General features: G+C 56.5%; 40 protein-coding genes, 3 tRNA genes and 2 pseudogenes (2 of these 45 running past the window's edge). 14 read left to right on the top strand and 31 right to left on the bottom strand.

The genetic code is table 11. From position 1 onward, the window contains the following. Together PREDE_RS08305 and PREDE_RS08300 are read right to left on the bottom strand one after the other, a co-directional pair. Positions 1 to 648: the 5' portion of a DEAD/DEAH box helicase gene (locus tag PREDE_RS08305; RefSeq protein ID WP_005846438.1), read on the bottom strand. The gene continues 675 nt to the left of window position 1, outside the view; only the first 648 of its 1,323 coding nucleotides appear in the window; its start codon is at positions 646 to 648; its stop codon lies off the left edge, out of view. Positions 649 to 733: 85 nt separating this feature from the next. Then, positions 734 to 1,837 carry an Mrp/NBP35 family ATP-binding protein gene (locus tag PREDE_RS08300; protein ID WP_015310377.1) on the bottom strand — a complete coding sequence of 368 codons (1,104 nt, stop codon included), beginning with the start codon at positions 1,835 to 1,837 and terminating at the stop codon, positions 734 to 736. Between the two features lie 218 nt (positions 1,838 to 2,055). Here PREDE_RS08300 and PREDE_RS08295 point away from each other — a divergent pair, with 218 nt between their 5' ends. Beyond that, positions 2,056 to 4,542, top strand: a complete 2,487-nt coding sequence (locus PREDE_RS08295; RefSeq protein ID WP_015310376.1) for a glycosyl hydrolase 115 family protein — start codon at positions 2,056 to 2,058, stop codon at positions 4,540 to 4,542. Between the two features lie 22 nt (positions 4,543 to 4,564). Here PREDE_RS08295 and trmB read toward each other — a convergent pair whose 3' ends face one another. Next, positions 4,565 to 5,335: a tRNA (guanosine(46)-N7)-methyltransferase TrmB gene (gene trmB / locus PREDE_RS08290; RefSeq protein WP_015310375.1), complete on the bottom strand. Its 771-nt coding sequence runs from the start codon at positions 5,333 to 5,335 to the stop codon at positions 4,565 to 4,567. Positions 5,336 to 5,652: 317 nt separating this feature from the next. Between trmB and PREDE_RS14440 the strand changes: the two are divergent. Both PREDE_RS14440 and PREDE_RS14435 read left to right on the top strand, forming a co-directional pair. Beyond that, positions 5,653 to 6,585: pseudogene (locus PREDE_RS14440) on the top strand (alginate lyase family protein); the annotation flags it as partial. A 1,617-nt stretch (positions 6,586 to 8,202) separates the two neighbouring features. Continuing rightward, positions 8,203 to 9,399, top strand: coding sequence for a glycoside hydrolase family 88 protein (locus tag PREDE_RS14435; RefSeq protein WP_154648477.1), 1,197 nt, complete (start codon positions 8,203 to 8,205; stop codon positions 9,397 to 9,399). Positions 9,400 to 9,593: 194 nt separating this feature from the next. Here the strand turns inward: PREDE_RS14435 and PREDE_RS08275 are convergent. From PREDE_RS08275 to PREDE_RS08230, 10 genes are all read right to left on the bottom strand, one after another. Next, positions 9,594 to 9,665 (bottom strand) — tRNA-Glu (locus PREDE_RS08275). A 72-nt stretch (positions 9,666 to 9,737) separates the two neighbouring features. Then, a tRNA-Glu gene (locus PREDE_RS08270) sits at positions 9,738 to 9,809 on the bottom strand. Between the two features lie 23 nt (positions 9,810 to 9,832). Beyond that, positions 9,833 to 9,919, bottom strand: a tRNA-Ser gene (locus PREDE_RS08265). 183 nt (positions 9,920 to 10,102) lie between these two features. Beyond that, positions 10,103 to 10,639: a TlpA family protein disulfide reductase gene (locus PREDE_RS08260; protein WP_005846431.1), complete on the bottom strand. Its 537-nt coding sequence runs from the start codon at positions 10,637 to 10,639 to the stop codon at positions 10,103 to 10,105. A gap of 64 nt (positions 10,640 to 10,703) precedes the next feature. Then, the gene (locus tag PREDE_RS08255; protein WP_005846430.1) at positions 10,704 to 13,511 is read right to left on the bottom strand and encodes a M16 family metallopeptidase; all 2,808 of its coding nucleotides are present in this window, start codon (positions 13,509 to 13,511) and stop codon (positions 10,704 to 10,706) included. A 65-nt stretch (positions 13,512 to 13,576) separates the two neighbouring features. After that, positions 13,577 to 15,169, bottom strand: a complete 1,593-nt coding sequence (locus tag PREDE_RS08250; RefSeq protein ID WP_005846429.1) for a DUF6850 family outer membrane beta-barrel protein — start codon at positions 15,167 to 15,169, stop codon at positions 13,577 to 13,579. Between the two features lie 3 nt (positions 15,170 to 15,172). Next, on the bottom strand, positions 15,173 to 16,306 hold the full coding sequence (locus tag PREDE_RS08245) for a DUF4876 domain-containing protein (protein WP_005846428.1): 1,134 nt from the start codon (positions 16,304 to 16,306) through the stop codon (positions 15,173 to 15,175). 44 nt (positions 16,307 to 16,350) lie between these two features. Then, positions 16,351 to 16,863: a T9SS type A sorting domain-containing protein gene (locus PREDE_RS08240; protein WP_005846427.1), complete on the bottom strand. Its 513-nt coding sequence runs from the start codon at positions 16,861 to 16,863 to the stop codon at positions 16,351 to 16,353. Between the two features lie 60 nt (positions 16,864 to 16,923). Further along, positions 16,924 to 17,301, bottom strand: coding sequence for a hypothetical protein (locus PREDE_RS08235; protein ID WP_005846426.1), 378 nt, complete (start codon positions 17,299 to 17,301; stop codon positions 16,924 to 16,926). 3 nt (positions 17,302 to 17,304) lie between these two features. After that, a complete protein-coding gene (locus PREDE_RS08230; RefSeq protein ID WP_005846425.1) occupies positions 17,305 to 20,298 on the bottom strand; it encodes a TonB-dependent receptor in 2,994 nt (997 codons plus the stop codon). Positions 20,299 to 20,548: 250 nt separating this feature from the next. Between PREDE_RS08230 and PREDE_RS08225 the strand changes: the two genes are divergently transcribed. Then, complete coding sequence (locus PREDE_RS08225; protein WP_005846424.1) at positions 20,549 to 25,093, top strand: rhamnogalacturonan lyase family protein; 4,545 nt, start codon at positions 20,549 to 20,551, stop codon at positions 25,091 to 25,093. 338 nt (positions 25,094 to 25,431) lie between these two features. On the opposite strand, the gene PREDE_RS08220 is transcribed toward PREDE_RS08225, so the two are convergent. Genes PREDE_RS08220 through xpt form a run of 3 tightly spaced genes read right to left on the bottom strand, consistent with a single transcriptional unit; the run spans position 25,432 to position 27,609 of the window. After that, positions 25,432 to 25,665, bottom strand: coding sequence for a YecH family metal-binding protein (locus tag PREDE_RS08220; protein ID WP_005846422.1), 234 nt, complete (start codon positions 25,663 to 25,665; stop codon positions 25,432 to 25,434). Between the two features lie 6 nt (positions 25,666 to 25,671). Continuing rightward, entirely contained in the window at positions 25,672 to 27,018 is a 1,347-nt protein-coding gene (locus tag PREDE_RS08215; protein WP_005846421.1) for a nucleobase:cation symporter-2 family protein, read from the bottom strand. 18 nt (positions 27,019 to 27,036) lie between these two features. Further along, entirely contained in the window at positions 27,037 to 27,609 is a 573-nt protein-coding gene (gene xpt, locus PREDE_RS08210; protein ID WP_005846420.1) for a xanthine phosphoribosyltransferase, read from the bottom strand. A 195-nt stretch (positions 27,610 to 27,804) separates the two neighbouring features. Between xpt and PREDE_RS08205 the strand changes: the two genes are divergently transcribed. Then, complete coding sequence (locus PREDE_RS08205) at positions 27,805 to 29,277, top strand: flotillin family protein (protein ID WP_005846419.1); 1,473 nt, start codon at positions 27,805 to 27,807, stop codon at positions 29,275 to 29,277. A 168-nt stretch (positions 29,278 to 29,445) separates the two neighbouring features. Here PREDE_RS08205 and PREDE_RS08200 read toward each other — a convergent pair whose 3' ends face one another. The 3 genes from PREDE_RS08200 to PREDE_RS08190 all read right to left on the bottom strand — a co-directional run bounded on the left by PREDE_RS08200 (position 29,446) and on the right by PREDE_RS08190 (position 30,982). Then, a complete protein-coding gene (locus PREDE_RS08200) occupies positions 29,446 to 29,796 on the bottom strand; it encodes a MarR family winged helix-turn-helix transcriptional regulator (protein ID WP_005846418.1) in 351 nt (116 codons plus the stop codon). A 6-nt stretch (positions 29,797 to 29,802) separates the two neighbouring features. Next, positions 29,803 to 30,312: a thioredoxin gene (gene trxA / locus PREDE_RS08195; RefSeq protein WP_005846417.1), complete on the bottom strand. Its 510-nt coding sequence runs from the start codon at positions 30,310 to 30,312 to the stop codon at positions 29,803 to 29,805. Between the two features lie 214 nt (positions 30,313 to 30,526). After that, complete coding sequence (locus tag PREDE_RS08190; RefSeq protein WP_005846416.1) at positions 30,527 to 30,982, bottom strand: peroxiredoxin; 456 nt, start codon at positions 30,980 to 30,982, stop codon at positions 30,527 to 30,529. Between the two features lie 232 nt (positions 30,983 to 31,214). On the opposite strand from PREDE_RS08190, the gene rfbB reads away from it, so the two are divergent. The 3 genes from rfbB (at position 31,215) to PREDE_RS08175 (ending at position 34,578) form a co-directional block, all read left to right on the top strand. Then, a complete protein-coding gene (rfbB, locus tag PREDE_RS08185; RefSeq protein ID WP_005846415.1) occupies positions 31,215 to 32,354 on the top strand; it encodes a dTDP-glucose 4,6-dehydratase in 1,140 nt (379 codons plus the stop codon). A gap of 19 nt (positions 32,355 to 32,373) precedes the next feature. Then, the gene (locus PREDE_RS08180) at positions 32,374 to 33,423 is read left to right on the top strand and encodes a mannose-1-phosphate guanylyltransferase (protein ID WP_005846414.1); all 1,050 of its coding nucleotides are present in this window, start codon (positions 32,374 to 32,376) and stop codon (positions 33,421 to 33,423) included. Between the two features lie 123 nt (positions 33,424 to 33,546). Next, positions 33,547 to 34,578 (top strand): type I phosphomannose isomerase catalytic subunit, encoded by a 1,032-nt coding sequence (locus PREDE_RS08175; RefSeq protein ID WP_005846413.1) that lies wholly within the window; start codon positions 33,547 to 33,549, stop codon positions 34,576 to 34,578. Between the two features lie 5 nt (positions 34,579 to 34,583). Here PREDE_RS08175 and PREDE_RS08170 read toward each other — a convergent pair whose 3' ends face one another. Both PREDE_RS08170 and PREDE_RS08165 read right to left on the bottom strand, forming a co-directional pair. Further along, positions 34,584 to 35,630 (bottom strand): DNA/RNA non-specific endonuclease, encoded by a 1,047-nt coding sequence (locus tag PREDE_RS08170; protein WP_005846412.1) that lies wholly within the window; start codon positions 35,628 to 35,630, stop codon positions 34,584 to 34,586. Continuing rightward, on the bottom strand, positions 35,620 to 36,501 hold the full coding sequence (locus tag PREDE_RS08165) for a hypothetical protein (RefSeq protein ID WP_005846411.1): 882 nt from the start codon (positions 36,499 to 36,501) through the stop codon (positions 35,620 to 35,622). Before PREDE_RS08165 ends, PREDE_RS08170 begins: the two co-directional genes overlap by 11 nt. Before the next feature lie 316 nt (positions 36,502 to 36,817). Here PREDE_RS08165 and PREDE_RS08160 point away from each other — a divergent pair, with 316 nt between their 5' ends. Next, on the top strand, positions 36,818 to 39,115 hold the full coding sequence (locus tag PREDE_RS08160; RefSeq protein ID WP_005846408.1) for a thiol protease/hemagglutinin PrtT: 2,298 nt from the start codon (positions 36,818 to 36,820) through the stop codon (positions 39,113 to 39,115). 258 nt (positions 39,116 to 39,373) lie between these two features. Here PREDE_RS08160 and istB read toward each other — a convergent pair whose 3' ends face one another. From istB to PREDE_RS08140, 4 genes and pseudogenes are all read right to left on the bottom strand, one after another. Further along, positions 39,374 to 40,162: an IS21-like element helper ATPase IstB gene (gene istB / locus PREDE_RS08155; protein ID WP_015310368.1), complete on the bottom strand. Its 789-nt coding sequence runs from the start codon at positions 40,160 to 40,162 to the stop codon at positions 39,374 to 39,376. Between the two features lie 11 nt (positions 40,163 to 40,173). Then, positions 40,174 to 41,745, bottom strand: a pseudogene (gene istA, locus PREDE_RS14060) (IS21 family transposase). Positions 41,746 to 41,904: 159 nt separating this feature from the next. Further along, positions 41,905 to 42,165, bottom strand: a complete 261-nt coding sequence (locus PREDE_RS08145) for a hypothetical protein (RefSeq protein WP_044127426.1) — start codon at positions 42,163 to 42,165, stop codon at positions 41,905 to 41,907. Between the two features lie 203 nt (positions 42,166 to 42,368). Then, complete coding sequence (locus tag PREDE_RS08140; RefSeq protein ID WP_235777515.1) at positions 42,369 to 43,832, bottom strand: helix-turn-helix domain-containing protein; 1,464 nt, start codon at positions 43,830 to 43,832, stop codon at positions 42,369 to 42,371. Between the two features lie 870 nt (positions 43,833 to 44,702). On the opposite strand from PREDE_RS08140, the gene PREDE_RS08135 reads away from it, so the two are divergent. Genes PREDE_RS08135 through PREDE_RS08120 form a run of 4 tightly spaced genes read left to right on the top strand, consistent with a single transcriptional unit; the run spans position 44,703 to position 48,951 of the window. Next, the gene (locus PREDE_RS08135) at positions 44,703 to 45,464 is read left to right on the top strand and encodes a type IV toxin-antitoxin system AbiEi family antitoxin (RefSeq protein WP_005846402.1); all 762 of its coding nucleotides are present in this window, start codon (positions 44,703 to 44,705) and stop codon (positions 45,462 to 45,464) included. Further along, on the top strand, positions 45,457 to 46,383 hold the full coding sequence (locus PREDE_RS08130; RefSeq protein WP_005846401.1) for a nucleotidyl transferase AbiEii/AbiGii toxin family protein: 927 nt from the start codon (positions 45,457 to 45,459) through the stop codon (positions 46,381 to 46,383). Before PREDE_RS08135 ends, PREDE_RS08130 begins: the two co-directional genes overlap by 8 nt. Positions 46,384 to 46,396: 13 nt before the next feature. Further along, the gene (locus tag PREDE_RS08125; protein ID WP_005846399.1) at positions 46,397 to 47,401 is read left to right on the top strand and encodes a PGN_0703 family putative restriction endonuclease; all 1,005 of its coding nucleotides are present in this window, start codon (positions 46,397 to 46,399) and stop codon (positions 47,399 to 47,401) included. Continuing rightward, entirely contained in the window at positions 47,401 to 48,951 is a 1,551-nt protein-coding gene (locus tag PREDE_RS08120; RefSeq protein ID WP_005846398.1) for an agmatine deiminase family protein, read from the top strand. Before PREDE_RS08125 ends, PREDE_RS08120 begins: the two co-directional genes overlap by 1 nt. A gap of 237 nt (positions 48,952 to 49,188) precedes the next feature. Here the strand turns inward: PREDE_RS08120 and mnmE are convergent, their stop codons facing one another. From mnmE to serS, 5 genes are all read right to left on the bottom strand, one after another. Further along, positions 49,189 to 50,613 (bottom strand): tRNA uridine-5-carboxymethylaminomethyl(34) synthesis GTPase MnmE, encoded by a 1,425-nt coding sequence (gene mnmE / locus PREDE_RS08115; protein ID WP_005846396.1) that lies wholly within the window; start codon positions 50,611 to 50,613, stop codon positions 49,189 to 49,191. Positions 50,614 to 50,625: 12 nt separating this feature from the next. Continuing rightward, positions 50,626 to 51,498 carry a nucleoside phosphorylase gene (locus PREDE_RS08110; RefSeq protein ID WP_005846394.1) on the bottom strand — a complete coding sequence of 291 codons (873 nt, stop codon included), beginning with the start codon at positions 51,496 to 51,498 and terminating at the stop codon, positions 50,626 to 50,628. 21 nt (positions 51,499 to 51,519) lie between these two features. Continuing rightward, positions 51,520 to 52,677, bottom strand: a complete 1,158-nt coding sequence (locus tag PREDE_RS08105; protein WP_005846392.1) for a hypothetical protein — start codon at positions 52,675 to 52,677, stop codon at positions 51,520 to 51,522. A 129-nt stretch (positions 52,678 to 52,806) separates the two neighbouring features. Continuing rightward, entirely contained in the window at positions 52,807 to 55,206 is a 2,400-nt protein-coding gene (locus tag PREDE_RS08100; protein ID WP_005846390.1) for a bifunctional dihydroorotate dehydrogenase B NAD binding subunit/NADPH-dependent glutamate synthase, read from the bottom strand. 189 nt (positions 55,207 to 55,395) lie between these two features. Then, a complete protein-coding gene (gene serS, locus PREDE_RS08095) occupies positions 55,396 to 56,688 on the bottom strand; it encodes a serine--tRNA ligase (RefSeq protein WP_005846388.1) in 1,293 nt (430 codons plus the stop codon). 280 nt (positions 56,689 to 56,968) lie between these two features. On the opposite strand from serS, the gene PREDE_RS08090 reads away from it, so the two are divergent. Then, a complete protein-coding gene (locus PREDE_RS08090) occupies positions 56,969 to 57,262 on the top strand; it encodes a hypothetical protein (RefSeq protein WP_005846386.1) in 294 nt (97 codons plus the stop codon). Between the two features lie 227 nt (positions 57,263 to 57,489). Here the strand turns inward: PREDE_RS08090 and PREDE_RS08085 are convergent, their stop codons facing one another. After that, positions 57,490 to 57,671, bottom strand: the 3' end of a protein-coding gene (locus PREDE_RS08085) for a YaaA family protein (protein ID WP_015310362.1). 574 nt of this gene lie beyond the right edge of the window; only the last 182 of its 756 coding nucleotides appear in the window; its start codon lies beyond the right edge, outside the window; the stop codon is at positions 57,490 to 57,492.

Below are 57,671 nucleotides of genomic sequence, written 5' to 3'. Positions count from 1 at the left end.
ATCGACCACCGACGATACCGGCGCCACCTCGACCCGCTGGGGATTGTGGAGGATGGATTTGGACAGCGTGGCGATGGATTGCGGCATGGTGGCAGAGAAAAAGAGCGTCTGCCGCCGCTTGGGCAGCAGGGGAATGATGCGCCGGATGTCGTGGATGAAGCCCATGTCGAGCATGCGGTCGGCCTCGTCGAGCACGAAGTGGCGGATGGTGGAGAGCGAAATGATGCCCTGTCCGATGAGGTCGAGCAGACGGCCCGGAGTGGCTATAAGGATGTCGACGCCCCGTTGGAGCTGCTGCACCTGCGGTGCCTGGCCGACGCCTCCAAAGATGACACACGAGCGCACCCGGGTGTAATGGGAGTAGTCTGTGACGCACTCTTGTATCTGGATGGCCAGCTCACGGGTGGGCGTGAGAATAAGGGCCTTGATGCCTCGCTGGCGCAGCAGGTCGGGCTGGTCGAGGTGCTGGATGATGGGAATGGCGAAAGCGGCTGTCTTGCCGGTGCCGGTCTGTGCCAGCCCCAGCACGTCCTCGCCGTCGAGTGCATAGGGAATGGCCTGCTGTTGGATGGGTGTGGGCTGTTCGTAATTCTTGTCGGTCAGCGCCCGCAGAATGGGTGCCGAGATGTTTAATTCTTGAAATGTCATGCTTGTTGTGGCCCCGGGATAGCGGAGCGGCGTTGTGAAAAAGCAGCCGCCGATCGGTGGCTGCTGTGAATAAAATAGTGAAAAATCAGTCGTTGTGCACCTTGACAATCTTGGTCTTGGGCATCTCCTTATTGCGGCGGTTGGTCACGGTGACCACGGCCTGGGCCAGATTGATGAAAGCCTGCCCGGTGACGGTGTCGACGTTGAGGGCAGCCGGCGTACCGGCATCGCCGTTCTCGCAAATGCTCTGTACGATGGGAATCTGGGCTAGCAGCGGGCATCCCATCTCCTCGGCCAGCTTCTTGCAGCCGTCCTGACCGAAGATGTAGTACTTGTTCTCGGGCAGCTCGGCCGGCGTGAACCAAGCCATGTTCTCCACAAGTCCCAGGATAGGCACGTTCACCTTGTCGTTGCGGTACATGTCGATGCCCTTGCGCGCATCGGCCAGAGCCACTTTTTGCGGTGTGGAGACGATGACGGCGCCGGTGATGGAGAGCGTCTGGAGCAGTGTAAGATGGATGTCACTGGTGCCGGGCGGCGTGTCGAGGATGAAGTAATCGAGCTCGCCCCAATGGGCATCGGCAATGAGTTGGCGCAGGGCCGAGGTGGCCATGCCGCCGCGCCACAGGGTGGCCGTGTCGCGATTGACGAAGAAGCCGATGCTGAGTAGCTTGACGCCGTACTTCTCCACAGGCTCGATGAGCTGGCGCCCGTCCACTTTCACGGCATAGGGCCGCTCCTCTTCCACGCCAAACATCTTGGGCATCGAGGGGCCGAAGATGTCGGTATCGAGTAGTCCCACCCTGTAGCCCAGCTTGGCCAAGGCGATGGCCAGATTGGCCGAGACCGTGCTTTTGCCCACGCCGCCCTTGCCGGAGCTCACGGCGATGATGTTTTTCACCTGTGGAAGCAGCTTTTCCACCTCGGGGCGCGGGGCCGACTTGAACTCGGTCTCCACGGTCACCTCGACTTCTTTGCCCACATGATAGTGGATGGCAGCCTCGGCGGCCTTGACGGTGGACTTGAGAAAGGGGTCTGTATCGCGTGGGAAAATCAGTGTGATCTTCACCTTGTTGCCGTTGATGCTTGGGGTGTCGGCCAGCATGCCGCTCTCTATGAGGTTCTTTTTGGTGCCTGCATAGATCACCGTGGCCAGTGCATCGGTAATCAATTTGGGATAAATCGTCATCTTGTTCTTGCGTTCTTTTAGGACAAAAGTACCCAATATTTGGCAAAATGGCAAATAAAAACGGAACTATTTCGGATTGTGGCGACTTTTCATTAACTTTGCCTTTGCACCGTGAACGCCGTTTCGGGCATCATACGCCAACGGACGGTCGAAGCTCCATGCAGTGCTGCCTCGATGCGGTTGAGCGGCAGCACACGAATCAAGAACAAATCTACCACATGAGAATCAACAGAATATGGATGGCAGCCTTACTGCTGCTGCCCGCTGCGGGACAGGCGCGCGAAGTGGCCTGGTACGCGGGTGGACACGTGACATACAGTGTTCAGAAAAGCCATGGAACGGTTGTCGGGAAAGCCTTGGAGATGTTCCGGGCCGACATGCGGGCCGTCACTGGCAAGGCTGCACAGCACCGCGAGGGCGGCAATGTGGCCGTCTTCCAGCTTGACATGGCCAACAACAAGGAGATGCGGGCCATCAAAGAGCTCGGCGTGCCCTACGAGAAGTTCATCACCAAGCCCGATGCTTTCTGGATGGGAGTGCGCCGGGGCAGGGTGGTCATCGTGGGCAGCAACGGCCGTGGCACGGCCTACGGCATTCTGGAACTGTCGCGACGGGCCGGCGTGTCGCCGTGGATCTACTGGGGCGACGTGACGCCCGATCGGCGGTCGCGGCTCACCCTCGACGAGCATTTCGAGACCTTGCAGAGCCCCTCTGTGGAATACCGCGGGGTGTTTATCAACGACGAGGACTGGACCAACCGCGAGTGGGCCCACCGCAAGCTCGACACCCACCAGCGTAAAGGCGTCATGGGCCCACGTTACTACCACAAACTGTTCGAGCTTTTGCTGCGCTTGCGCGGCAATGCACTGTGGCCAGCCATGCACGAGGGCACCGCGGCGTTCTTCAAGGTCAAGGGCAACAAGGAGGTGGCCGACTCATTCGACATCTTCGTGGGCTCGTCGCACTGCGAGCCCATCCTGCGCAACAACGTGGACGAATGGAACACAGCCAAGCGCGGGCCCTACAACTGGATGACCAACCGCGGGGAGGTGGAGAAGTATTGGCGCGAGCGAGCCCGCGAGACGGCCGGCATGAACGCTCTCTATACCATAGGCATGCGGGGCATTCACGACGGTTCGATGGAGGGCGTGAAGACTCCGCAGGAGAAGCTGGACGCGCTGCAGAGCGTCATCGACGCCCAGCGCCGTCTGCTCTCGCAGGAGGTGAACCGCCGCGTGGAGCAGGTGCCGCAGGTGTTTGTTCCCTATAAAGAGGTGCTGGAAATCTATGAAGCCGGGCTCCGGGTGCCCGATGACGTGTGCCTGATGTGGTGCGACGACAACTACGGCTACTTGACGCGCCTCTCTGATGCCGCCCAGCAACAGCGCAGGGGCGGGGCCGGCGTGTACTACCATCTGAGCTACTGGGGCCGCCCGCACGACTATCTCTGGCTCACAACCACGCAGCCGGGCCTCATCTACAACGAGATGCGCGAGGCCTACGACCACCAGGCCCGACGCCTTTGGATAGTCAATGTGCACGACCCCAAGGTGGCCGCCTACCAGCTGAGCCTCTTCATGGACATGGCGTGGGACATCAATGGCGTGACCGCCAACACCTTGCAGCAGCACCTGGCCGACTGGCTGGTGCAGCAGTTTGGCGAAACTGTAGGCCGCAAGCTGGTGGAGCCCATGACCGAGTTCTACCGGCTTTGCGGCATCCGCCGCCCGGAATTCATGGGCTGGAGCCAGGTGGAGCAGGACAAGAAGAAGTACAACCGGGGATGGTCGCCCGTGCAGGACACGGAGTTCAGCGCCGACGAGTTTGGCAATGAGCTGGAACGCTACCTGGCAGACTACGCTGACGTGAAGCGCAAGGTGGGCGAAGCCGAGCAGTTGCTGCGGCCCGAACTGCGGGATGCGTTCTTTGCCGCCGTCAAGTATCCGGTGTTCTGCGCTGCCGCCATGGCCACCAAGCAACTGCAGGCCCAGGAGGCCCGCCACCTTGCGCGCCCCGCAAACTTCCACAACGACGAGGAAGCCCTGGAGTCGGCCGTGCGCAGTTGGAACGCCTATGTCGAGATACGACAGCTCACCGACGAGTACAACCAGCGCATGGCCGGCGGCAAATGGGCCGGCAACATGGACATAGCGCCGCGCGGCCTGCCGGTGTTCCAGGCCCCGCTGCTCCCCGGTGAGCTCACGGCAGAGGAAATCAGGCGGTACGCGTCGGCCCAGCCCGCACCCTCAAAGTGGGACACCGATGGCTGCATCGTGCGCAATGCGTGCGACTATACCCGGGCCACGCCGGGTGCTCGGATCGTGCAAATGCTGGGCCATTCCATGCAAGCCGTGGCCCTGCCCAAGGGTGGCAGCCTCACCTACAACTTCTATGCCGGCGACGGCGACGCCGTGCTGCGCACCGCGCTGATTCCCACCCAGGCCAACGACAAGGGCGACATACGCTACTCGGTGAGCCTCGACGGGCAGCCGCCGGTGGTCTATTCGCTGAAAGAGAAGTTCCGGTCGGAGCGGTGGAAAGTGAATGTGATGCGCGGACAAGCCATCCGTTCGGAGAACGTCAGGCTTTCGGCGGGCAGCCACACCCTCGTCATCACGGCACTGGACGACCATATTGTGGTGGACCAGTGGATGATAGACTTCGACCCCGACCGCCAGTTCTACGTGTTTCCCACGCATCCTTAAGCGGCCGGTACGAGGTGCTGGCCTATCGGGCTGTCGTCTTGCTGCTCCGCTTGGTGCGGTGATAGCTGCGGTATTCGTCGAGCGGAATCTCCACGTCGGGCTCTGCGAGCGTGTCCGCCTGGGGCAGATGGAAGCGCAGGTAACGGATGTTGAGCCCGCGTTCTATCCACATCGACTCATAGTAAGTCTGGATGGTGAGGAGGGGCGAACCCATCAGACCCTCGGGTGTGGCATGGTAAAGGTCGTCGGTGCACACGTCCGTGGGCAGTCCGTTTCGCTCTACCATGAGCCGGGTGTAGGTGAAGAGGAAGTTCGAGTCGGTCTTCAGATGGATGAGGCCGCCGTCGACAAGGAACCGCCGGTAACGCTCCATGAAGAACGTAGAAGTGAGCCGTTTGTGCACGTTCTTCATCTGCGGGTCCGAGAAAGTGAGCCAAATCTCCTGCACCTCGTCGCGGTCGAAGAAGCGGTCTATGATTTCAATGCTCGTGCGAAGAAAGGCCACATTGGGCAGCTGCTGCTCCTGCGCGAGCTTGGCTCCCGTCCACATGCGTGCGCCTTTGATGTCTACACCGATGAAGTTCACGTCGGGATAGAGCCTGGCCAGCCCCACCGTGTACTCGCCTTTGCCGCAGCCCAGCTCCAGCACGATGGGGTTGTCGTTGTGAAAGTATTCGTCGCGCCAGTGGCCTTTCATCGTGAAAGGCACGTTGTCGACCACCGAGAAGGGATATTCAAACACGTTGCTCATCTCCTTCATTTCCGCAAACTTGGCGAGTTTTCCTTTTCCCATGATTCTGTTTTGTGGTGCTAAGATTCTGTTTTTGAGCTGCAAAGTTACAAAAAATCCCTGTTTGCCAAGGCATGCGGGCGCAGTTATCTTTCTCGAATGCGCCGGCAAAGAGCCGGCCATGCTCCCGGTGTTGCCCGAAGTCATGCAGGTATTCCTTATTATAATAGGTGGGAAAGCCATGCGGCGACCGTCGTTTTTGTCCAGAAACGGAGGGGAATCATGGGCGTGGACGTGCATATAAGGGGAAACACGGACGCGCCCATCGGGTTTGGACAATGCGCAAACGGGGTGCGGAGTAAAAAGCATTTCTTTGCAATATGAATCCAAATCACCCTCTCCGAACGATGACGACCCTGAAGCAGGGACTCCTTTTCGTACTTTTGCTGCCGGCCTGTATCGGCATGTGCATGAGTGCCAGGGCTTACGGCCATGCAGCCGCGGCCGGCATTATCCACCCCGGCGGACTGTCCGCGCAAGCGGATTCCGGCCGTGTAAGCATGCTGACGGCAGCCGAAGCTCCGTCTGCGGTGGCGGCCGGCAACGGGCAAAGGGCCAGTCGCAACACCATGAAGGCCCCGACACAACCCGACTGGCGGCACTACCGCATGGCCGGCCCCTACGAGACCGTGGCGCGCGACGGCGCGTTTGCCCACACCAAGCAGGGCAGCGAGCGCGACATGTTTGCAGCCTTGGCATGCGCCCGACTTGCCGGGACGGCCAAGGACAATGCCGACCGCGAGGCCTGTGAGGCCAACGCTCTCGCCATTATCAACGCCTATGCACAGACGCTGGAGGGCTTCGACGGCCACGATGCGCCGCTCTGTGCCATACAGGGTTTCTGGCTGGTGAGGGCCATGACGCTGATGCGGGCGCATGCCGTCCCCGCATGGGCAGCCATGCTTCGCCGCGCCATGCTCCCCATGATGCAGCGATTCGAGGCCGCCAGCCCCTACGCCAATGGCAACTGGGGAGCCATCGTCAACCGGCTGCGCATGGCGTGCGGCATCTTCCTGGAGGACAGTGCGCTGTATCAGGCTTCCGTCGACTACTTTCTTAATGCCAACGACAACGGGTCGCTGCCCCGCTATGTTGGCCCGACGGGACAGTGCCAGGAGAGCGGACGCGACCAGGCGCACGCCCAACTGGGCCTCGGCGCACAGTGCGACATTTGCGAGATGGCCTGGAGCCGGGGCGACGACCTCTGGGGCGCGTTCGACAACCGACTGATGAAAGGCATGGAATATACGGCCCGCTACAACCTTGGCCACCCCGTGCCTTTCGAGACGTGGACGGACTGCACGGGACTGTACTGCGACTGGACGGAGCCGGGCTCCATGGGGCGCGGCCGCATTCGCGACATTTACCGAAAGCCCTACGACCATTACACGCGGGTGAAGCATCAGGCAATGCCCTACACCCGGAGGCTGCTTGCCTTGCAGGCGAGGGCGGAGAAGCGGGGCGAAATGAGGCCCGGCATGGAGGCCGACGAGTTCACGGCGAGGGGCGTTAAGGAGGGCGTCAGGCTTCATCGGGTCTTTACTTATCCCGCCCCGGCGGGCGCTCCGCTGAAGCACGACTATGTGGTCTCGGTGCGTCCGCGCAGCAGCGAGGAGTGGACGCAGGTGGATACGTACAGGGCAAAGGTCAATGCAGCCGTGGGTTGCAACAAGCACAGCGTGTCGGAAATCAGCTATGCTCTCTTCGACTTTACCGGCGACGTGTTCGTGCGCGTGGTGTGCAAGAAGCGCAAGTTCAAGTCGGCCCGCATACGTCCCGCCTATCGCGGCGTCATGGCCAACGTGCAGAACGACTCCACCGTGCAGTTTCTCCTGTTCCAACCCGAGAATGTAAGCGTGGAGTTCGACGGCGACATCACCGACAACCTGCTGCTCTTCACCTCGAAGCCACCCGTCGGCAAGGAGACGGCCAGGCTGCAGGCCGCCGGCGAGAAGCGGCAGTTCGTCTACTATGCGCCGGGATTTTATGGGCAGGACACCGTCAGGATTTCCTCCAACAGCACCGTCTATCTTGCTGGCGGAGCCTACTTTACCGGCACTTTTGCCATAGAGGACGCCACGAATGTGACCATCCTTGGCCGGGGCATTGCCCGCCCGGAGAACGGTTACGAGGGCTGCCACGTCCACCGTTCAAGCAACGTATTGATCGACGGCCTCGTGGTCAACACCTGCCCCGTGGGCGAAAGCGACGGCGTGACGCTCCGCGACGTGCGTAGCATTTCGCATCCCGGCTGGGGCGACGGCCTGAATGTCTTTGCCAGCAGCAACGTTGTCTACGACCGCGTGTTCTGCCGCAACAGCGACGACTGCACCACGGCCTACGCCACGCGCAAGGGCTTTCGGGGGAGCACCCGCAACGTCACCATGCGCAATTCCACGCTCTGGGCCGACGTGGCACACCCCATCTTCATTGGTCTGCACGGCAATGCCGAGCGCGGCGACACCATCGAGAACCTGCGCTACGAGAACATCGACATTCTGGGGCAGGCCGAACCGCAGGTGGATTACCAGGGATGCCTGGCCATTAACTGCGGCGACAACAACCTCGTGCGCAACGTTACGTTCGACAACATCCGCATTGAGCAGATTCTGCAAGGTAGCCTTTTCCATGTGAGGGTGGGCTACAACCGAAAGTACTGCACGGCCCCGGGCCGGGGTGTGGAGGGCGTTGTCTTCCGCAACATACGCTACAATGGCGAGCTGCCCCGCAGCCTCTCCGTCATCAGCGGCTACGACGGCGGGCGGAACGTGCGGGGCGTCAGCTTCGAGGGGCTGCGGGTCAACGGCCGTCTGCTGCACGACCGCATGGAGGGCAAGCCCGCCTGGTATGCCACGGCCGACTATGTGCCCATGTATGTAGGCCCCCATGCGGCTGACATCACGTTCTGTGCCGATGCCCGCCACGGCTTGGCCAGCCGGTCGCTGGCCTACTGCTCCCGCCAGACCGACCGTGCCTTGGAGTCGCTGCGGCCCTACGACTTCACGATGATGCCGAGAAACATCCTGCGTGGCGACACGGCATGGAATCTCCGCAAGGCCTCGCCCGAGGAGTGGTGTTCGGGTTTCTGGCCCGGCATTCTCTGGATGGACTTCGCCTACAACCGAAGCGAGGCCGTGCGCAAGGCCGCCGAGGGCTACACCGCGGCCCTGATGCCCGTCCTGGAAAAGCCCGTCTTCGACCACGACTTGGGCTTCATTGCCATCGGCTCCATGCTGAAAGGATACGAGGCGACGCAGAACGAGGCCTACCGCCGGACCGCCCTCCGCGCCGCCGACTCGCTGGCCACGCTCTTCAATCCCGCCGTGGGCACCCTCCTTTCGTGGCCCCGCCATGTGAAAGACTATGGCGGACACAACACCATCATGGACAACATGATGAACCTCGAACTGCTGTTCTGGGCTTCGGAACACGGCGGCTCCCGGCGTTTGAGGGACATGGCCGTGCGCCATGCCGAGACCACGATGCAGCATCAGTTCCGTGCCGACGGGTCGTGCTACCATGTTGCCGTCTACAATCCCGTCTCGGGTCGTTTCGTCAAGGGCGTCACCCATCAGGGCTATGCCGACAATTCCATGTGGAGCCGCGGCCAGGCCTGGGCCGTCTACGGCTACACCATGGTCTATCGCTACACCCGCGACCCTCGCTTTCTCGCCTTTGCGCGCAAAGTGGCCGACACCTACCTGAAACGTCTGCGCGAGACCAGCGACGACTGCATTCCCCGTTGGGACATGGATGCTCCCGACGATGTGAAGGATGTGTCGGCCGCCTGCATCGTAGCCTCGGCCCTGCTGGAGCTGGCCGACTACCTGCCTGCCAACCAGTCTGCCCGCTATCGCGGCTTCGCCGTCGAAACACTCGGCCAGCTGGCCACCCCGCGCTACCGGGAACAGGGCGGCCGTCCGGCCGCGGCAGGCCAAGCGTCGCTTGCCTTTCTGCTGCATTCCACCGGCCATCATCCCGCCGGAACCGAGGTGGATGCCGGCATAGTCTATGCCGACTACTATTATATAGAGGCCCTGTCGAGGCTGTATGGAAGCGGAAAGTAAGGAAGATGCCCTTGCGAGGGCACCGTGGAGGCTGCGCGATTGCGCCGTAACGGCCTTGCGTTTAGGCCGTTAAGGCCTCGCGTTTACGGCGTGACGGCGGGGCGAAAAAGGCGTGGACGCAACGCGTGCAAGCCATAGCGGCTGCGCCGTGACCGAATGGAGAGGGATGATGGAGCGGGAGCGGGGTGCCGGTGTAGTCGGTAAGGGAATCGAACCCTTATGCCAAGATTGAGAATCTTGTATCCTAACCGTTAGATGAACCGACCGGCTTGGGCATAAAAAACCTCTGTAATCTGTGACGGTTGCAGAGGTGGAACGACTGCCGCGAGGCAGTGTTGTAGTCGGTAAGGGAATCGAACCCTTATGCCAAGATTGAGAATCTTGTATCCTAACCGTTAGATGAACCGACCGTTAGCCGAGGTTATCGTCCTTGCGGAAGCTGGGGGATTCGAACCCCCGGTACGCAAACGCGCACGGCAGTTTAGCAAACTGCTGGTTTCAGCCACTCACCCAAACTTCCTTTTCGACGGGTTTTCAACCTCACAGCATCCTTTTGAAATGCGGTTGCAAAGGTAGCGTTTTCTTTTCGTTCTGCCAAACGTTTACGGCGTTTTTTCATCAAAAAACCGCCCTTGGGCCCTTTTTCGCATGGAAAGACGGGCCCAGGAGCGGCTGGAGAGGGGGCTGACGCCGGCGTGCCGGCCTACTTGACGGTGGCGTCGAGCACGGTGTAGAAGCTGTCGTCCTCGCCCACGAAAGTCTTCACCACCTTGCCCTCGGGGTCTACGAGCAGCTTGGTGGGGAAGGCGGTTATGCCGAGCTTCTTGGCGAGGTCGCCGTCGCCGCGGGGGTTGTAGACGTTGACCCAGGGCATGCCGTGCTTCTGCACGGCGGCTTTCCAGCGGGCTTCGCTGTCGTTGCAGTCCACGCTCACGATTTCGAGTCGGCCCCGATGCTTCTGGTAATACTCCTTCATCTTGGGGAATCCCTTGATGCAGTTGATGCACCAGCTGCCCCAGAAGTCCACCACGACGTACTTGCCCTTGAGGCTGGAGAGGGTGAAGGTCTTGCCCGCGAGGTCGGTCAGGGTGAAGTCGATGGCTTCGCCGTCGCTGGGAGCGGGCTGGCTGGCGACGGCCGGAACGGCTGCTGTGGCAGCCATGGCCGGGTGCATGGGCTCGGCCGAGGCCCCCATGTGGAGCCCGGCGAGCAGTGTGAAACAGAGGATGGTCTTCTTCATGATGGTGCAAAAATACCTGTTTTCTGCCTTTTCGGCAAATCCGGAGTCTTAAAAGAGCTGAAAACTATTCGGACAGCATGGTCACCTCGATGCGCCGGTGGCTCTGGAGCAGGCGGCCGGCCATCTGTTGCACGTCGGCCGGCGTCACGCCGTCGACCAGCTTCAGATAGTCGCGGTCGTAGTCGATGCCGTAACGCAGCTGGTTGTAGAGCACGTAGTTCCAGTAGTCGTTGGTGATGGCGGCCTGGCCATACTGCTTGGACAGATACTCCTTCACCTTTTGCATGCTCGTGGGCTCGGGGCCTTTCCGGGCGATGTTGTCCAGTTGCCTGTAGACGATGGGTATCACCATGGCATACTTGGCAGGGTCGGTGGTGAACTGTATCTTGAGCAGCGACGTGGGCTTGGACGTCTTGTCGATGCTGGCCTCCAGCCCCACGCCGTAGACTCCGCCTTTCTCCTCGCGCACGCTGTCGGTGTAGGCAATGCTGAGCACGCGCCTCAGCACGTCGAGCGTAAGGTCGGCTTTGGGCGTGAACGGCTCGTCCCAGGAATAGAAAATGGTGACCTTGGCGAGCGGAGTGCTCATGGGCCGCTTCCAGAGGCGCGTCTCGTCGGCCTGGCGAATGTGGGGGTAGGTGTCGGCAAAGGTCTCGTGACGGCCCGTGGAGGGCAGCGAGGCCACATACTGTTCGAGCAGCGGACGCACGCGCTCGATGGGCAGGTTGCCCAGCAGTATCATCTTGAAGTTGGAGGCGTTGCTGAACCGCTCGCGGTAGATTTGCAGGATGCGGTCGTAGGACACGCGGTCGAGCGTGGCGGCCTTGACGGGCTGCACGCGCGGGCTGTTGCCGTAGACGATGGCGGCCAGCGAGTCGTTGTAGCTCACGTTGGGGCTTGCCTCGCGGTTGGTCAGGAAAGAACGCATGCGGTCCAGCTCGCTCTTGAAGGCCACGTCGTCGCGCCGCGGCTGGGTGAAGTAGAGGTAGACGAGCTGGAAGAGGGTCTCCGCATCTTTCACCGAAGACGTTCCGTTGATGGCCTGGGTCTCGTTGCCGATGCTGGGCTGCACCCTGACGGTCTTGCCCGAGAGCATCTTGCCCAGCGTGGTTTCGTCGAAATTGGCCACGCCGGCCTTGGTGATGGCGGTGGAGATAAGGCTGAAATTGGGCACGTCGGCATCGGGGTAGAGCGAGGTGCCGCCCTCTCCGAAGAAGCGCATCGACAGCTGATCCTTCTGGTAATCGGTGTGGCGGTAGTACACTTTCACGCCGTTGCTGAGCGTGATTTCGGTGGTGCCGTGCATCGATGGCTTCTCGGACACGATGCGTCCCTTGCGCGGCAGCTTGTCCATCAGCCGTTCGGCCACGGGCCGCTCCTGGTAGGGGGCGTAGGTCTGGGCCTGGGCCTCAAGCACGTACTGGCGCAGCTGGCCCTCGGTGGGCACGGCAAAGTCGGCCCGGTCGGGGGCATAGACCACGAGCACCTGGTTGCGGTCGCTGATGGCTTCGCGGGCGGCGCGGTTCACTTCGTCGAGAGTCACCTCGCCGGCCAGCTGCTCGCAGAGTTGCCTGTCGTAGGCCTCGGTGGTCATGGGCTCGCCTTGAAGGAAGTGGGCCTGGGCCTTGCGCACGTAGTAACCGTTCTTGCGGTCGTTGCGTTCGTTGTACATTCGGTCGACGGCTTTCTGGCGGAAGGCCTTGGCCCGGTCGAGTTCTGCCTGGGTGAATCCGTGCTGGCGGATGCGCTCCACCGTGCCCACGGCAGCGGCAAACGAGCCGCGAACGTTCTCCTGGCGCGCGCCGAACGAGAGGGAGAAAGCGTCCTTGGTGCGACTGATGAGGAAGCTACCCAGCCGGGCCGAGGCGCTCAGGCAGGGCTTGGGGTCGGCCTTCTGCATCTCGTCGAGGCGTTCTCCCGTCATGTAGGCTATGAGGTCGTCCACGTAATCCTCGCGCTGATGCTGCACGGTGGGCTTCAGACTGTCGGGCGTGGCCTCGCGCTTCATGTGGAGCGTGGCGAGCATGATGGGCTGTTCCTTGTCCTTGAGCAGGGCCACAATCATGTCTTCGTTGTCGGGCACGGGGTAGTAGATGCGTTCGGCGGCGGCCGGCGGCATGGGAATGGAGCCGAAGACGCTCACGATTTTCTGCTCCATGCGGTCCACGTCCACGTCGCCCACCACGATGATGGCCTGCAGGTCGGGGCGGTACCACTTGTGATAGTAGTCGCGCAGATCTTGATAAGGAAAGTGGTCCACGATGTCCATGCTGCCGATGGGCATGCAGTCGGCGTATTTGGAACCGCGGTAAACGATGGGCATGGCGTCTTCCATCATGCGCTGCGAGGCCATGCCGGCTCGCCGCGTGCGCCATTCCTCGTGTATCACGCCGCGCTCCTTGTCAATCTCCTGGTCGGTCAGGTTCAGGTAATGGCTCCAGTCGTGCAGGATGAGCAGGCAGGAGTCGACGTTCTGTTCGCGTGTCACGGGCACGGACGAGACGTGGTACACCGTCTCGTCGATAGAGGTGTAGGCATTGAGGTTGGCCCCGAACTTGATGCCGTGGGCCTCGCACCAGTGCACGATGCTCGGCGAGGCGGCCGTGCCCTGGAAGTTTTGCGACCCGTTAAAGGCCATGTGTTCCAGGAAGTGGGCCAGTCCGCGCTGGCGCGGCTCCTCGAGAATGGAGCCCACGCGCTGGGCAATGTAGAAGTCGGCCATGCCGGCTTCCTTGGCGTTGTGACGTATGTAATAGGTGAGTCCGTTCTTCAGTCGGCCGGTGCGGAAAGCCGTGTCCTGCGGTACGGGCTGGGCCATCAGCGCGGCGGGTAGCAGGGCCACGAGCGCGAGGGCCAGTAGGATTTTCTTCATGAGAGTCTGTTTTGAACGTGAATATTTGTGCGATCGTGGGGTGCGGGGTGTGGTTTCGAGGGTGTTTAGAAAGCGCAGCCAAGGGTGAGTGCGCCCTCCCAATGGCTGCGTCCGGCCTGGGTGGGCAGGTGGGTGTTGGCATGTCGGGTGGAGACTGCGGCCTGTACGTAGGTCTTCAGTCGCGTGGCGGGAAACCGGAAAGCGTAGCGCGCACGGCCTCCAAACTGATATTGCGGGGCCATCAGGCGGGCATACTCGCGCCAGAGCAGGGCGGTGGCCTCGGGTGGAGCCGTCTGTTTGTCCGAGGGGGCGATGAAAGTGCCGTCCTCGTAGGGCTCGCCGCTGCCCTTGCCATAGTCGAATGTCAGTTCCAGCGTGAGGATGCCGCGGCGCAGGAACAGGCTGCGGGCCAGGCCGAGGCTCGCTGTAGTGGCGTCCCAATGCTGCCGGCGGTAGTAGGGATAATCGTAGGCTGTGTGCTTGCGGTGCCGGCGGAGAATGGCCGCCGAGACCGTCCACAAAGGCTCTTCGCCCCGCAGGGCAAGGTAGCCGGTATAGGTAAGGTCGGTGCTTGACCACAGTTTGTTGCCGGTCTTCACCGGCTCATAGTAGTCGTAATAACTGCTGCCCGTCTCGCCGGTTTGCTCGCGATAGTGCTGTGCCAGGTTGTCCACGCGGTCGGCTTCGAGGCCGAGAGCGAGCCGGTGCAGGGACTTGCCCCGGCGCAAGGTGAGCGTGGAGGCGTAGCGGTAGTCGTGTCCACGATGGCGCATGTAGACGATGGTATAGGGCGACTGCCGCCCGTAATAGCCGCGGCGCACGTCCATCGACCAGCTGTTGTGCCAGGAGAGCCCGGGCCGAATGTCCCAGCCCAGCTGCACGCCGTAGCCTTGCCGCTCGTCGAAAAAAGGCTGCTCGCGGTTGCTGCCCGTGAGTCCGTCGGTGGCATGCTGCTCCAATTGGCCGATGAATCCGCCGTAGCTGATGAGCGACAAATAGGGGCGGTCGGTCTTTCCATAGGTGCTGTAGCGCACGCTTTCGGTGTGGCGCAGGTAGCGATAGTGGGCCCCGAGGGCCAAGTGTGACCCCAGAGGGAGGTGGAATCCGGCCGTCAAGTCGAGCTGCATGAGCTTGTTTTGGTGGCGCATGTCCCTGTACTTGGCATAGTTGGCCGCCGTGTAGTCGAGGCGTGCACCGAGCGAAAGTTGCCGCCACACCCGAGTGCCCAAGGCTCCTGTGAGGCGGTAGGTGTCGAGATGCTTCTTGCCAGCCTGAGCGATCGAGTCTTCCACGATGTCGAAAGGATAGCGCGAGGGATCGATAAATACCGAGCCCGTCATGTCGCGTCCCGAGAAATTGTCGTAGCTCATACGGCCGTAGACCACGGTGTGGGCCGAGAGTCGCTGGTACGACTCCACGCTGGCCCCCGTCTGCCAACTGTGGGGCGACTGGCTGTAGTCCACCAGTCCGCCTTGCCCCGTCCGCCCGTACACCTCGGCCCGGGAGCGTCCGGACAGAGGATAACGGGTGAGGGCGGCGGCATTGTCCTGCCCGAGCCACGCGTCGCGGGCCACGGGCAGGTCAAGGTTGAGCAGCAGCAACGAGTCGGTTGGGGGCGACAAGGCTGCCAAGCCGAGTGTCAGCAACAGGTTCAGCATGCGTTATTCGCCGCGCACCGAGAACTTCTGGCGCTCATGGAAATCCTGTGTTGAGTTGTTGTTGTCCTGATAAACGATGTGTGCTCCGTTCTTGATGGAGGCCTCGGCATCGATGCCACTGGGGTCGGTGGAGCCGTCCACGCCGAGTGCATAGCCGTAGACCAGCTTGCCTTCGTTCTCGGGCAGGGCCAGCGTGGCGGCCTTGTCCACATTGCGGTAGAGGCTGTGTCCCTTGCGGTTGGTCAGGTTCACGTGGCCGGCATCCACGTCGTCGGTGAGACGCTTCACGCTTGCACTCACCTTGGAAGTCTGCCAAACCTCAATGCCGTCAAGGATCCAACTGTTGGGAATCTTGACACAACGGTGAACCTGATCCTGCTTCTGGCCGGGCATGTAGGTGTAGTTGTCGGCATTGTTGGCGAACTCTGCGGGGCTGACGCCCTTGGTCTGGAAGATGACAAAAGCCGGGCACATCACGCTGAGCGGCCAGGCATTGCCTTGCCCGTACTCCACAGCCTTGAGATAATGAGACGTTGGAATCACGTCGGCTGGCGTGGGATAGTAGGCGGTATTGTTGTAGCCCGACTCGGGATCGTACATGGCATAGTAGGCCGGATTGGCGTAGTTCACGCTCTGGCTGTAGGTTTTTGTGTTGTCGATGGAGCCCATGCAGCTCACCACAATCTGGGAGTAAGGCTCTATCACGAGGGGCTCCTGGAAGTACCAGATGCCGTAGATGGCCGGAATCCAGCCCTGGTCAGCATAGGTGAGCTTGTCGTTTTCGTACCACCCATTGTTGGCATGGGCGTTGGCGGGATCCACTTGACCCACGGCCAGATTGTTCACTACGGCCTGCTGCGGGCAGTTGTTGTAGAGCACAAAGCCCTTGTCCATCTGGAAATAGCCGGTGCCCTCGTCCTTGGGGCATCCGCCGACGTAGAGCTCTTTGATGATTACCTGGTCTGCGTTGCGGTCTTCGAGGGTGGTCGAGGCGAACGTCACATTCTTCACATTGCTGGCTGCGATGGTGTCGCGCGTGCCGTCGTTGTGGGTGATGACCATCTTCCAGACGCTCTGTGCGCTGGCACTTGTTGCCACGGCAAACAGGGCCGTGAGGGCGAGTAAAATCTTCTTCATGTTTTTGGGGCAGGCTCTTGTGCCTGCGGGGAATGGTTGTTGACTTATCGGTTTACAATTTTAAAGCTCTTGCCGGGTGTGCGCAGGATGTAGATTCCCTTGGGCAACTGGCTGAGAGAGAGGGCTGCCTTGCCGTCGGTGCCGGCCACAACGGCCGCCACTTGCTTGCCGTCGGTGGTGTAGATGGCGACGCGTGCGCCGGCCTTGAGGCCTTGCACTTCGGCGTTGGCAAACGAGACGGCACTGCCGTCAGTGCCTGCGGCGGATGCGGCGGGCACCTCGCGGATGCCCGTGCTCACCTTTTGGCTCTCGATGCGATAGTTCTTGACTCCCGACAATGCCGTGGAGAGCGTGTCGGATTGACTGGCTACGATGAGGTTGCCATTGTCGAAAGAAATCACCGGTTCACTGGTCAGGGCAAACCGCACGGTGGTTGTTTCCTGTTCCACCACGAGGTAAGCCACGTCGGTGAGCTTCTCCTCCGTCTGGGCTTGTGCGCCCAGAGGGAGTGCCAGCAGGGCGGCGAGTCCCAGTTTTTTTATCAGATTTTTCTTCATGTTATGGATAAATATTAAGTGGATATTTTGTTGACGATGAGGGTGTTGTCGGGTTGCCGGTCAGTGGACAATGCGCTTGCGCGACATAGTGAGCGGCAGATGGATGCGGTTGGCCGAGTCGCTGGCCACCACGATGCGGCTCTTGGTGCCGTTGAAGAGGTAGCGATAGTCGGTCGTGAGCTTCTGTGAGGAGCTGCTGGCAGCATAGATTCCGGGCGGCACCACGAAGTGGGCCGTGCCCTGCGCATCGGTGGAATCGACGAAAGTGCTGGCCGTTGCATCCGTGAGTTCCACGCGGATGCCGTCGCGCGAGCCGTCGTAGACCGACGGAAAGCCGAGATGCACCTGCACCTGCAACACGTCGAGGGTCTCGTCGTAGCCGCATGCACAGAGCAGTGTGCCTACACCTATTATTATATAGAGCAGTCGATGGGTCATGTTTTAGAGCTTGAGTTTGAGTGAAAGACCGTAGTAAAAACCGGGGATATAGCTGCTGCCGAAGAGCGATGTCTTCTGTCCCGTCTGCGAAGAACGCACGCGGCCCATGTTGTTGAAGAAGTTGTTGGCATAGAACGACACCGACACGTGGTCGCCAATTTCCTTGGTCACACTGAGGTTGGCCGAGTAGTAGTGCGAGAGTCTGTTGGGGTTCATGGTGTAAGGATAGTTCGAGCGCACCACGAGTTTCGACAGGTCGTTGTAGAGTGCCGGGTCGTTGGCGCGTGCCCAGGCGTACTTTTCGGCAAAGGGGATGGCGTGGTCGGGATCGTCCCAGGTGGTGTAGTATTCGGGATAGACCACGACGGTCTGGTCCTTTGCGGTGCCGTCGTAGGGCTTTCCGAAGTTTTCGGCACCCTCCACGGCATAGCCGCGCGTGCCGTTGCGGTATTGGCTGAGGGCTCGGCTGTAGTGATAGAGCGAGCATTCCACACGCAGGGCCGCCACCATGCGGATGTGCGGGATGTGCGTGGTGACGGTGGCATTGACGTCGATCTGGCGAGTCAGTGTCCCGTTGCTCACCGAGGCGTTGGCCGTAGAGCCGGTCGAGGTGGTGTTGGTGCCGCGGTAATAACCGATGTACTGGTAGGGGGCGCCGTTGGTCATGCGGGTGTTCAGCCCCAAAGGGACGTCGGCATAGACGGTCTCGTCCAGTCCGTTGTAGTGATAGTAGCGGCCGTCCACCCGCACTTGGGTGCGCAACGGACGTATCTGCACGAAGTCTACAATCCACTCCAACCCGTAGCGGCTCGTGGGTGAAGCGTTGATATACTTCACGTTGGAGACGTAGGTGTTGCGTGCCTGCCAGTCCAGCGTCACGGGTTGATGGGCTCCTGTGACGTCGGTTACGGTGACGAGACCCGTCGTTCCGTCGATGGAGAAGCGGCGGTTGCCCACTGCAATGCCGCTCTGTTGCAGGGCGGTGGGGGTGGTGTACTTGTAGGTGAAGGGACTGTAAACGCTTGTTGCCATGTAGGGATTGAACGTCTTGTGGTAGAAAGCCGAGAGCGACACGGAGGCCACACGCGTTTTCATCTCCACACCCACGTCGGTCTGGTGGGTGTATTGCCATTTCAAGCCCGGGTTGTAAAGGGCTGTTGAGGGGTGGGTGTAGTAGGCGTAATAGGAGCGGTTCTGGGCATCGCTCGTCGACGAAAAGGCCAGCCGGTCGCTGTACGACGGTGAGGGATAGAGCACTTGAAAGGAGGGCAGCTTCACCGATTTGCCCCAGCCGCCGTAGAGGCTTAGGCTGCCCACCCATGCCCGGCGGTTGTGCCAGAACACGTAGCGGGCATTGACACGCGGCGACAGGCTGCCCGCCGTACCGTATGCTGACCCGGCAATGCGTGTCAGGTCTTCGCGCAGTCCGGCCGTGAGGGCCAGCGAGGCCGTGCGGCCGGTGGACAGCGTAAGTCGGTTTTCTATGTAAAGGGACATGTTGGTCATGGCCGGCAGCTCGTCGTATCGGTATTCACGCCACGTGGGGGCATAGCGCAGGTCGGCGTAGTACGTGCCTCGGCCATAGTTTTTGCTGCCTGTCAGTTCGGTGCCCGCCATCAGATGGTTGCGCATGCGGCCGGCCGTGCGGTTCCATTCAGCTTTCAGCTTCACGGCCCAGTCCAGCGGCTTGCTGTCGTTGTAACGCATCACGTACCAATATCCCGTGGGCCCCAGCACAATGCCGGCCGAGGGATTGGCGTCGTAGTCCTCGGCGATGTGATAGCCTTCCTCGCGGGTATGCAGGTAAGGCTGGGTGGAGGCACTGCTCGTGTTGGTGTAGGTCTCGGCCTGTCGGTCGGTATAGTTCAGGGTGGCGGCCAGCCGCAGGCTCGTGAGCCACGGCCGATTGGGCAGCCAGTCGGCCGAGGCATGCGCGCTCACATGGTTGTCGCGGGCCTTGCTGTAGTCGTCGAGCTCTTCGTCGGGGTCGGCTTTCGAGTTGTATCCGCCCACGTTGCCGCTCACCCCTGCGTTCAGATTCAGCGGCATGTCAGGGCCCAGCCGGAGGGTCTTGGCATAGTTCAGTGTCAAGCTGTTGCGCTGGTAGGCGGTGTGTGGGGAGGCTACATCCAAGAACGAGCGGGCGTGTTCCAGCGAGAAATTGAGCATGCCGCCCTTGCGGCTCAGGTCGAATCCCTTGCTCACGGCCACCTGCCGGGTGTGCTGGTTGAGCTTGCCCTCGACGATGAAAGGCGACTTTCCCTTGCGTGTGTTCACCTTGACGATGCCGTTGCTCAGGTCGCCGTACTCCACAGAAGGGATTCCTGTCACAATCTCCACACTCTCGATGTTGGCCGAGCCCAGCCTTCGGGTGCTGGCTCCGGCCGTTTCTCCCATGGCCGCATTGTTGCCCACGCGCACACCGTCCACGTCGATGGCCGTGCCGAACGAGGCGTTTCCTTTCTCCCTGCCCTCGCTGCGCAAAGCCAATCTACTGTCATCCATCAGTGTGCTGTTCACGGTTTTACCACCGGGCAACAGCGACATCACGTCCGAAAGATTCAGCACTTGCTGGTTGTCCAAGGCCTGGCGGCCGATGGTGTAGGCCGTGGTCTGCTCGTCTTCCTTGCGTCGGGCCACCACCTGCACCTCGTTCAAGCTCAGGTTGTTTTCCCGTAGCCGGATGGCCATGTCGCGGCGGTCGGCTGTCATTTCCAGCACCTGGGTGTGGGTGGCGTAGCCCAGGCAGCGCACCGTCATCGTCACCTGGCCGCGGGGCACGTGGGTGATGCGGAAGCGGCCGGTGCTGTCGGTCACGGCCCAAAGCCCGTTCTCGTTCAGCAACACCGTGACAAACTCCAGCGCACTGCCGTCGCCCACAGCCGTGATGCGGCCGCCAAGCGTGAACCCCTGGGCCTGCACCCGGGTGCCCATCCCCGTCAAGAGGAAGAGGAGGATTGCGAGAAATATCTTGTGCGCCATGTGCTTTGCTGCCATAATAATGTACAAAGTTACAACGGTTTTTCCAATGTCGCAATACCTATATGTTGCTATTTTAAAAGGATTAACCCGTAAAGGCGTTGCGGCTACGGGCTAATCGTTGCGCGATTTTCCGAAAAAACATGGGCGATTTAGGCCTAAAACTGCCGCGTTTTCCGTAAATTTGCAGCACCGTTGTGGCGTTCCGAAAGCGATTGGACCGCTGCACGGTGCATCAACAAAATACTAAAAACTTGAAGACAAACCCATGAACAGATTTCTTTCTTCGCTGCTTCTCATGGCGTTGCTCCCGTCGGCGGGCCTTGCCCAGCGCATGATACAGAAGATGGGACGCGGCGTTGTGGCCGTGAACCGCACCCAGGGCGACATCCGCTACAACCGCGGCAGCTGGCTTGTCAGCTGGCGACGCTTCGCCGAGGAACCTGAATCCACCCGCTACCGCGTCTACATCAATGGCAGCCGAGTGGCCGAAACCGCCAACACCAACCATGTGCCCGCCAGCCTTCACGATGGCGACTGGATTACGGTAAACCCGGTCTACGACGGGGTGGAGGATGCCACGCAGGGCGGCAGCTATGCTTATCGGGAGCGGTTGGCCAATGTTTTTATGGACATTGACTTCGAGACCACGGTCTGTCCGCCCGACAGTTTCCGCACGGCTTTCGTCTTTCCCGGCGACCTCGACGGTGACGGCGAGACCGATTGGGTAGTGGTTCGCAACACCGCGTCCGGCTCCTACAACTCCATGGCACAGGCTTACAGGAGCGACGGCACCTGTCTCTGGACGCTCGACTTCGGCCCCAACCTCGACCCCGTGGCCGGTCAGAACGATATCATCAACGTCTACGACATCAACTGCGACGGCCGGGCCGAGGTGATAACCCGCACCTCGGACGGCACCCGCTTTTGGGACAAGGCGGCCAACGACTGGGGGCTCTATGTCAAGGGAAGCGTCACGGGCGACACCGACGGCGACGGCATCACGGACTATACGCGGCAGAAGAAGCGCAACCCACCTTATTATATGTCGGTCATCAACGGCGAGACCGGGGCCGAGATGGACGTCTGCGAACTGAACTATGCCGATGTGCACGACGGCCAAGACCAGTACGGCCGCGACAACCGCGCCGACTACATGGACGACAGCGGCGGCAAAGAGTATGCCTTCATGACGGGACACAACATCGTGACCTATGACGACGGCGTGCATCCGATGGTTATGGCTGAGTGTCTTGACCGCACGCGGAGCGACGGCCGGCACCACAACTACGTCTTCGGATTCACTTATGACTGGGCCGACGGCGTGCCCTCCAACTGGCATCACAGCTATACCTGGAGCCGCAACGACAAGACTCCGTGGCCCGCCGAGGGCCACCAGCTGCGCGGTGCCGACGTTGATGGCGACGGTCACGACGAGTTGTTGCAGATAGGCTACGGCGTGAACACCGGCAAAGGCATGGTGTTTTCGGCCGGCATCGGCCATGGCGACCGCTACCGCACGGGCGACCTCGACCCCACGCGGCCCGGCATGGAGACCTATGCCATCCAGCAGTCCGACCTGCTAGGACAGGTGGTTTACGATGCGGCCACGGGCCGGCACCTCAAGGAATGGTACCTCCCCTCGGTCTATGATGTGGCTCGTGGCGAGTGCATGGACATCGATTCCACCCGCCTTGGCTATGAAATCTACTCCATGATGCCCAACTGCTACGACATCAAGGGCCGCCTGTTGCACAGCGGAACCAACCCTTATCCCTACGAGGGCGTGTGGTGGGACGGCGACCTGGGCCGTGAGAAGCTGGGGTCGCCCGGCGGCAGCGGCTTCAGCAGTAACGCGCACATCGAGAAAGACTACGGCGGCCGGCTGGCCGAATTTTCGCGCGAATCGAAGTATGCCATCCATGCCGGCTGGGCCAATCGCGCCGGTTTCTGGGGCGACATCATCGGCGACTGGCGCGAGGAAGTGGTGCTCATGAAACAGACCAACGCGCATGGAGCCACCGGCATCGTGGGCTACAGCACCGACGAGTACATGCTCCACAGCTTCTATACACTGATGCAAGACCCCCACTATCTGGAGGATTGCACCACGCGCGGCTACTATCAGGCTCCTAATACATCGTTCTATCTGGGCTACCAGATGAAGTACCCGCCCCTGCCCGGCACGGTGCGGGCCGACCTGCGCTGGCGCAAGGGCGGCAGCTGGGACAGCTCGTCGCCCAACTTCGTCTCCTACGACGGCCGCCGGGCCACGGCTTTCCGCGACGGTCAGAGCGTGCTCTTCGACGTCTCGGGCGACTCCACACAGACCATTTCTCTCCCCTCCACGGTACGCCCCTCGAAGACATACTTTATGGTTCCGCTGGACCATGCCTACACCATCGGCGGCTCAGGAGCCATCGGCGGCACGGGCGAGGTGTGGAAGAGTGAGCGTGGACGGCTGACGCTCAACGCCGACCTCTCGACCACGGGCCGCACGGTGGTGTCCAATGGAACCCTCTGTGTCAACGGCACCATTGGGGGACCCGTCAGCGTGCGGGCCCTGGGCACGCTGGCCGGCAAGGCTGTACTCAACGGCAATGTGGCTTTCGAGGGCTCGCTGAACTATGCCGGCAGCCGGCTTATGCCCAGTGGTGTGATGACTTTCGGCAAGAGTTTGACCATCGACCGGCAGGTGTACGACGAGGTGACACTGGGCGGCGGCACCGTGGACAAGCTGCTGGTGAAGGGTGACCTCACGGTGAAAGCCCCGCTCACGTTCACCATTCATGCCACCTCTACCGACAACAGGCAGCTGGCCGGCGACTATACGTTGGTCGAAGTTACGGGTGCCATCGTCCTGGCCAGCGACACGCTGCTCTCCGTGCGTGCGCTGGAGGGCCAGCCCTATACGCTCCGCACAGAGGGCAACAGGATAGTGCTCTCCATCCCCGAGACGCGAACCGCCGGGGTTGTACACTGGCGGGGGACGGTCGGCAACGTGTGGGACTATGCCGCCGCCAACTTCGACGGCGACGGTGGGGCGACTCCTTTCGTGCAGAACGACCGGGTGACCTTCGGCGACGAGGCCGGCCGGTTTGATGTTCGGCTCCATCAAAGAATGGTACAGCACGGCGTGACCTTCGGCGGCAGCCGTGACGGACCGGGCGGATTGAGCGGCGAGGGCGACTTGTTGAAGGAGGGCAGCGGCGAACTCACCATCACTACACGCGACAACGACTTCACGGGCCAGACCATAATTCGTGGCGGCACGCTCACCATCGACGAGCTGAACGACGTTGGTCTCAACAGTTCGCTGGGCTCGGGCCCCCGGAATGTCAGGATAGCGGGCGGCACGCTGCGGGTCGTTGCCGACAATGTGGCCACCAATCGCGGCCTCGACATTGCCGATACGGCCACCGTTTGCGTGGCCAATGCCGACGGCAGTGTGTCGCTCAAGGCACTGGTGACAGGGCCGGAAGCCGTCTTCGTCAAGGCTGGCCCCGGCCAGCTCAACTTCGCTTATCCCGGCCGTTACACGTTCCGGGCCTTGGTGATGAGGGAGGGCACGCTGTCCCAGGGCTCGCCATCGGCCACTTTCGGGCGGGTTCCCGTCTATGCCCGTAACGGCCGGAGCCGCATCAACATGATAGCCAACGGCTCGTTTCCGGGCATTGTCTACGACCATCCCACCGATATTTCGTCCGAAGCCGCACTCACACTGGGCGGCGGTGAACACGGCAACCAGCGCGGCGGCGTGCTGGGCAGCTACACGGGCCGGGGCACGCTCTCGATCCTTTCGGGCGGCGTGCGTTTCTACACGGGCGGCGACTTCAGTCGGTTTGAGGGCACGCTCCACTTCCAGGGAGCGGCCAATCTGCGCGAGAGCGTGACCGACATGAGGAAGCTCACCCTCACGTTGGGCGACGGTAGCACGCTGCGCCACATCAACGGCAGCTTCGGATCGGCCGCCGTCGCCCTGCAGGTGGGCGCACTGGCCGACGCTCCGGGCACGGCCTACAACACGTTGCCGCAGTTTGGCGGCCCCACGGAGTCATGGGAGGTGGGCCACAACCACCAGGACGCTACCTACAGCGGACTGCTCACGGCCCGGCTCGTGACCAAGGTAGGCACGGGTGCATGGACGCTGCGCAGCACGTCGAACTCATCGAGCATCACCGTGAGCGGGGGCTCGCTGCTGTTCAGCAACTACTCGGGCACGCTCACAACGGGCACCCTCACCGTGAGAGACAGCGGCTATGTGTCGGGCATCGGCACCACCAACAGCGTCATCGTCGGCAAGGGCGGCACGCTCTCGGCCGGACTGCAACGCGATGCAGTGGGCATGTTTGCATTCAAAACGGGCTCCAACCTCATTGTCTATGGCGGTGGCACGCTGCTGGTAAAGGCTGACGGCCAGCGGAACGACCGGTTCCAAGTGGGCGGTACGGTGTGTCGGTTCATGGCCGGATCGCGCATTCGCATCGAGGCCGTGGGCGGGGCATCCTTTGCTGTGGGCGACGAGCTCACGGTGTTCACTCCGTCCAGCCGCAAGCCCGTCGTGCCCGAAAACCTTAGTGTAGAGAGCAACGATGGCTCGGTATGGAGCGCGGCTAAGCTGGCCGCCGAGGGCAAACTGGTGTGCACAGCCGCCACGGGCATCCACCGCACGACGGCCGACGGCTCCCTGCCCGTGAGGGTTTATACGCTCGACGGCAAACTGATTGCCACGGGCATCGATGCCGACCATGCCCTCCGCGGACTGCCCCGAGGCGTCTATATCGTCGGTGCCCGCAAGCTCACGATCCCTTAGCCCCCTGGGACAGGGGGTTGGGGGTCCGAACATCCCAACTTCTTCTTGGATATAAACTCCACCGTCAACTCTAAAAACCACCGCTGCACACCATAGTAAAAGACAACAGGAATAACGTAGAACAACCCTGCGCACCATAGACAACGCTCATGGTGACAACACAAAACAACCCTGCCCGGCTTGCTGGAGTGTCAGCAATTGCCCGGGCAGGGTTGTTTTCGTACTTGTTGTTGCTGGGGGATGAGCTGTTCGTGGGGCGGCACCCACCCGAAGCAACGGCGGCACCCACCTGAAGCAAGGGTGACGCCTACCCGAAGCAAGGGCCGCGGCTGCGGCCGTCAGTGGTTGCAAATCTTGCTGGCATCGGCGGTGAAGCCGTCGCCTCCGGCCGGCATGAACTTGCCGCGCGCTTCGAGAAAATCGACCAGTTCGGCGGCGGTCATGCCCTCGGCCGAGCAGGTGTAGAACAGTTCTTCGGGGCCAAACCGGCGGATGATGGCCTCGATGAGGCTCTCGCGGGTGGGGTAGCTGTGGCCCTCCATCATGTGGAGGACTTCGTGTCCGTGTGTCATTTCTTGTTAATCTTTGATGTGTATGAGTGCGTTGGAGATGATGGCGGCCAGTCCACCGGTGGTGATGCCGCTGGAGAAGATGCTCTTGATGATGGCCGGCATCTGGTCGAGAATGTTTGGAACGAGCTCCACGCTCAGGCCCAGGGAGAAGCTGATGGCCATCACGAGCACGCCCTTGCGGTCTATCTTCGTGGCGGCAATGATGCGGATGCCGGCCGCTGCCACGGTGCCGAACATGAGCAGAGTGGCTCCTCCGAGCACGCTGTCGGGGATGAGCGAGAACAGCTGACCTACCACGGGGAACAGTCCCAGCACGAAAAGGGCCGCGGCAATGAAGTAGCCCACGTAGCGGCTGGCCACTCCCGTGAGCTGAATCATGCCGTTGTTCTGGGCAAAGATGGAGTTGGGGAACGAGTTGAACACGGCGGCCAGCATCGAATTGAAGCCGTCGGCCAGGATGCCGCCCTGTGCCCGCTTCATGAATACCGGCCCCTCCACGGGCTCTCCGGAGATAAGCGAGTTGGCCGTGATGTCGCCGAAGGCCTCCACCGCGGTGACCAAATAGATGAGTCCGAGGGCTATGATAGAGCCCGGATCGAAGTTGAGGCCGTACTTGAATGGCATGGGCACGTTGACAGCCCTGGCTCCCTGAAGCCGCGAAAGGTCGATCATGCCCAGCGCATAGGCGGCCACGCAGCCGATGACGAGCCCCAGCACGATGGAGCCCATGCGCAGGTAACGGTTGGACGAGCGGTTGAAGAAGATGATGCTCACCAGCACGAGCAGGGCCATGCCTAGGTGGGACATGGAGCCGAAGTTGCCCGCATCGACAGCCGTCTGGCCTCCACCGCAGGAGTTGATGCCGGCCTTGATGAGGCACATGCCGATGAGACTCACCACGATGCCCGACACCAGCGGGGTGATGACCTTGCGCGTGTAGGGCAGCAGCCGGCTCACGGCCATCTCGACGACCGATGCCACGAGGCAGGCACCGAAGATATAGCTCAGCGCCGTCTCCACATTCATCCTGCCGCCAGCCATGCCCAGCATGCCGGCGCCGATGATGGGGCTGATGAAAGAGAACGACGTGCCCTGGATGCAAAGCAGTCCTGTGCCCAAGGGGCCCAGTCGGCGGCACTGGATGAACGTGGCCAGACCCGACACGAAGAGCGACATGGAGACGAGAAAGCCCGTGGTCTCGAGGTCGAAGCGCAGGGCTGAGCTGATGATGAGCGGCGGCGTAATGATGGCCACGAAGATGGCCAGCAGGTGCTGCAGGGCGGCAAAGAGGGTTTCGCGAAGGGGTGGACGGTCGTTGAGTCCGTAGATAAGTTCTCGAGTTTGTTGTTCCATGATGCGATGTAGAAAGTGCTATTCCTGTTTCAGTTTGATTTGGCAATTGTCGAGCGAGTCCACCACGGCCAGGCTTTCCACGCGATAGCCCAGCTCCTCGAGCACCCGGCGGCCGTGCTGGAACGACTTCTCGATGATGAAGCCCATGCCTTCGAGCTTGGCCCCGGCCTGTTGGCAGAGGTCGACGATGCCCTTGGCGGCGTTGCCGTTGGCCAGAAAGTCGTCAATGAAGATCACGCGGTCGTCGGCCGTGAGATACTCTTTGGACACCACAACGTTGTAGCTTTTCTGCTTGGTAAACGAGAAAACCGTCGTCGACAGCATGTTGCCCATCGTCGACGGTTTCTTTTTCTTGGCAAACACCACGGGGACATCCATCAGCAGTCCCACCATCACGGCGGGTGCAATGCCGCTGGCTTCGATGGTGACAATCTTGGTAATGTTGCACGAGGCAAAGCGGCGGATGAACTCCACGGCTACCTGCCGCATCAGGTACGGGTCCATCTGGTGGTTGATGAAACTGTCCACTTTGAGGATTCCTCCGGGCAGACTCCTGCCGTCTTTGAGGATGCGCTCTTTTAATGCTTTCATGTTGGAATAGAGTTAATGGTGCAAAAGTACGAAAAAACGGCGAAACGGGTGGCTATGGCCGCCTTTTTTCATGTTCAAGGCACACTTTTTGCACCCAAGCCTTGTCGCCTTGTCAATTAATGTTTACCTTTGCGGCGTAGCCTATTGGACACACCATCGATGCGTCAATACATTCAAATCTTAAAACGATAAGCCATGATGTTACCCTTGATTATTGCTGCAGCCGTGGTGCTGCTTGTGTTCTTCGTGTTGGTTTCCTACGTGAAGGCACCCCCATCGTATGCGTTTATCATCTCCGGTCTGAGCCGTGAGCCCCGCGTGCTCATCGGTTCGGGCGGATTGCGCGTGCCGTTTCTCGAACGGCTCGACCGCGTCTATCTGGGTCAGATCACGGTGGACATCAAGACCGAAGAGAGCGTTCCCACCAACGATTTTATCAACGTAGACGTGGATGCCGTGGCCAAAATCCGCGTCACGCCCAATGCTGAAGGCACGCGGCTGGCCGCCAAGAACTTCTTGAACATGACGCCAGAAGACATTGCAAACCAGCTGAAAGACTCGCTGCAGGGCAATATGCGAGAGATCATTGGCACGCTCGACCTGCGCTCGCTCAACACCGACCGCGACGGTTTCTCCGACCAGGTGCTGCAAAAGGCCACGCCCGACATGAACAAGCTGGGCATTGAAATCATTTCGTGTAACATTCAGAACGTGACCGACAAGGAGGGACTCATCCACGATTTGGGTGCCGACAACACGGCCAAAATCAAGAAAGACGCCGCCATCAACCGGGCCAACGCCGAGCGCGATGTGAAGATTCAGGTGGCCCACGCCGATAAGGACGCCAACGATGCCCGCGTAGATGCTGACACGGCCATTGCCATCAAGAACAACGAGCTGGCCCTGAAGCGGGCCGCGCTGAAGCAGCAAGCCGACACGGCACAGGCCGATGCCGACGCCGCCTACTCCATACAGCAGCAGGAACAGCAGAAGACCATCAACGCCAAGACCGTGGAGGCGCAGATCGAGAAGACGCGCCGCGAGCAGATTCTCTCGCAGGAACAGATCGTCATCAAGCAGAACCAGCTGGCCGCCGAGGTAGAGAAACAGGCCGATGCCGACAAGTATCAGATACAGAAAAATGCCGAGGCCGACCTCGAACAACGCAAGCGTGTGGCCGAGGCGCAGAAGTACGAGGCCGAGCAGAAGGCCTTGGCACAGAACGCTGCATCCGACGCAACACGCTATCAGCTGGAGCAGGAGGCCATCGGCATCAAGGCCAAGGGCGAGGCCGAAGCCTATGCCATCCAGAAGAAAGGCGAGGCAGAGGCGGAGGCCATGAACAAGAAGGCCGAGGCTTACAAGAAGTATAACAACGCCGCCATTGCCCAGATGATGATCGAGGTGCTGCCGCAGATTGTGGAAAATGTGGCCAAACCCATCAGCGCCATCAAGGATGTGAACATCTACAGCGGCGACGGACAGGGCATTTCGGCCATGAGCGGCAACGTGCCGGTGGCCATCAGGCAGGCCTTCGACGTGCTCAAGTCGGCCACGGGAGTGGATATGGCCGACATCATGATGGGCCAGTCGATCGAGGCCAAGACCACGCACAACATCAATCTGAACGGCGAGGCGCAGGACCTGGCCGAGGGATTGAAGAAATAGCACGCCGCAACGGCCGCGCGATTGCGCCGCAACGGCGCGGCGAAAAACCCGTAGCGGCGCAGCGAAAAACCCGCCAACACGATGCGATGACGGCGTTATGGTTTTGCCATAACGCCGTCATTGTTTACGGTGCACGGAGCTGCCGTTTGCAGTCCGCGGTTTTGTCGGTTACAGTGCGCGGAGCTCGGGCGGCATCTGCAGGTCGTCGCAGTGGATGCGTTCGAGCTTTTCGAGCCCGCGTGGGCCGATGTGGAACAGCTGGCAGCGGCTGTCTTCCTGGCAGGTCTGGCGCAGGATGAGCCCGTGCCGCTCCAGCGAGGCTATCACCTTGGAGGCGTTGGAGCGCGTGAGTCCCAGCTCGTCGGCAATTCGGCCGGCAAGCCGGGTCTCTCCGTCGGACAGCAGACAGAGCAGCATGGCCTCGTTGATGTTGAGTCCCGTGGCCCGTTGCAACTGCAGCTCAAAATGGGTGATGGCCCTGTAGATGTCCCTTATTTTGCAGATACATCCGTTGTCCATCGCGGCCTATTTGAGCAGTGTTTGCTTGATGGCATCCTCGAATTGGCTCTTCATCATGGCCCCGACGGCCTTCTGGGGTTGCCCGTCCTTGGGGATGAAGAGAATGGTGGGGATGGACTGAACACCGAACAGACCGGCCAGTTCCTGCTGCTGGTCTACGTCGACTTTATAGACGTCGATCTTGCCTGCATACTCTTGCGCAATCTCCTCGACCACGGGGGCTATCTGCTTGCAGGGGCCGCACCAGGTGGCATAGAAGTCGATGATGGCGGGCTTGTCGCCCTCGAACTTCCACTCCTTGGGGTTCACCTCGTAGTTCATCACGCGTTTCTTAAACTCTTCTTTGGTCAATTCTGTTACCTTCATGTTCTTTTTCTCCTTTGCTTGTTTGGCTTGTGAGGTTTGTTTTTCGGATGCATTGGCACCGGCTTCACGGCTTTGTCCCGTGCAGGAGGCGGCTCCCAGGAGGGTCAGTGCGGCCAGCATCGCGATTCCTTTTCTTGTTATTCTTACCATGATTTCTATAATTTCCTGTGGAAAACAGTGCAAAGATAGGCAATCGTTTCGTGCCAAACAAATTTCCTTGGGAAAACAATCACTTTTCTAACGCTTGTTAACCAAACGGCGATTGAATTAACGTTTTCCAACGGAAAACGGAACGCCACCGCCCCGGCTGCAGCTTGCGGCGCAACCGGGGCGGTGTGGAGTGGGGCGGCCTGGCGGGCGGAGGCTACTCGGCGGGCAGAATTTGGGCGGCGTGTTCCTTGACCTTGATTTGCCGGGGCGTGAAGATTTGGGTGACGGTGCCGTGCTCGTCGGTGACGAAAGTGGTGCGGAAAGTGCCCATGGTGGTCTTGCCATACATCTTCTTTTCGCCGTACACGCCCAGCGCGGTGACCAGCGTCTTCTCCGTGTCGGCTATCAGCGGGAAGGGCAGCTGGTATTTCTCGATGAACTTGCGGTGCGACTTCTCGTCCTGAACGCTCACACCCACCACGGCGTAGCCCAGTGCGAGGAAGCGCGTGTAGTTGTCGCGCAGGCTGCAAGCCTCGCTGGTACATCCCGGCGTGGAGTCGCGCGGATAGACGTAGAGCACGAGTTTCCGGCCCTCGAAATCACTCAGTTTCACTTCGTTGCCGTCCTGGTCTCTGCCCAGAAGCTCCGGCAACCGTTGTCCTATTTCCATATTTTACATGATTAAAGGGTTGGTGTGGGCCCGCCGCGCGGGTGTCGGCGGGCGTTGTGCAAATGTACGCCAAATCCCGGAAATCCCCAAGCAAAGCCCCCGGAAAAGCGTCGCGGCGGCCGCAAATCGGCTATTTTTCGGCCGTTTGGGCAAATAAAGCTCTGTTGAGGACGGCTAATCGGCCAAAAAGCCTTACCTTTGCACAAGTCAATTTATATCTAATTCATCAGCTATGGATTATAAGCACAGCATTCTGATTACCGGCGGAGCCGGATTCATCGGCAGCCACGTGGTACGCCTTTTCGTGAACAAGTACCCCGACTGCCGCGTTATCAACCTCGACAAACTCACGTATGCCGGCAATCTGGCCAACCTGAAAGACATTGAGGATCGGCCTAATTACGTCTTCGTCAAGGCCGACATCTGCGACTTCGACCGCATGCTCCAGCTGCTGCAACAGTATCAAGTGGACGGCATCATCCATCTGGCCGCCGAGAGCCACGTGGACCGCAGCATCAAAGATCCCTTTACTTTTGCCCGAACCAACGTCATGGGCACGCTGTCGCTGCTGCAGGCCGCCAAGCTCTATTGGGAGGGTCTGCCCGAGAAGTACGAGGGCAAGCGCTTCTATCACATCTCGACCGACGAGGTGTATGGGGCTCTGGAGCTCTCCCATCCCGAGGGCGTCGACTCGCCTTTCACCACCAAGGCCTCTTCGGAACACCATCACGCCTACGGCACCGACTTCTTCACCGAGGATAAAAAGTACCAGCCCCACAGTCCGTATTCGGCCTCGAAGGCCGGCAGCGACCACTTTGTGCGCGCGTTTCACGATACTTACGGCATGCCCACCATCGTGACCAACTGCTCCAACAACTATGGCCCCTACCAGTTTCCAGAGAAACTTATCCCCCTGTTCATCAACAATATCCGCCACCGCAAGCCCCTGCCCGTGTATGGAAAGGGCGAGAATGTGCGCGACTGGCTCTATGTGGAGGACCACGCCCGGGCCATTGATCTCATCTATCATCAGGGCAAAACGGCCGAGACTTACAACATCGGTGGATTCAACGAGTGGAAGAACATCGACATCATCAAGGTGGTCATCAAGACCGTGGACCGGCTGTTGGGCCGACCGGAAGGTGCCGACGACGACCTCATCACCTATGTGACCGACCGGCCGGGACACGACTCCCGCTATGCCATCGACAGCCGCAAGCTGCAGCGCGAACTGGGCTGGGAGCCCAGTCTGCAGTTTGAAGAGGGCATCGAGAAGACCGTGAAGTGGTATCTCGACCATCAGGAATGGATGGATCAGGTGACCAGCGGCGACTATATGAAGTATTACGACGACATGTATCAGGGTCGGTAAGCGTTTTTACAACAGCCAGATGAATACAATGCAAAACCACGTGGTCATCATGGCCGGCGGCATAGGCAGCCGCTTCTGGCCGATGAGCACCCCGCAATATCCCAAACAGTTCATCGACGTGATGGGCATGGGCAAGTCGCTCATCCAGCTCACGGCCGAGCGGCTGGCCCCGCTGGCCCCCATGAGCAACTTCTGGGTGGTGACGAGCCGCCGCTATGTCGACATCGTTCGACAGCAGTTGCCCGGCATCCCCGAGCAGAACATCCTGGCCGAGCCCGAGCCGCGCAACACGGCTCCGTGCATTGCCTATGCCTGCTGGAAGATTCGCAGGCACCATCCCGAGGCCAACATCGTGGTGACGCCGTCGGATGCACTGGTGGTGGACACCACGGAATACCAGCGCGTCATCGGCCAGGCCCTGGCCTTTACGGCCGAGGGAAGCAACATCGTGACCATCGGCATCAAGCCCTCGCGGCCCGAGACCGGCTACGGCTATATCGCCGCATCCGGACGGCTCGACGGCAGTGAGATTCAGCGGGTGGAGGCTTTCAAGGAGAAGCCCGACGCGGCAACGGCCGAGCAATATCTGGCCGCCGGCAACTATTTCTGGAATGCCGGCATCTTCGTGTGGAACGTTTCGACCATCACCGAGGCCATCCGCCGCTACACTCCGGCACTGGCCGAGAAGATGGATGCCATGGCACCCGATTTCTATACCGAGTGCGAGGCCGACACACTGGCCCGCATTTTCCCCACCTGCGAGAAGATCAGCATCGACTATGCCGTCATGGAGAAGGCCGACAGCATCTTTACACTCCCGGCCGAATTCGGCTGGAGCGACCTGGGCAGCTGGGGATCGCTGCACGCCCTGCTGCCCCAAGACGCGCAGGGCAACGCCCAGGTGGGCGAGGGCATCAGCCTCTACGACAGCCGAAACTGCGTGGTGCACGCCCAGGATGCCCGCCAGGTGGTGGTGCAGGGACTCGACGGCTACATCGTGGCACTGCGCGACGGTCGGCTGTTGGTGTGCTCGCTCGACCACGAACAGCTCATCAAGGAATATTCATAAGGGTAGGCAGCCGACGCAAGACATGCAAGACAACGCCTGAAACAGCATAAGGTGACACTCCATGCAGTATGGTGTGCCACCTTATTTAATAAGGTATAGATAACCGTTTAAAAAGTCAGTTTTATGGAAAACCGTTTTTATCCGTTGCTCTTTGAGCCCAACTTGCACCCCGTGGTATGGGGTGGCGACCAGATAGAAAGGTGGAAAGGACTTCCCGACAGCGGCCGACCCATCGGCGAGTCGTGGGAGGTGAGCGCCGTGCCGTCGAGTCTGAGCATCGTGGCCAACGGCGCATACAGGGGCAAGGACTTGGCCGCCGTGATAGCCGCGCACCCCGTTGAGGTGTTGGGCAAGCACGTGGCCGCCGAGTACGACAACCAATTGCCGCTACTTGTGAAGTTTATCGACGCCCGTCGCGACCTCTCCATTCAAGTGCATCCCGACGACGAGATGGCCGCACGGGAGCATGGCAAGCGGGGCAAGACCGAGATGTGGTATGTCATCGATGCCCAGCCGGGAGCCTTTCTCTACGACGGTTTCACGCTGGCCATGCCGCAGGGCAGTCGGGAGGAGGCCGCCGCCGAATACAAGCGGCGCATTGCTGACGGCACCATCACCGAGGTGCTGGCCCGCCATGAGGTGCATGCCGGCGACGTGTTCTATCTGCCGGCCGGCCGCGTCCACGCCATTTGCAGTGGCATTCTGCTGGCCGAAGTGCAGCAGAGCAGCGACGTGACCTACCGCATATTCGACTACAACCGGCCGGGCATGGACGGCAAGCCGCGTGAGCTCCATACCGAGCTGGCTGCCCGGGCACTGAACTATCAGGTGGAAAAGGAATACCGTACGGCCTACGACTACCGTGAGGGCTGTGCCAACGTGGTGGTGGACAGTCCGTTCTTCAACGTGCGTGTGGCCGACGTGCAGGGCGAGCTCCATCGTGATTTGCTGGCGGCCGACAGCTTTGTCATAGCCATGTGCATGCGCGGCAACTGCCGCATCCGCGTGTGCCGGACGGGTGAGGAGGTGCAGCTGCGCGAGGGATTCAGCACCCTCATACCGGCTGCCACAGCCGATTACGACCTGATTGCCGACAACAAGGACGGGAGAAGCCAGGTGCTTGAAGCCTATATCGACGGCTCCAAGCACGCCTGACGCCATTATTTGAACCTGCCGCCTATTCGGCGTTGCACCGTGGCTTCGGTGCCGTCGGGCAGGTTGCAGAAGAAGTCGATGCCGGTGCGCCGCTCCAATTCGTCAATGGTGAGGTACTCTGTAGTGCTGTCACCGGCATGGGGCGACCAGATGCCGATGGCCTGATAGCCGTCGGCGGCTTTGTCATAATAAAGCAAAGCCATGTAGAACACCTTGGGCACGATGAGCCCCGCCTTGGTGTAACCCATGATGTTGGCCTCGTCGATGGTGGCCGCTTTTACCACGTAGAGGGTGTCGCCACTGCCGCTTGCCGGGGCCCACACGTTGCGCACCTTGCTCTCCAACATGGCCCACACGCCGCTGTTGTGCGCTGAAAGCTGTGGTTGCATGTTGCTCATGTAGAACGTTTGCTTGTTTTGAGCGGCCGAGCAGAGGCGGTCGCCGGAGGGGCACAAGTGCCCGCGCGTGTAGCCGCTGCCCGTGTAGTCGCTGCTCTTGGTGCGGTAGGGAGCCGGGAGTGACGGGTCTTCCACGAATCCGTCCTGCCGTTTGGTGTTCTTCTGCATGTTGCCCTCGTAGAGCTCATAACAGGTCCATCGGTTGGCTTTTTTCGTGCCGTCCCACTCCAAGGAGTAGGTGATGCCATAGTCATCTGTGCGGTGCGTCACCTCGAAAGTGGTGTCCGTACCATGGTAAAAGCGCGGAAACTCCAGCCGCCAGCCCTCGCCGTTGCGGACCAAGTCGGCTGCATCGTTGCGGTTGGTGTTGGTCGAGTCGCTGACTTCTGCCGTTGGCCAGAACTCCACCCGGCTGATTTGGGTGTACAGATAATCCTCCGAAACACCTGCGCCGACGTAGACTTTGATGCCCAACGAGTCGCCCTCCGGAGTGAGAATGACGCGTGCACTGTCCTGTGCATCGCGGTCGTAGGCAATGGTTGTGCCGGTTCGGAGTACCACGTTTTTCACTTTTTGCTCATGCTGGGCGGCCGCCTTGGGGCCGAGAGCAAGGGCCATCAGTACGATGGCAAGGTTTTTGAGCTTAGTAGACATACTTCTTTCCTTTGACAATGTAGATACCCTTGTTCATGCGGGCTGTGCCGACGCGCCGGCCGGCGAGGTCGTAGACGGTCTCGGGCAACGGCTGCACGGTGGCTGCGGGACGGATGCCCGTGGCCGTGGTCATGGCCGGATAGGAGGTGAGTTGCGTCCAGTCGGGATTGCCGCGGCGAACTCTGGCCTCGTTGGCGATGGGGCAGAGCAGGTGGGTACCGGCGGCCGTACCCACCACGATGCCCGAGACTTGCCACGACGATCCGGCGGCAGGGGTTTCGTAACCGGCCGTGTTCAGCGCATTGACGACGTGCACGCGGCCCGTCGCATCCTGGCCCGTCTCGCTGTCTTGAAAGACAAGACCGCGCACCGTCACCCAGTTGGCGAGGTGCCCTGACAGCTCCCCGGCTGTGACGGTCACCGGCTCTACGTTGGGCTCCGTCACGGGCTCGGCCATGGCCAGACGCGTGAGGTTGGTATGCTCGGTGCCCTTGAATACGGGCATGCTGCCGGTGCTGGTCTTCCGGCCGGTGAGGAATCCGGCCCAGTGTTGGTTGTAGGCCATGGCCGAAGTCTGCGGCAAGCCCTCCAGGCAAAGGCTTCCCGACGCATCGCGCAGGTAGACTTGGCCCCCGGCCACACAGGTGACACGGGCCCGGGCGTCGGGGGCCAGATAGAGCGTGGCCTCGGTGCCGTCGGGCAGTGCACAGAACGCAGCGATGCCGTTCACGCTGGCGACGCTTTCCGATGGCATGCTGCCGGCAGCTGCAAATACGCTGCCGGCAAAGGTGTTGGTGTGTTCAGCGACCGCAAGGCACTGGCTGGAGAGCGCCAGCAAGGCGGCCAATCCTGTTCTGAAAATGGAGTTCATTTCTCTTGTTGGGGTGAATCGTGTGGCGGGGGCACCGTGCCCCCGTTCTGTCTGCAAACTTACGAAAATAATCCGAAAACCGGGTATGCGTCTCCCACAGATGTTCTTTCACCGTTCGATTTTGGCCACTTCTTACCTCCTCTTTCCTGTCTTTGATCCACATACAGCCATGCAAATGGACGATTTCCCGCTTTTTGTTAGTACCTTTGTACCCGTCTGATTACGAATCATAAACTTAAAAAACAAGTCCGGGACATGGCGAAAGACTGGTTGCGGGCAAGAAAAGGAAACGACATTGAAATAAAATCTCAGTAAAATGAACCACAAAAACAATATCCAAAAATACAGACAGGCGCGTCTGTCCAACCGATTCGTGACTCCTTTCCGACTCTCACTTGTGTTGTCGGTGCTTGCGTTTTCGTCCCTTCTGCGGCTCCATGCCAAGCAGGTTTCGGCTCGACAAGCACTCGACATCGCACGGAAATATGTTACACTTGACCGCCGTCTGACCGCCGTTCCGAGGACTCGAGGCAACGGGCGGCCGGCAACAGAACCCTTTTATGTATTCAACGATGCACGCGGCAAGGGTTACGTGGTGGTTTCTGGCGATGACGCCATGGGCGAAATCCTGGCTTACAGCGATGCGGGAAAGCTGGACACGCTCAACGCCAATCCCGGTGCAAGGCTGTTGCTGCAGGCTTATCGTGAGCGTTTTGCGCAGCTGCAACAACAGCCAGAAGCAGCTCAACCTGTCACTGTACAACCCTCTACGCGCGCACTGCCCGGCTACAAGGCTGTGGCTCCGCTGCTGACATGCAAGTGGGATCAAGTTTTTCCATACAACAAAAATACGGGCTATCCCTACACCGGATGCGTGGCAACGGCGATGGCGCAGGTGATGTTCTACCACAAGTGGCCCGTTCAGGGACGCGGCGAAAACAGCTATACCGTGGTGTATGACAACCAAGTGAAGCATGCCGATTTCAGCCAGTCTTACTACGACTGGGGGCATATGAAGAACATCTACAACTATTATCATCCTTCGACCGACGTAGAGAAAGATGCCGTTGCACTGCTGATGAGCGACATTGGCATCGCGACAGGGATGCAATATACAAACCGTGCGAGCGGTGCTTACAACGAACAGGCGGAAAGCGCGTGGCAGAAGCACTTCGATTACACCACCGCTTTCGTGAGGAGAGCCGATGAAGGCACGGCCGGCTTCACCGAAATCGTGCGACAGGAACTGCTCGACGGATTCCCCGTTTACCTTTCGGGCTATTATGCCATTGAGGCAGACGGACACGCTTGGGTGACTGACGGAATGGACAGCAACGGACTTTTCCATATGAATTTTGGCTGGGGCGGACAGAGTGACGGCTACTTTTCGCTCACGGCTACCGATGTTGCGCAGAGCGGCGGTGAGTTCGGGGGACGCCCGTTGTCGTTCAAGGTGGGGCTCATTGCCATTCTGACCCATCCCAACAAGCCAGGCAAGAAGATAGATCCCTCGCTGCTTGCAGACAGTCCGAAGCTAAGGTTTACCTTGGAGGGCAGTCTCACTCTGCCCGACGGACATGCCAAAACATTCGCCGTAGGGGAGATGCCAGCTGTAGAGATGGCCTACTTTATCAATAAAGGCTCCAATTTTAAAGGTGACATCGGCGTTGGTATCTTCGACATGAACGGCAAGATGCTCATCCCCTGCGCCTCAGACGACCACGCTGTAGGCGGATTCACCGATCGGGTGTTTGGGAAATACGACGATGGATACATGAAGAAAGACAACGTGATAGTCACTCCCCAGAAGATAAAAGTCAGCCTGACGGACCCTGCAAGACTGGGCGACGGCTATTATCAGCTCCTGCCCATCTGCGTGCCCAAGAGGGAAGACGGCAGCTGGGGTGAGTGGGGGCGCATGAAGTTGGCCCCGCGCATGGTGATCGAAATCAGCAACGGCAGCGTGCGCGTGGTGGAAGAAGACTTCCTCACGGCCGGATTCCAATTCGCCGAACAGCCCTCGGTAAGGCATGTCAAACCGGGAAGCGAAGAGAAAATATACTTCTCCATAAGAAACAAAAGCGGACTGGAACGTACTTGCCAAGCCAAACTCCAACTGCTCAATGCCGACGGAACCGTGGCGCTCGAAGTGCGGCGCGAGCAAAAGACCGCCTTTAGCGGATTTGATACCACCCTGTTGCCTTTCGCCGTCGACATCCCCGCCTCGTTTGCCGAGGGCCAATATCGTATCGCGATCGAATTGATCAAAGAGAACCCCATCGGCATCGACAATCCCGCGGCAGAGCGTTATGCTGTGGAAAAGCTGTATGGCAAAGACGACACTTTCCTCGACATCTCGCTGCTGCCCACCGGCATTGACAACACGACGGCCCCCGATTTTCATCTGACCCATGACGGCAACACGCTCACCCTGCAAGGTTGTCGTCTGCAATGGGTGAAGCTCTTCGACACCAACGGCCGGCTGCTCAAACATTTTCCAGCCGCCGCGCAAAACCAAGCCAGCCTCTCAATTGCCGACCTTGCGCCGGGCATATATCTTGTGCAGACAGCGGCTGACGGACATATCCGCGTCCGCCGTTTTGTCAAACAATAGCGTCTCTCCCGTCCCCGGCGTTGTATCGTGATAGGGAAACCCCAGAAATCATGAGTTGCAGCCGGGCTCTTGCCGCCTGTAACATTTGGATAATGAATAAAAGATACGGACACATGAAATCTTGTTTAATTGCTTTTCTGCTCGTGGAAAAGCCACTCTACTTTGACCCTTTTGGCCAAGTAGAATTTGCTCCTGTTGGCCACAACATGATTGCCCCTTGTAAAGTTCTGGTGCAGGGGTCAATTTTATTTTACCCTTTTAGATTCTCTGGCTTTTCTTAGCCCTTAACTTACGCATGCTTTCGCCATATAATTCTATGGTATGCGCCGTATGAATGATACGGTCAAGAATGGCATCTGCTATTGTCGGGTCCCCCACCATGTCATACCAGTTGGACGCAGGGTACTGTGAGGTTATGATGATGGATTTCCGTTCATGCCTGTCTTCGATAATTTCGAGCAGTATGGGCCGTTCCCTGGCGTCAAGATGCACAAGGAACAGGTCATCAAGGATAAGCAGCTGGCACCGCTCGATCTTCTTGAGTTCTGCCTCGAGTGTACCCTTGATTTTGGCCACTTTCAGTGCCCCGAGCAGTTTTGGGGCATTGGCATAGAAAGTGCGGAATCCCCTTATGCACGCCTCGTGGCCGAGGGCACATGCCAGAAAGCTTTTTCCCGTACCGGAAGATCCTGTGACGAAAAGGTTCTGCCCTTTGTTCACGAAATCCAGGGTGGCGAGGCGTTCCATCTGATTGCGCTCCAGCCCCCGGTTCGTGGCATAGTCTATATCTTCAAGATAGGCCTTGTAACGGAATGCCGCATTCCTGGTAAGCCGTGCTATGGCAGCCTGGGCACGATGGTCCCATTCTCGTGCAAGAAGCATGGAAAGGAAAGTGTCCGCCGTCATGGCCTGCGGCGTGGTGCCGGCAAGGCTTTCCCTGAAGGCCTCCGCCATACCATGCAGCTTCATGCGGTTCATCAAATCAAGCGATATGGCATTCTGATCCTGCTGTCCTGTAACAGGAGCTGTCTTGTTGTTTGTTTCCATAAATCCGAACTTTATAATTCTTGTTTGTCTTTTCTGTAATATTCACGTCCGCGTATGTTCTTGTGGGTCGGTGGCGCAGGGGAAGCCCCGAGGGGCTGTGCCCTTCCGTCCTCATCGGGAAGGAAATCCGCGTCTTCTCCCAGTTCAAGCACCTCGCGTAAGGCCTGATACCCGTATTGTAGCTTCTGGTTTGCGCAGGCGCAGGCCGCGACCAGACGGTCACGCCCGTACTTTTTCTCCAGCGTCAGTATGCCCCGGCAGGCTCTGAACGCTTTTGGAGGATACTGCATGAGCCGCTCCACTTCCCGAAGATAGTTCAATACGATGTTGTCCATTTCCGAGGCACGCCGGAAGAGTTCCTCCAAGTCCTTGTCATAAGGGCCGTAATGTCCCGGCAGGTAGTGCTCCTTTTTCCATGAATAAGCGTAGGGGACGTCACTGCGGTCATGGGCGGCGACAAGGTTCATGCCACAGTAGATTTCCACCGTGTCGGCATCGTAGAGGATCGTCACGCGTTTCCCCACATATTCCTTGGGAACACTGTAATGGTGCTTGAACAGCGATACGTAGGAGTTCCTGCCGACAGTCATCAGCTTTTTCTCTTTCATGACGTAGCGTTTCAGTGGAAGCGGGCGGAGGTAGTCCTTCTCACCGCGCAGGAACATCTCCTTGCGTGACGCCTCCCGGCCGGCCATCACCTTTTCATTGAAATCGTGCAGGGAAACATGGATAGCGGCATTGAGATCGTCCAGACTGGAGAAAGTCATTCCCTCTATGTCCAGGTAAACGGAACGGTAGAGAAGCTTCACTGCGTTTTCAACAAGGGCCTTGTCCTTGGGGTGGCGTACACGGGCGGGATAGACCGCACAGCCGTAATGCTCGGCAAAAGCGGCGAAATCGTCATTGATGACGGGCTCGTTGCGGTCGCTTCGGGTGACGGCCGCCTTCAGATTGTCGGGGACTATTGCCGCCGGAGCCCCTTCGAAATACAGCATGGCATTCTCGCATCCCTTGATCAGGTCTTCCTTGCGCTGCGACCATACGGCCTCACAGTAGGTGTAATGACTGAACGGAAGGATGGCAACAAAGACTTCGGCCTTCTTCGTCTCGCCTGTCATCTCATCGACAACTTCAAGCCTGTCACCGGCAAAATCAACATACATCTGGTCTGCGGCATAGTGCTCGACATGGCCGACGACCTTGATGTGGAACTTGTACTGGCGGACTGCCCGCTTGAAGGAAGACAGCTGAAGACCGTCAGGATATTCAGCATGATACTCCTTAAACAGTTTTCTGACACTCATCCCTTTGCGTGTCAGGCGGGATACATATCCGGGAAGCAAAGCCTCCAATTCAATCCTTTTGGAAGAAGGCTACCGACGTCGGGATTCCGTACCGACAAACATCTCATGCAACTGCTCCTCGGAAAGGGAGAGAAGCTGATCGATGCTTTTCCCACTTGAAAGGAACAGGCGGACATACTTGCGGACAGTGTTACGGGAAGTATGGAACGTGGATGCCGTTTCCTTGATACCCATCCCTGCCGCATAACATCTTAAAATGTTCTTGATTCTCTTGTTCATTTGCATAGATTTTATTATTACCCCTTACACCAGGACTCGGGTTCCCAAATCTACATAAAAAAACTCTAACAACACTTGTACTAAGTGGTTAATGTTATTTTGGCCAAAAGGGTCAATCATATTATGGCCAAGGTGAGCAATCCTGTTTGGCCAAAGGGGTCAAAGTAGAGTGGCTTTTCCATAAGACGACAAAGACTTAGTATTGGTTTTTCTAAGCTGCTCCTCGAAATAGGGCAGGAAACTCTCCTTCATCTTGTCTTTGGAAAAGAAACCATAACGCTCATTCAGCACTTCAAGATAAACTTGGATGCGAATAGTCTCTGCTTTTTCCATAATCTGACGGTTGTATTCCTTTTCTGCTGCAGTCTGCGGCTGAGCATAGATATACATACCAAGCGCACGACGACGCCTAAGTTCCATTGTCTCTGGATCTCTGTATCCTGGGTAAAACTCAAGGAAGAGAGATTTCAATCCGTTCCGTTTATCACGTGAACGTAAATTGACTGATTTACAACACTGCATAATTGTGAGTTTTTATTTGTTATTATAATATTGGGGTACAAAGTTCTATGATGATATTAAGCTGACATCAGTAATTACCAAATAATCAACAATAATCAGTACTATTTCATAGGTAACTCGTATTTCTTAGCTATTTTCTTCATGAGCGCATCGAACTCTTCTTTAAGAATGAAGACATACTGCCCTTGATGGATCTTTGAAACCTTGTATTGCTTCGTATAGTAGAACACCCTGTCTTTACTCATGTTGAATGCACTCATAGCTTCGCCAACTGAGTAATACTTTTCTCTGTCATCAAAGCAGAGTCCTTTTACCTGGTCAATATGATCCTTTGAATAGAACAGCTTACCAAACTCGGTTTTCGTTGGGATTTTGTGGCGATGGACAAACGAACGACGTGCATCAGGTGTCATACCATATTCTTTCTGTACTTCTTCAGGTGTCATCCATTCTTTTATGCCATCAGCGCATTTACGATTACCAAAGAAGTTATCAGCAGCTTCTTTCTCAAAGTACTTCCAGCCTTTGATTTCTATTGCCGGCAATTTATGCTCTCTACCAAGTTCAAGAACACGCTTTCTTGTTGTCTTGTACTTTTCAGACAGTTCTTCTGCCGAATAATAGCCTTCTGGACTTTCTGGAGTCTCTCTTGGTTCCTCCTTAGGAGTAGGGGGAGTGCTTCCAATAAAGATCACATTGCCGTTTTCATCTCGCTCAGCATCCTTGAATCGTCCGTTCAACACCTTTTTATCAAACTCGCTCCTTGAGATCATGGTAAACTTACCACGCTTCTCTGTATGAAGTTTCTCGTGTTTTATAAAATAGGAAATCCTGTCCTTTGTGAGTCCATATTTCTCAATCAGTTCAGCATAGGTGTACCAGTTCGGATCAACATCGTCACCCAAACGCTTATAACTGTCTATATGAACCTTTGAATAGAATACCGAACGTCCACGAGTAACACGAGGAATGTTGTTGTGATATACAAAGGAAAGAACATTTTGTTTTGTCATATGCAGTTTTTCCATCAATTGCTGCACGGTATAGTAATTGTCGAGGTCAATCTCTTCAATAAGTTCAACAAAGTTTTTATCAACCGCTTTTCGGTTAAAGAAGATATTACGACCCTCGTAATGTTTGGTGATATTATGCACCTCACAACGGCGTAAAACAGCTTTCTTACAGATATGGAATTTCTCCGTAATCTGCTTCACTGTATAGAAATCACCCTCAATGTCACACTTACGTCGATACTGTCTTTTCTTGTACGGATCATTTGATTCAAAGAAGTACTCTAAATCTTCTTGTCTTACATACGTACAATTTCCTATCTGCACAGCCTTGATGATGCCCTTGGCAAATAGTCTATAAACAGTTGCATGGCTTACTTTAAGAATCGTCTGAAGGTCTACAACTTTAAGAAGCCGTAACTGTTGGGAAGTGTTAAAATCCTGATCTTGATTTTCTTGTTTCCAACTAGTTTCTCTTGCAGAACGCTTTTTTACCGATTCTTTTTGATGCTGTACCTTATGATTACATGCATTGCTGCAGTACAGCGATGTCATTTTGGTAGCTATGAATTCCTTTCCACAGCACCTACACTGCTTAATTATTCTCATATTTCAGGTCGCCATTTATTTCTATTTTTCGTCTCACGTTTTCTCACGTATTCTCACTCATAGTGTCTTCTATAGAATCGCGAGTTTTATGAGGTCGATTGACTTTCTCATATTCGTGTCCTCTATTGTCTCGTGAGTCATTCGTGTGACAGATATTGGAGGGTTGCGAACGAATTTTGGGCCAAAAATAATAAGAATAACTGGTAATAACAAATACTGACCACGAAGTGTTAAAACGCAGAAAACCACCCTAAGTGGGTGGCTTTCAGATAGTTGGTGGTAGTTAGTGTAAGTTGTTGATAATCAGGCTATTTACCAATGCAGAAGTTACTATCTGTAAATATAAGTAGCTGATAATCAGCACAAACACCTTTGTTTTAGGGTGTCTAAAGTGACTCCGAGGGACGGTGGGGGGACGCAAAATAGGCAAAAATCTGCAAATATGACTGCCGTCAAAAAAAGAAAATGCAAACATCTGCAAAATCGATTTTCCAGTTCTTTGCATGTTTACACTTTTTAACGCAGATTTTTGCACATTCTTGCATTAAGGTTTAGTTTATAGATATATAATATGGGAATAAACTAAACCGTGCTCATATATTGATCCGAGTTATCGATCTCTCTTTCTTTTGATAGGAAATTGTAATTCATTTTATAGATTTATGCTTGCTTTTTGCTTTCAAATTCTATAAAAATACGAATATGAAGATAAATTTATATAAAAATCAACAATATTTGAGGGAAATGTTTGGTAAGACAAAATAAAAAGAGTATTTTTGCAACAAATTTAGGCTGGTATTCATAAAATAAACGAAGATGGCAACAAAAATACAGCAAATATTAGAGACGGCACCCAATGAAGCAGTCTTATTTGGTTCGTGGCTTTCAAGTCAAGGCTTGGATGCTCGTGGTCAGTATGCTTATATGAAAAGTGGATGGCTTGACCGGATATCGAAAGGGGTTTATAAGATACACGGAACAGAACCAAGCCTATTTGCTACTATATCGTCATACAACACGCAACTTAGTAAGAGTTGTAATGTAGGTGCATATACGGCATTGGAACTTCGAGGATACTCCCATTACTTGTCAATGGGGAAGCCTAAGGCTTATCTATTTACTGACAAAAGCAATAAGTTGCCTTCATGGTTACTAAAAGAGGAGTGGAATATGACTATAAAATACATGACTACCTCTTTTCTGGGTGATGAGCTGTTGGGGGTAGAAACCATGACTATCAATCAACATGATTTGCTTGTGTCATCTCCAGAGCGTGCCATATTGGAGTGTTTGAACTTGCCGGATGCATCTTCATCTTTGCTCGATATCTATTATGTCATGGAGGGCTTGACAACATTGCGTCCCAAGTTGATTCAGACATTACTGGAGGCCTGCACGTCTCAGAAAGTGATACGACTGTTCCTCTATATGGCAGAAAAGGCTGGCCACGCCTGGTATAAGGCTTTGAAACTGGAGAATATCAATTTGGGTACATCCAGATTTATGATCACGCCTACAGGAAAGTACATCAATAAGTATAATATGACAATCTCAAAAGAACTTGCAGAATATGAATGATATAAGATCAAGTGTTTATGCTCAGAAGGTAGAACTGTTGCTCCGTCTCATTCCGATTGTGATGGAAGAAAGTGTGTTTGCAATACATGGTGGTACAGCCATCAATCTTTTCTTGAAAGATTTGCCACGTTATTCTGTAGATATTGATCTGACCTATATTCCATTGGCTGACCGTCAGACAAGTTTGGATGATATCAATATTCATCTGAAGGCTATCGCAGATAAGGCAAAGAAAGCATTCAAAGGAATGCACATCGTTCTAAACTTCAGTACCTGCAAACTGTTGTGCGAATATCGAGGTAAGCAGGTGAAGATAGAGGTTAATCAAACCAAGAGAGAAATTATAGGTGGTGATGTTCAAACAATACCACTGAGCGAGAAGGCACAGGAAGAGTTTTCTCTCTTTTGTAAGGCAAAAGTTGTGCCCCTAACTCAATTATATGGTGGCAAGATTGCAGCAGCACTTTCGCGCCAACATCCTCGTGACTTGTTTGATGTAAAGTATATGGATATTCTTTTGAGCGATTGCCGCGAGGGACTTGTCTTCTGCTTACTTGGTAGCGACAGACCGATTCATGAGTCATTTGCTCCACGCCTGATTGACCAGCGAGAAGCAATGGAAAACCAGTTTGCAGGTATGACGGATATTCCTTTTACATACGAGGAGTTTGAAGAAACTCGTGCAAAACTCATAAATGATGTCAAGTCGATGATGTCAGAAGCGGATAAGAGGTTCCTTATCAGTTTCGAATCAGGGCAGCCCGAATGGGATGGATATGAGTTTGAATACTTCAAGAATTATCCATCTGTGCAATGGAAACTTCTCAATTTGAAGAAACTCGCCAAACAGAATCCACAGAAGTTGCATATGGAAGCAGATAAACTAAGAAATCTCTTTAATTTCAATCTCAATAATTAACAGCCCACTACTTATGTCATACAAAGATTTTCAACAGAAGGTTTATTCATACCTGATTAAATACAAGAAGGAAAACCTTAATATAAATGATAAAGGCACTTCAGCACGTGGAGTTGAACACGATTGTTTATTACCAAAGCCATATTGTGATGCCCAAATACCTGTTATGCTTTATGACGGTATTAAAGAAACAGTGAAAGACATTCAAGCAAGCAAGTTTGCATATAAGGCTCACCTTGCAGCTTCTGTACATGTGGCAAGTTCTCAAACTGCATGTATCAACCTATTTGTGCCAATCTTGGAAAGTGAGTATGCAGACCAAATACTTATAGGGGCAGGAGTTGTACCTAAAGATTTTGACCATATTGACAGAAATCAGCTTCGCAAAGGATATTGCTTTGAGTATTGGGAGTCAACACTAGAAGGAGCAAAAGGGCTTCTTGGAGACCATAGTCCTCATGCTGGTACAGACTCAGATGTTGCCATTGCATATTGCAACAAAAACGATAAACTGTGCCTTTGGCTGATAGAGCACAAGTTAACAGAGCAGGAATTTACGACTTGTGGAGGCTACCGTTCAAAGGCAATTTCTCACTCAGAGAAGACATATTGCATTTCTTGTGGTATTGAAGAAATTTTGGGAAACCATGATAAGTGTTATTACCACAAGCATTGCGGTTACTTCTATTGGAATATTATGGATGCCCTATCTTCATTCTTCTGTGGTAAATTTGAAGGCAAAGGCTGCCCGTTTAGAGGCGGTATGAATCAACTTTGGAGAAATCAAATGCTTGCTTTGGACCTTGAGAATCGAGGTGTATTTGAAGAAGTCTATTTCTCGGTTGTTTCTCATCCAGATAATTCTTTTCTTGACAAGACTATGAATGAATATCGGGCACTAACAAATAACTCTCCCAAGTTCTATGACTTCAAATCAAATGCGCTTGTGGATGTGGCAATTGATTATTTGCCTGATTGGTCAAATTGGTACAAGAAAGTGTATTTGGGAATTGATTAATGTATCACAATGATTATGATAATATACAAATGATAGAACGACTCCGACAATTAATGACTCTTGATGTCAACATGAATACATCTGACATCGAAGAGCGTTTTGAACAAATAGCAAAGATGCTGTTTAATTGTTTTGCTATTCAAAAGGGAAATACCATATACCTCTTTAAAGAGATTGAGTTTTACTTCTACAATAAGAATCATCGCGATATTATCACCCATTCACGTGTATCCAAACCATTATGTTGGTATGTAAACGACTTTGGAGGAATTGATTTAAATTTTTCCAGTAGTATCAAGCGTGAGTCTAGGCCAAATAGTAAGGGAAAGATTGTCGAAAAGTGTGTGTTGGATGATAGCGCATACTTTGGTGGCATCCTCATTCGTCAACTAATAAGTGAAGATGGTTGTGAAGTCCTAAATGGACCATGGGCTTGTGCTGAATTGTTTAGGTGCTATGATGCTATTATCATTGACAAGGATTTGCCTATTCTTGTGGAGCATGATAATGGTATGGTGGGCTATATTCGTGAACCTCGTATCAATCTACTTACGTCCAAACAAACAGTAGAGGGTAAGGTTGATTATATTCTTGAAGAATTTCATGAAGTTTCTGAGAGGAAATGTCTATATAGAGATGTTTCGAGATTTGTGGATAGACGTTATAGATATGTGCGTTGTGATACATTAATGCACGATAAAGATACAAACCTCGTGTATTTCTCTCCTTGGTTAAAAGACAAGAAAGAAGGACATCCAGAGTTTTATAAGCGTCTGAAGGATGTGCTTGATGAAATGGGAATTGAGTCCAAAGAACTGAAATCAACAAATGATTATTGGACTCGCGATTATATGCCGATTCAATTGGGCGAAAATGAGTTCTTGAAGTATCGCTATTATCCTGATTATCTTGTGAAGAGCAAGAATAAAAAAGAAATTGAGACAATTACTGATGCTACCAAAGTGTTACATGGTATGGGAATAAGTTGTCGTTCTACCAATTTGATCATAGATGGCGGTAATATGGTGCCCTGCGGTCCATATATCGTGATGACAGATAAGGTGTATTCAGAAAACAGGAAAAAGAAAGATGATGCAGATTTTAAGGCTTTATTGGAATCAGAGCTTGGTCATCCTGTTATCAATATTCCCTGGACTTCACATGAAGACGATGTTTATGGACATTCAGATGGATTCATCAAATGGTGTGGTGATAATCGCATATTAATGAGTAATCATGGGGATTGCTTTCCTAATGAAGCAGCATCAATCCGTCGGATTCTTGAAAATTATGGCTTTGAAGTAACAGAAATGTGTTTCAAGGGCAAAGTTGGTAAGCCTTGTTATGATCTCAACTGGGCATATATCAACTTTCTTCAGGTTGGCAAAAACATCATTATGCCAAAATTCGATATTGAAGAGGATGCTATAGCCCAACAATATATTCAAGCAGCTTTTCCTGATTGTAATATTGAGCAAATAGAAATGGCTGAGATAGCAAAAGAAGGTGGTGCCTTACATTGTATTAGTTGGAATATCTATCTTTCATAGTAATGAGTTGAAAATGCAAATCACCACCCATAAAATCTTTCTGTCCCTCGAAGAAAAAGTGTAATCTCGGCGGACAGATGGGGGACAAATTGAGCGAAAAACGGCAAATATGGAAGTTAAAAAGCAAAAATCTGCAAATATGGTAATAATTCTTAGTGCTTGAAATTAAGTTAATTATGAGCTATATTTGCAGATGGTATGCTTTTCTTTGCAAAAATTCACTTTCCCACGCAGAATCTACTTTCCGATGCAAAAGTGAGAAAATATATTGTGGAGGGTTTCCTGGGGAGTGATGCGGCCCCGACCGGTTATATCTGCAAGGTCGTCGAGGACGAGACGGAGGTCTTCGGCAATCAGGTCAGTAGGGAAATTCGAGCGCATGCCTTGAAGCACACGAGACAGGTTATCGTGTGCACGAGAAAGAGCCTCGTAATGGCGGGCACTTGTAATGATAACGCTACTTTCGTTAATATCGGGGATGTCGGCAGCCTGGAGTAAAGCCGATTCAAGAGTGTCGAGCCCTAATCCAAGTTTTGCAGAAATATAAATAGTCGCTCCAGGCTTATTTGCAGAGAGAGAATGAACGGAAGTGGTAGCGTTGGTTGTTTCCGGGGTAGGGGAGTGCAGGTCGATTTTGGTTCGCACCATGATAAGGTGCTTGTCATGAGTGCGCCGTTGCATGTCGGCCATTTCTTCGGGAGTGGGAGTGGCATCTGTGAGCCAAAGTACAATGGTGGCCTCGTCAAGTTTCTGATAGGTGCGTGCTATGCCCAATTGCTCTATCTTGTCGCAGGTGGTGCGGATGCCAGCCGTATCAATGAATCGGAAAGGAATACCCTGAATGGTCATCGAATCTTCTATGACGTCGCGCGTTGTGCCGTGGATGTCGCTGACGATAGCCCGTTCCTCATGAAGCAACCGATTGAGCAGGGTCGACTTTCCCACATTGGTCTTTCCCACGATTGCCACCGGAATACCCTGCTTCAGCGCATTGCCGGTCTCAAAAGAGCGGGCAAGGGTCGTTATCCGATGGTCTATTCTGACAGCAAGAGTCTCGAGTTCATCCCGATTGGCAAACTCGAGTTCTTCATGGTCACTGAAATCGAGCTCTAGCTCCAGGAGGCTCGTGATCTTGAGCAGTTGCTCGCGCAGGAGGGAGAGCTCGCTGCTGAAATGTCCTTTCAGCTGGCTAAGCGCCATCTTATGCGTTGCCCGATTGGTTGCCGATACCAAATCGGCCACAGCTTCGGCTTGAGACAAGTCCATCTTGCCATTAAGATACGCCCGCTGGGTATATTCTCCAGGAGTGGCCTGCCGTGCTCCGGCATCGATGCAGGCCTTAATGGCCTCATGGAGGACATAGGCCGATCCATGGCAGCTAATCTCCGTACAGTCTTCGCCGGTATAGCTGTGCGGGGCACGATAGATGCAGACCATTACGTCGTCGATGTCCTCGCCATCCAGCGTATGAAGGTGTCCGTAGTGCAGACTGTTGGGCCGGGCATGGTCAAACTGATGGGCACCGTCTCCGGTTGAACCTGCCTTGATAGGGGAGAAGAGCCGACCGGTGACCGTAAGGGCATCGGGGCCGCTGAGGCGCAACACGCCAATGGCACCGCCCGCAGGTGTAGCCAGTGCTACGATGGTATCACTGTTTATCATGCAAAGGAGTGATTAGATGCGGTCGAGTACGGTGGTGATGAGGCCGTCAATGTCGTTCTTGTAATTGCTCTCAGCTTTCTTGGCCACGCGATTGGCAATGACCATGCACACCGTAAGTGCTTTGTGCCCCATGAGCGAAGAGAGTCCGGCCACGGCACTCGACTCCATCTCAAAGTTTGTGATGTGAAAGCCGTCGTAATCAAAACTCTCTATCTTCTCGTTCAGCTTCGGGTCGGCCAACGGCACACGGAGCTGACGCCCTTGAGGACCGAAGAAACCGCCACAGGCAATGGTATATCCGCGAACCATGTCCTTGTCGGCAATTCGGTCGAGCAGTCCTGTATCAGAGACGGACACGTAGGGATTGCCCATCTTGTCCTGCCATTTCACATGCTCCTTAAAGGATTGCTCCAACGAAAGATCACAAACCTTATCTCTACCAGCATAGAAATTCAGAAGCCCGTCGAATCCTATACTTTTGACCGTTGCCACGTAGGTTCCTGTCGGCACATCGGGTTGCAGTCCCCCGCAGGTGCCAATGCGTACAAACTCGAGCGACCGCAGCTGTGGCTTGGACGTGCGTGTCTGGAAGTCGATATTGGCCAGTGCATCCATCTCGTTGAGCACAATGTCGATGTTGTCGCAGCCAATGCCCGTACTTTGCACCGTGATACGCTTGCCATGATAAGTGCCGGTGATGGTTAGGAACTCGCGATTGCTCACCTCGCACTCCTTGGTTTCAAAATGTGAGGCGACCAAGGCCACCCGTCCGGGATCGCCTACCAGAATCACTTTGTCGGCCAGCTGTTCGGGTTTGAGGTGGAGATGGAAGATGGAGCCGTCGCCGTTGATGATGAGTTCAGACTCTGCAAAATACGTATTCATAGCGTTTATGTTTTTAGATATTCATTGATTTTCGAGCACGCGGACTTTGAGTGTCAGTGCCCGAAGGTCTTCCCTTTGCCGGGCCTGTTGCTTCTCGGCATTGATTATCTGCCGTGCGGTCTGTGGATCGGCTTGTCGATGATATGCACTTCGCAGACTTTCCAGTTCCTGTTCTGTCTTGGCAATCATCGCATCCAGCTCTTCTATCTGGGCATAGAGCCGTCGGCTCTCGGCTTTCTTGAACTGGGAGGGCGAGGTGACAACACGCCCGTTGTTGATCACAAACCGCATGCCACCAGCCGCCATGCCCGACTTGGCCTTGCGACGGGCTGCCAAAGTCCGCAGCCGAACCAGTGCCTCGCTGCGGCTACCAAACGCCCAAGTGTCTCTGATGCTGCGAATGGCAGCGTAGTGTTCCAGTTGGCTCGTGCTGAGTCCGTCGTTGGTAAAGTCCTGTCGAAGCCCCGACGGAACAAAGGTATAGATGCACACGCTGTCCTGCGGCTGGAACCTATCGCTGACCAGCCAGCCCAATGTATCTACGTCGTCAATGACGAGCAGGTAATCGTTGGCCGTAGAGTTGAAAGGCAGTCCGTAGTTTTCGGGCTTGTACCATTCGCCCTTGTCGGCATCGAAAGTTGTCATGAAGATGTCGCGTCCCCCGATGGAGCCCGGGCCTATCGCCGAGAAATAGAGCGTGGTGCCATCGGTTGAGAGGAAAGGGTAGTCCTGCCACATGTAGTCTTCGCCGGATATGTCGGCCAACCGCACGGGTTGCCCCCAAGCACTGCCCAATCGGGTCTGTGACCAGAGCGTGGTGCCGGTGGTGTCGCCGGCGGCGAAGATGCGCCGGTCACCAAACCCATCCTGATACTGCATCTGGCATCCGCCCTGCGCATTGGTGCCGGTCTGTCGGGCCGTCAGCCGTCCCACCTCGCTGTCCATGGGAATGACTGCCAGAAAATCGGCCTTGGCCACCGCCATGCTGTCTACAAACATCACCTTGGCCGTTGCGGGCAGCATGGTGCGATAGAGGCTGTTCGCCGGCGTTTCCTGCATTGCGGGCCTGCCCGCTTTCTTGGTAGGCCTGGCTTTCCCCACGGTTCGCTGTCTCTGTGCGTGCCCTGTCTCTGCTGCAAGCAGGGCCATGACCATCAGCATTATGATTTTCTGTTTCATCTATCTCCTCGAATTGGAAGAACAAAGATAAGGCTTTTCCGATAAACACCGAAGCCGCCAAAGTCTTTTTTAGATAATATTAATAGGCATCGGTGCCTACCAGGCTGGCCCATTAGAGACGTTTCTTCCTTAGCCCAGCAGGGTCGACGCCATGCTGGCGGCAGCACGCCGTCCGTCGCCCATGGCCAGAATCACCGTGGCACCGCCACGAACAATGTCGCCGCCTGCATAGAGTCCGGAGCGTGACGACATCATGTCTTCGTTCACCACGATGGTATTCTTCCGTCCGAGTTCCAGCCCGGGTATCGACTTCGGCACCAGCGGGTTGGGCGACACACCGACAGCCACAATCACCTGGTCGCACTCCAGCGTGACGGTCTGCCCCGTGATCTCCGGCCGCCGACGGCCAGAGGCATCGGGCTCACCCAGCTGCATCACGTCGAGCACGGCCGCGCAGATGCGCCCATTCTCGTCGCCCAGATACTCCTTGGGATTGTGGAGCGTGAGGAAGCGAATGCCCTCTTCCTTGGCATGCTTCACTTCTTCCAAACGGGCGGGCATCTCCGCTTCCGACCGGCGATAGACCAGCGTCACGTCGGCACCCAGCCGTTTGGCCGTGCGGCAGGAGTCCATGGCCGTGTTGCCACCGCCCACCACGATCACTTTCTTGCCCAGAATGATGGGCGTGTCGGTGTCGGGGTTGGCCGCATCCATCAGGTTCACGCGTGTCAGATACTCGTTGCTCGACATCACATTGATGAGATTCTCACCCGGAATGTCCATAAAATTGGGCAGACCTGCTCCCGAAGCTACAAAAATTCCCTTGAATCCACGTTCTTCAAGTTCCTCTACCTTAATGGTTTTTCCAATGATAGTGTCTGTCTGGAAGTGCACGCCGGCACGCCGCAGATTGTCAATCTCCACGTCTACGATGCGATTGGGCAGACGGAACTCGGGAATGCCGTACTTGAGCACACCGCCAATCTCGTGCAGGGCCTCGAAGACATATACCTCGAATCCCCGCTTCACCATGTCGCCGGCAAAGCTCAGCCCCGCAGGGCCAGAGCCTACCACGGCCACCTTGATGCCGTTGCCCGGGGCAATCTCGGGCAGGGCCATCTGTCCGCTCTCCCGCTCGTAGTCGGCGGCAAACCGCTCCAGATAGCCGATGGCCACGGCCGGCTCGTTCATTTTGACGTGAATGCAGCGGCTCTCGCACTGTTTTTCCTGGGGACACACGCGGCCGCACACGGCCGGCAGGGCCGAAGTTTGCTTGAGCACCTTGGCGGCAGCGAGAAAGTTGCCCCGCTCTATGTTCTTGACAAACGAGGGGATGTCGATGTTCACCGGGCATCCTTCCACGCACGTGGGCTTGGCGCAGTCCAGACAACGGTGGGATTCTCTCACGGCCATCTCTGCCGTCAGGCCTTGGTTCACCTCCTCGAGCCGGGTGGTGGAACGGTAGGTGGCATCCAGTTCGGGCATTTTCACCCGCTCAATGGCCATCCGTTCCTTTGCTTTCATCGCCGCACGCAAATCCTTGCGCCATTGAGCATTACGCGAGTAGTCCTCTGCTGATTCTGCCTCTTCCGCAGGAGGAAGCGACGGATTCCCTTGGAAAGTCTTCCCCGTCTCCTCTCCAGTGTGAGGAGGCAACGGCCCTCCTTGGGAGAACCCTCCCGTTTCTCCTCCGGCAGGAGAAGGGGCGGAGGAGGCCTGGTAATGCTCCATCTCCTCCCGCTCCACGTTTTTGAAGGTGCCCATGCGCTTCATCATCTCGTCCCAATCCACCTGATCGCCGTCGAACTCGGGGCCGTCGATGCACACAAACTTGGTCTTGCCGCCGATGGTGAGCCGGCAGGCACCGCACATGCCTGTGCCGTCCACCATGATGGTATTGAGCGAAACGTCGTTGGGTATGCCGTATTTCCGGGCCATCTGCGAGGTGAACTTCATCATGACAGGCGGGCCAATGGCCAGCACCTTGTCCACATGCTCGCGCCGAATCACCTGTTCCACGCCCACAGTCACCACGCCTTGCTGGCCGTAGGAGCCGTCATCGGTCATGATGATGACCTCGTCGCTGTATCGGGCCACATCGTCCACCATGATGACAAGGTTCTTCGTGCGGCCGGCCAGCACCGAAATGACACGGTTGCCGGCCTGCTTCAGAGCCGTGAGAATGGGTAGGATGGCCGCAATGCCAATGCCGCCGCCGGCACAAATCACCGTACCGTAGTTCTCGATGCGCGAGGGATTGCCCAATGGGCCCACAATGTCGTGCACGGTGTCGCCTTCACGGAGCCGGCAGAATTTGGTAGACGAGAGACCCACCTCCTGGATGACGAGCGTCAACGTGCCCCTGGCGGCATCTGCCTTGGCAATGGTATAGGGCACGCGCTCGCTTTTCTGGTCCACCCGTACAATGATGAAGTTGCCGGGACGGCAGCTCCGGGCTATGAGCGGAGCCTCCACCTCGAAGCAATATACTTTCTCGGAGAACTGCTCTTTCTTGATAATCTTGTTCATGGTTCGCAATATCTTTAGTGGTTGTTTTTGTATAATGAGGTTGAGCAGGGTAGGGCGGACGGGGCCGGACTATGGGTGGAATGCGGCAGGGACATGCGGCCCCACATGTCTGTCAAGGCTTTGGGGCCACAGACATACAGGACGTATGTCCCTGCCAAATGTCAGCTGTTGTATATATAATAAGGTGTCTTATCCGAAGTTCTTGTCGTCGAGCATCTCGAAGCCACAGTAGGGCACAAGCACTTTCGGCACGCGGATGCCCTCGGGCGTCTGGTTGTTCTCAATGATCGAAGCCACGATGCGGGGCAGGGCGAGGGCCGAGCCGTTCAGCGTGTGGCAGAGTTCGGTCTTCTTGGTCTCCGCGCGGCGGAAGCGGCAGTGCAGCCGATTGGCCTGGTAGCTCTCGAAGTTGGACACCGACGACACCTCCAACCAGCGCTTCTGGGCGGCGCTCCACACCTCGAAGTCATAGCAGATGGCCGACGTAAAGCTCATGTCGCCGCCGCAGAGCAGCAGGATGTGGTAGGGGAGTTCCAGTTTCTGCAGCAGCCCTTCCACGTGGTTCAGCATCTCCTGCAGGCTCTCGTAAGAGTGTTCCGGCTTGTCAATGCGCACGATTTCCACCTTGTCGAACTGGTGCAGACGGTTCAGTCCGCGCACGTCCTTGCCGTAGCTGCCGGCCTCGCGACGGAAGCAAGCCGAGTAGGCGCACCGCTTGACGGGCAGCTCTTTCTCGTCGAGAATCTCGTCGCGGAAGATGTTGGTCACCGGCACCTCGGCTGTGGGGATGAGGTAAAGGTTGTCGAGATTGGCATGATACATCTGTCCTTCCTTGTCGGGCAGCTGGCCCGTGCCGTAGCCGCTAGCCTCGTTGACCACGTAGGGCGGCTGCACTTCCAGGTAGCCCGACTTGCGGGCCTCGTCGAGAAAGAAGGCTTCCAGCGCACGCTGGAAGCGGGCCATCTTGCCCAGATAGATGGGGAAGCCGGCCCCGGTAATCTTCACTCCGAGGTCGAAGTCCACCAGATTGTACTTCTTCAGCAGGTCCCAGTGGCACAGCGCGTCGCCGTCCAGCTGGGGCATGGGGCCGCCTTCTTTCACCACCACGTTGTCCTCGGCGTCCTTGCCCTCGGGCACGGCGTCGTTGGGAATATTGGGAATCTGGAGCAGCACCTGCGTCATGTCCTCCTGTGCCTTGTCCATGATCTCCTGCAAAGCCTTGTCTGTGGCTTTCAACTCGGCCACGCGGTTCTTTATTTCTTCAGCCTCGGTCTTCTTGCCGTCCTTCATCAGTCCGCCAATCTGCTTGGCAAACAGGTTCTGCTGCTGCTTGTTGTTGTCGAGTTTCAGCTGTGTCTCGCGGCGCAGCTTGTCATATTCCAATACTTTCTCGACGGCTTCGCGTGCGCCCTGGAAGTGTTTCTTCTCCAGTCCTTTGACCACACGCTCCGTCTCTTCGCTTATAAGCTTCAATGTAAGCATGATGCTGTGATTTTAAGAATTATCTATATTTCGGGCAAAAGTACAAAAAAACTGTGAGAGCGCAAACAATTTCGATGAAATAAGCGGCCGTTGCTTTCTTTTCGTTCACAGGCCTTTATGATTTATCATAATCATTGTTATATTTGAAAAGTGGGGCGAACGGAGGCTGGAAAGCGGTGGGCCGTATTGCTAATAATTTATAATTTGAAGACCGGGAGCAGCTTGTTCTGGCATAATTACTTATCTTTGCAACTCATTAAACACTGTAAAGAATACGATTATGATTAAGATGTATGGCATGAAAACCTGTCCGTACTGCAGCTATGTGGAGAAACAGGTGGAAGGCAATCCCGATTTTCAGCTTGTGGACATTGGCGAACATGTGAAGAATCTGAAAGAGTTTCTCGACCTGCGCGACCATCATCCCGCTTTCGAGGAGGCCCGTCGCATTGGCGACGTGGGCATTCCCTGCTATGTGCGCGAGGACGGCAGCGTGACGTTGTCGTCGGCCGAGGTGGGTCTGGAGCCCATGCCCGACGGCCCTGCATGCAGCCTCGACGGCACCGGCTGCTGACCATGGGCACCTGTGTGCACGTCCTTTACTCATCGGCCGCCCGGCAGACCAAGCGTCTGTTGGGCGGTTTGCGTAATGCGCCGCATAGTGGGCACTTGAAAGCAAAGCTATAATCGGCTTGCGACAACACCGTAAACGCGAGCGGATTACGGTGTAATCGTATGGCCTTTTCGCCGCAAACGCGCGGCGATTACGCCGTGCACGCGGAACCGTTACACGGGGACGGTTTATCCCTCGCGCACAAAATAAGGAATGGCGGGCTCGCCCAGCTGAGGCCGCCAGGCAAATCCCTCGTAGCCGAACTCGTGCAGGGCTTCGGCCGACGTGGGCTGCTGCTCCAGCAGCCAGCGTGTCATGGCTCCACGGCAGGCCTTGGCCCACACTGCCTGGACGGCCAGCTCTCCCCCAC

This window comes from Prevotella dentalis DSM 3688, from assembly GCF_000242335.1.
Classification (GTDB): Bacteria; Bacteroidota; Bacteroidia; order Bacteroidales; family Bacteroidaceae; genus Prevotella; species Prevotella seregens.
This window is presented reverse-complemented; position numbering and strand designations above follow the sequence as displayed.

Excerpts from the sequence above, each read along its gene's own strand:
- PREDE_RS08300 (WP_015310377.1), bottom strand. The coding sequence starts at position 1,837 with ATGACGATTTATCCCAAATTGATTACCGATGCACTGGCCACGGTGATC.
- PREDE_RS08295 (WP_015310376.1), top strand. The coding sequence starts at position 2,056 with ATGAGAATCAACAGAATATGGATGGCAGCCTTACTGCTGCTGCCCGCT.
- trmB (WP_015310375.1), bottom strand. The coding sequence starts at position 5,335 with ATGGGAAAAGGAAAACTCGCCAAGTTTGCGGAAATGAAGGAGATGAGC.
- PREDE_RS14435 (WP_154648477.1), top strand. The coding sequence starts at position 8,203 with ATGTATGTAGGCCCCCATGCGGCTGACATCACGTTCTGTGCCGATGCC.
- PREDE_RS08260 (WP_005846431.1), bottom strand. The coding sequence starts at position 10,639 with ATGAAGAAGACCATCCTCTGTTTCACACTGCTCGCCGGGCTCCACATG.
- PREDE_RS08255 (WP_005846430.1), bottom strand. The coding sequence starts at position 13,511 with ATGAAGAAAATCCTACTGGCCCTCGCGCTCGTGGCCCTGCTACCCGCC.
- PREDE_RS08250 (WP_005846429.1), bottom strand. The coding sequence starts at position 15,169 with ATGCTGAACCTGTTGCTGACACTCGGCTTGGCAGCCTTGTCGCCCCCA.
- PREDE_RS08245 (WP_005846428.1), bottom strand. The coding sequence starts at position 16,306 with ATGAAGAAGATTTTACTCGCCCTCACGGCCCTGTTTGCCGTGGCAACA.
- PREDE_RS08240 (WP_005846427.1), bottom strand. The coding sequence starts at position 16,863 with ATGAAGAAAAATCTGATAAAAAAACTGGGACTCGCCGCCCTGCTGGCA.
- PREDE_RS08235 (WP_005846426.1), bottom strand. The coding sequence starts at position 17,301 with ATGACCCATCGACTGCTCTATATAATAATAGGTGTAGGCACACTGCTC.
- PREDE_RS08230 (WP_005846425.1), bottom strand. The coding sequence starts at position 20,298 with ATGGCAGCAAAGCACATGGCGCACAAGATATTTCTCGCAATCCTCCTC.
- PREDE_RS08225 (WP_005846424.1), top strand. The coding sequence starts at position 20,549 with ATGAACAGATTTCTTTCTTCGCTGCTTCTCATGGCGTTGCTCCCGTCG.
- PREDE_RS08220 (WP_005846422.1), bottom strand. The coding sequence starts at position 25,665 with ATGACACACGGACACGAAGTCCTCCACATGATGGAGGGCCACAGCTAC.
- PREDE_RS08215 (WP_005846421.1), bottom strand. The coding sequence starts at position 27,018 with ATGGAACAACAAACTCGAGAACTTATCTACGGACTCAACGACCGTCCA.
- xpt (WP_005846420.1), bottom strand. The coding sequence starts at position 27,609 with ATGAAAGCATTAAAAGAGCGCATCCTCAAAGACGGCAGGAGTCTGCCC.
- PREDE_RS08205 (WP_005846419.1), top strand. The coding sequence starts at position 27,805 with ATGATGTTACCCTTGATTATTGCTGCAGCCGTGGTGCTGCTTGTGTTC.
- PREDE_RS08200 (WP_005846418.1), bottom strand. The coding sequence starts at position 29,796 with ATGGACAACGGATGTATCTGCAAAATAAGGGACATCTACAGGGCCATC.
- trxA (WP_005846417.1), bottom strand. The coding sequence starts at position 30,312 with ATGGTAAGAATAACAAGAAAAGGAATCGCGATGCTGGCCGCACTGACC.
- PREDE_RS08190 (WP_005846416.1), bottom strand. The coding sequence starts at position 30,982 with ATGGAAATAGGACAACGGTTGCCGGAGCTTCTGGGCAGAGACCAGGAC.
- rfbB (WP_005846415.1), top strand. The coding sequence starts at position 31,215 with ATGGATTATAAGCACAGCATTCTGATTACCGGCGGAGCCGGATTCATC.
- PREDE_RS08180 (WP_005846414.1), top strand. The coding sequence starts at position 32,374 with ATGAATACAATGCAAAACCACGTGGTCATCATGGCCGGCGGCATAGGC.
- PREDE_RS08175 (WP_005846413.1), top strand. The coding sequence starts at position 33,547 with ATGGAAAACCGTTTTTATCCGTTGCTCTTTGAGCCCAACTTGCACCCC.
- PREDE_RS08170 (WP_005846412.1), bottom strand. The coding sequence starts at position 35,630 with ATGTCTACTAAGCTCAAAAACCTTGCCATCGTACTGATGGCCCTTGCT.
- PREDE_RS08165 (WP_005846411.1), bottom strand. The coding sequence starts at position 36,501 with ATGAACTCCATTTTCAGAACAGGATTGGCCGCCTTGCTGGCGCTCTCC.
- PREDE_RS08160 (WP_005846408.1), top strand. The coding sequence starts at position 36,818 with ATGAACCACAAAAACAATATCCAAAAATACAGACAGGCGCGTCTGTCC.
- istB (WP_015310368.1), bottom strand. The coding sequence starts at position 40,162 with ATGGAAACAAACAACAAGACAGCTCCTGTTACAGGACAGCAGGATCAG.
- PREDE_RS08145 (WP_044127426.1), bottom strand. The coding sequence starts at position 42,165 with ATGGAACTTAGGCGTCGTCGTGCGCTTGGTATGTATATCTATGCTCAG.
- PREDE_RS08140 (WP_235777515.1), bottom strand. The coding sequence starts at position 43,832 with ATGACATCGCTGTACTGCAGCAATGCATGTAATCATAAGGTACAGCAT.
- PREDE_RS08135 (WP_005846402.1), top strand. The coding sequence starts at position 44,703 with ATGGCAACAAAAATACAGCAAATATTAGAGACGGCACCCAATGAAGCA.
- PREDE_RS08130 (WP_005846401.1), top strand. The coding sequence starts at position 45,457 with ATGAATGATATAAGATCAAGTGTTTATGCTCAGAAGGTAGAACTGTTG.
- PREDE_RS08125 (WP_005846399.1), top strand. The coding sequence starts at position 46,397 with ATGTCATACAAAGATTTTCAACAGAAGGTTTATTCATACCTGATTAAA.
- PREDE_RS08120 (WP_005846398.1), top strand. The coding sequence starts at position 47,401 with ATGTATCACAATGATTATGATAATATACAAATGATAGAACGACTCCGA.
- mnmE (WP_005846396.1), bottom strand. The coding sequence starts at position 50,613 with ATGATAAACAGTGATACCATCGTAGCACTGGCTACACCTGCGGGCGGT.
- PREDE_RS08110 (WP_005846394.1), bottom strand. The coding sequence starts at position 51,498 with ATGAATACGTATTTTGCAGAGTCTGAACTCATCATCAACGGCGACGGC.
- PREDE_RS08105 (WP_005846392.1), bottom strand. The coding sequence starts at position 52,677 with ATGAAACAGAAAATCATAATGCTGATGGTCATGGCCCTGCTTGCAGCA.
- PREDE_RS08100 (WP_005846390.1), bottom strand. The coding sequence starts at position 55,206 with ATGAACAAGATTATCAAGAAAGAGCAGTTCTCCGAGAAAGTATATTGC.
- serS (WP_005846388.1), bottom strand. The coding sequence starts at position 56,688 with ATGCTTACATTGAAGCTTATAAGCGAAGAGACGGAGCGTGTGGTCAAA.
- PREDE_RS08090 (WP_005846386.1), top strand. The coding sequence starts at position 56,969 with ATGATTAAGATGTATGGCATGAAAACCTGTCCGTACTGCAGCTATGTG.